The following is a 44,287-nucleotide window of genomic DNA, read 5'->3' as shown; positions in this document are numbered from 1 at the left end:
TGCAACCGGGGTGGGCTGGGGGCATGCAATCGGGCGGGTCGGTTCCTTCGTTGGGCCTGCGATTGGCGGAGGCTTGCTGTCGCTCGGTTGGCCGGTGCGCGAGATTCTCCTCACCGCCGTTGCGCCGGCCGGCGCGGCGATCCTCGCTCTCGGCGCCCTATCGTTGGTCGGTCGTAGAGCGGTTCAAAAGTTTCCCGATAACGCCGTGGTCGAGAACTGAGACTCGCCACGTCATGCTCCGCTGATTGACGAGTCGTCAATCGAACTCATGAACGCTCGAAAACGCCGGCGTGCCGCCGGCACTATCGACACACATGGGACAGCGCTCCCACATTCAGACTGCAAATCCAGCTATTTAATCCAACCCAAAGACACACTAGATCATGAAGATTATTGCTTACTCAGACGGTGGCCGCATCGCACTAGGAGTCGTCACCAGCCCGACCCATTTTGTTGCTGTCTCCGACATCGCCCCGGACCTGCCATCAAGCCTCATTTCAATCCTGGAGCAGGAGGATGGACTCACGCGGTTGCGGTTAGCGGCAGAAGGACGGCAAGGCGACCGGGCGCTCGCTGACGTCACACTCAAGCCCTTCCTGGACCGCCCGAACGCGATGTGGGCTTTGGCGTTGAACTTCAAGAGCCATATCGCGGAGACGGGACTTCAAACGTCGATGGAATTTCCCCACCTTTTCATGCGCACGGCTGCATCTTATGTCGGCGCCGGCGAGCCGATTCTGGCGCCGCCGGAATCCGTTGCGCGCGCGTTCGACTACGAGTGCGAACTAGGTGTTGTCATAGGCACGCCTGGTCGTTACATTCCGGTGGAGCGAGCGCTGGAACATGTGGCGGGTTACACCTGCCTCAACGAAGGATCGGTTCGCGAGTTCCAGATGCACAATCGTCAATTCGGCCTCGGCAAGAATTTCGAAGCATCGGGGTCCTATGGGCCGTGGTTGATGACCCGCGACGAATTTGGCGATCCTGCCACGCACTCCATCAAGACTCGCATCAACGGCGTCGTTCGTCAGAGCGCACCTCTCGACGATATGCTGTTGAGTGTTGCGCAAGTCATCAGCTATCTGAGTCAGGGTTATCGTTTGCGGCCAGGTGATCTGATTGCGATGGGCACGCCTGGTGCGTTGAAGGCTCAGCCGGATGATGTCGAGGGCAATGACCTCTCGCGTCAATACGGTCCCTTTCCCACACCGGGGCTGGTGCATATGCGGGCGGGCGACTGGGTCGAGGTGGAGATCGATGGACTGGGTGTGCTTGGCAATCCAGTAGCCGCCGATGCGTCCGTCAGTGAAAGCGGTTATGCAGTGCGGAAATCCGCGGCCTGATTCCGGCTAACGCAATCCTGCTTTCAGAGGGTGTGGGGATCATTCGAAACCCCCACACCCGTTCAGCCGCGCTGATTGTCCAGCGTCACCGAGTGCCTGCGAAACTCACTGGGTGGGACGCCCATGTGTTGTGCGAAGAAACGGGTGAAGTGGCTGTGTTCTTCGAACCCCAACTCTTCGGCGACTTCGGAAAGCGGTTTATCGCTAGCTCCAAGCAGCTGGATCGCATGAGACATGCGGACCCAATCTATATAGTGCTGCGGTGAAATGCCCATGCACAGTCGGAATTGCTGGAAGAATCTCGACCTGGACAAGCCGACTTGAGCCGCCACTTGGGCAACGGTGGGATTCGTCAGCGACGCGTGCTTGATGAAATCCAATGCTTTGCGGATGCGAAAATCGACCGGTCTGCCTGACGGGATGATGCCGGCCGTCAATGCGGGATCGGCAAAGTCCCGACCGAGTGCGGTCACCAGATCCGCAAGAATCGGCATGCAATTGTCATCCTGGGCGACCAGGTGGTTGGTGATCGCGGCGGCGATGCGATCCACGTGGTGCTGCACGTCCGGTGTGACGACGACCTCAGCCTTCGGGAAGATGCTTGCAGTGCCGCTTTCGGCGAGTTTCAATTGCTGGCGCAACCAGGGGGCTTCGACGACGAGGGAAAGGATCAGGGAAGGCTCGTCGTCGCTGCAGCTTTTTGAGTGTTCGACCCAAGGGTTCAGGCAGATTGCCCGCGCCGCTGTAAGCGTGCAATCGTCTGCGCCGATGCGGAAATTGCAGTTGCTTCCACCAAGCTTGAATAGGAACTGGTATTGGGAGTGAGCGTGCGCGACAAGCGGACGGCTAATGAAGTTCACCGTTGCTCGCCCGAAACTTCCTTGCAGAATCCAGACGGGCTTGTCTCCATCAATTGGTACTGTTGTCATACCCAACATTTCTCCACTTGGAACGAGGCAGCGCACGACGCTTTGCCGGGTTCCATGAACACAAAAAAAGACGCTTCGGTAAGCGGCGAGATCCTGCGGAAGGTCAGGAGATTGATAACTCGCACAGACGTCACTTAATCAAAAGTAAGGAGTGCAGTCAATGGGTAGAAACGTGCTCCGACATGCGTGGTGATTTCAGTGAGAATTTCAGAACGGATTTCAGAAAGTCAGGACGATTTGGCAAGCAATCGGTAATTTCGGTCAGGTGTTCCGGTGAAGGTCAGCTTATATTGATTCCACCGTGTTATTCGAAAGTAGGGATAGGCATGCCGTTTTTTGAACGAGAAGGGATACGCTTCGCATACGATGAGTTCGGCCCTGCGGGGGCACCTGTCGTTGTATTCAGCCATGGCTTCCTGATGGACGGCGATATGTTCCAGTCGAACATTGCGGAACTGGCGAATGAATTCCGTTGCGTCGTTTGGGACCAGCGAGGTTTCGGTGCAACCGGAGCCACGACCCGGGCCTTTAGCTATTGGGACTCCGCGCAGGATCTCATTGCCTTGCTCGATCATCTGGAGGTTGCCTCGGCATCGCTTGTCGGCATGTCTCAGGGCGGATTCATATCAATGCGTGCGGCGTTGCTGGAACCGGACCGCTTTCGGGCGATCGCCCTGATATCGACAAGAAGTGATGTCGACTCCGAAGCGGTCCAGCAGTCTTTCGAGGAACTGAAGGCGGAATGGGCACGTAATGGCGCGAAGAACGTCGCACAGAATCTGTCGGCGTTTCTGTTCGGTCCCGAGTACGCGGCATCGGTATGGATCCAGAAATGGATGAACGCTGGTTCGGATCACTTCGAACATCCCGTCAATGCCCTTGTCTCGAGGGACGACATCACGCCGCGCCTTGGCGAGATTACCCATACGTCGATCGTATTTCATGGACGCGACGATGCCGCCATCAGTCCTGACTGCGCAGAGGCGCTCGCCGCCCGGTTGCCGAACTGCAAGGATCTTGTATTGGTCGACCGGGCGGGGCACACGCCGAATTTAACGCATGCCGAGATCGTGAATCCGCCGTTACGGGATTTCCTGCTTCGCTACGCACGCTAAAACGAGCCACCCGCCTATCGCAGCTTACTTGCTGCCCGGTACGGTCTGATTGTTGTCTTGTGGCGCCTGAGCCGCTGTATTCTGATCCGCGCCGGCCTGGTTCGCGCTGGACGGTTGATAGCGGGTGTGTTCGTGGTCGTGATTGACGTGCATATGCTCGCTGGCAGAGACCGGAGTAAAAAAGGGCATGCTTAAAACCACGACCGCACAAAACGCAGTGACTTTCATGATGATCCTCTCCACTTGATCTGAAGCGCGTTGGGTTAGCGCCGTTTACATTCTATTCGCAGCGCGAGTCAGTGGAAGGTCGGGTTTGGCTCGATCTGAACGATCGCATTTAAATCATTCGTTTTATGGACAACAAGTTGATCGACATCGTGACCACCCGTCAGAACAACTGTTTCTGCCCGGACATCAAGGTCGTAAAGTCGTCCCGCAATAGCGGCAGGATCGCGTCGGCGACCGGTTGCAACTGCCGTGTCAGATAGTGTTCGTAGTCGATCGCCGAGCGCAACGTTTCGAGCGGTTCCGGTCCGGCGGTTGTCATCACATAGCTGATCCAGCCGCCGTCCTGGTATTGCAGCGGGCGCCCCTGTTGCCGGTTGAACTCGTCGGCCACACGCGCCGCGCGCACATGCGGCGGCACGTTGCGCTCGTAGTCGCCGAGCGAGCGGCGTAGCCGCTTGCGGTACACGAGTTGATCGTCGAGTTTTCCTGCCAGCGTATCGCGCACGTAGTCGCGCACATAGTCCTGATACGGCAATTGTTTGAAGATTCGCCGATAGAGCTCCTGCTGAAACTGCTGAGCGAGCGGCGTCCAATCGGTCCGCACCGTTTCGAGTCCCTTGTAGACGATGTCCTCGCTGCCGTCCGGCAAAACAGTCAGCCCGGCATAGCGTTTCTTGCTGCCTTCTTCGGCGCCGCGAATCGTCGGCATGAAGAAGCGCTTGTAGTGCCGCTCGAATTGCAACTCGAGTGCGCTCTCGAGTCCAAAACGCTCCTGCAGATTCTGCCGCCACCGCGCGTTGATATGCTCGACAAGCGCTTGGCCGATGCGACTCGCGTCTTCCTCGCTATGCGCGTGCTTCAGCCACACGAAGGTCGAATCCGTGTCGCCGTAAATGACCTCGTAGCCTTGCGCCTGAATGAGCTCACGCGTGGTGTGCATGATTTCATGGCCGCGCATGGTGATCGACGATGCAAGGCGCGGATCGAAGAACCGGCAGCCGGTGGATCCGAGCACGCCGTAAAAGGCGTTCATGATGATCTTCAACGCTTGCGAAAGCGGCTTGTTGTGCTCACGCTTGGCGGTTTCGCGCCCCTGCCACACCTGGCCGACAATCGACGGCAAACAATGGCGGGTGCGCGAGAAGCGTGCACCGAGAAAACCCGGCACTGATTGATCGTCGCCGGGATTGAGCATGCCTTCGACGAGACCCACCGGATCGATCAGAAACGTGCGGATGATCGACGGGTAAAGGCTCTTGTAGTCGAGCACCAGGACAGAGTCGTAGAGGCCAGGCCGTGAATCCATCACGAAACCACCAGGGCTCGCGGCGCCGGCCACGTCACCGAGATTCGGCGCGACGTAGCCTTGCCGATGCATCCGCGGCATATACAGATGCGTGAACGCCGCGACCGATCCGCCGCTGCGATCCGCAGGCAGGCCGGTGACCGTCGCGCGTTCCAGCAGAAACGGCAGCAACTCGGTCTTCGCAAAGATACGCGTGACCAGCTCGCAGTCTTTCAGGTTGTACTGCGCGAGCGCGGGCTTGTCCTCATCGAAGCGACGCTGGATTTCATCCATGCGCTGATACGGATTGTCGATGGATTTGCCTTCGCCCAACACCGTGCGCGAGACGTATTCGAGGCTGAACGAAGGGAAACTCCACGTGGCCGAGCGCAGCGCTTCGATACCGTCGATGATCAATCTTCCCGCGGCACCCGCGAAGAAATGGTTCTGTTTGTGGCCGTGCTCGCGCCATTCCATGACCGCGCCACCGCGGCCGAGCCGTAGCGGCACGCGATATTGTTCCGCGTGCTGCTGCAGCACACGCAAATCGAACTGCACGAGGTTCCAGCCGATGATCGCGTCGGGGTCGTGCCGTTCCAGCCACGCGTTCAGTTTTTCGAGCAACTGTGCGCGGGTTTCGCAGTATTCGAGGTCGAAGTCGACACCGCTGGGCTCGCCGTTCGGCGGCCCCAGCATATAGACCTGGCGCTGCCCGCAACCTTCGAGCGCGATCGAATAGAGTTCGGCGTGCGCACTGGTTTCGATATCGAGCGACACCAGCTTCAATGACGGGCGGTAGTTCGTGGCGGGCTTCAATTCGCCGTTCAGAAGCGGACCGCCATGCTGCGCGTCGCCGGCGAACCACACCGGCGCGGTAATGAAGCGCTCCATCATGTAGCGCTCGGGCGGGAAGATGTCGGCCTCGTACACATCGACGCCGCCTTGTTTCAGGCGTTTCTCGAAGCCCGTCAATTGACGGTACTGCGGGCAGTAAAGCCCCATCACCGGCCGCTGCTGGAAGTCGCACAGTTCGAGCGGACGCAGATCGAGCGGCGCCTCGCGGCGCAGGATGGTTTCCGCTCGCTCGCGGTGGTCGGCCGGAATAAACGCCACCGAAGGCTGAGGACGCAGGCGCACGTGACGGGGCCCGCCGTCTGTTGCCAGCCAGAAATCTACCTCCGTACCGGCGGGCGTATCCCGCCAGTGTCGGGTCAAAATGAAACCCTGTTCAAGCTCAGTCAAACTTCCACCTCTAAACGGGCGTCATCGCCTGGCTCGATTTTACCGTTATGCGCTTTGGGCCGTGCCCCCGCGGTTTCCGTGGCAGCGAAGGGGGCTGGGTTCGTCCGCATGGCACGTCTGGATGCAGACGCGCGGCGTAGTCTGTATCATCGTTTTGCAGCGATTCCTTCGGCGCAGGCCATGCGCCGGTCAAGTCTACTAAGAACGGAGTGAGCGATATGACGTTGAGCAAACTTGTTGTCGTGGTCGCGGTAGCTGCAACCAGCTTTGGTGCGCAGGCGCAAGTCGCCGGCACGCAACCCTTGAGCGTCACGGTCGAGCAGTCCAATGCGCTGCTGAGCGGCTGGAGCGTGAAGAAGAGCATTCTTGGCAAAGCCGTCTACAACGATCAGAACGAGAAGATCGGTTCGATCCGCGATCTGGTGATCGCGCCCGACGGCTCGCTGTCCGCTGCCATCGTCGCCGCCGGCGGATTTCTCGGCGTGGCATCGCATGACGTAGCGGTGCCGATCGCTGCGCTGGATATTCGCGGGGGGAATTTCTATCTGGCCGGCGCGACCAAGGACGCCTTGAAGGCGACGCCCGAGTTTCAGTACAACAAGGTTCAGGCCCCGCCGAAGCCTAAAAAGCTGACTGGCCAATAATGCCTCATGCCGGCGGATTCAGCGGCTGGGCCGCACCAGGTGGCTTCTGAACGGCTTCTGCGCGGCTGCTGCGCCGCTTCTGAATCCCGCGGCAAAAGATAACGGCGCTCGCGGCGCGAATCGGTAGTTGGCCCAAACCGCTTCACGCTTGCAGCGCCGTTTTGCCTTTAATGCGGGCCCCGTCGGGCCACTGCTCACGCTTCCAATGCGAGCGTGGCGAACGTGCCCAGCCAGTGTTCGCCCATATAGTCGCCCGCCACATGCGGCAGGGCGCTCTGAAGATGCCGCTCGGCCGAATCGAACAATGCCGTCCGGCGCACGTCGCCGGCAGGCAGTGCGCGCGCCAGCGACCGCTGGCACCATGCGCGGCTCAGATTCAGACCATCCAGGTGGGCGATCTTGCCGTCGGTACGGTCGGTCACGGTGACGGGTTCGAACAGCGTGGCGGGCTTCTTCGCGCCGAGATCGGGCAGAAAGCGCCTGAACCATTCGACGAATTGCGCGGGCGGCAACACGCGCCGCATCAATTCCGCTTCCATCAGCGAAGGCGACAAAAACTCGTCGCCGGCGGGCTCCCAGGCCTGACAGGCGACATCGTTCAGGAACCAGCGCTCCGCCGTATTCACCAGCAGCGCCTCGAGCGATTCACGCGAAGTCTGCCGCGCGAAATCTAGCGTGAGCGCTAGCGCGAATGCCATGTTGAAGTGCGTGCCGACGCGCAGCGGGTAGGTCGCTTTCGGCAGAAATTCCTCGAAGCGGCCGACAAAAGTCTCCGTAAGCGGCGCAAAGACCTTGGACCAGCGCGCGGCCTCCGACAGCTTCAGCGAATGGAGTTGCGCGCTCAGCGCGAGCAACCATGCCCATCCATAGGGGCGCTCGAAACCGCGATTGTGCGGCAGGTCGAGATACGCCAGCTCACCGGCCACATTCGCTTCGGTGAAATGCTCGTCGACCACCGCGACGATGCGCGCTGCTTCAGGCAGATCGGGAAAGCGGTCGAGCAGATGCAGGATCAGCCAGTAGCCGTGTACGCATGAATGCCAGTCGTAGCTGCCGTAAAAAATCGGATGCAATGCGCGCGGACCTTGCACGTCTTGCGGACCGGCGAGCGAGTGGGTCAGCTTGTTCGGATACTCGCGCGTGAGGTGGGCGAGCGCAAGATTGGCGAATTTGGACGCGAATTCGGGCGTGAGTTGGACAATCATCGGCGCCTCCTCAAAAGCGGAATACAGATAGGTACGACAGTATGATATTGACGACCGAGAATAGTAAAGCAGCCGGTCGCCGCGCCTTGATCAGGCCATTCTGGCCCTTCAGTTCCAGCAGCACGGCCGGCACGATATTGAAGTTCGGCGCCATCGGCGCCATCAAAGTGCCGCAGAAACCGCACAGTATGCCGATCTATCCAGAAAATGAATACAGACCATTCCAACATTTAATTTGTGGATATGTCGGGGGTCCGATATGGTTCAACGATCCATTCCACACAGGACCATGCGGCGCAACGAACGCAACCCGATCAGGGCGCGCTGGATGAGTCCTTGAGTCCTGATTTGCAGAGGCCAGAACCATGTTCGACCGCGTATTCGTCAATGCCGTAGACGCCGACGGCAACCCGCTCAACCTCGCCGTGCGTGAGGGGCGCTTTGTCGCCATCGGTCCGGAACGTTCCGCGATCGGCGGCGCGGAGGTCGTCGATCTGGCAGGCCACCTAGTGTTGCCCGGGTTCGTCGACGGACATATTCACCTCGATAAAAGCTTCGTTGGCGATCGCTGGCGTCCTCATCGTCATGTCGCGAGCCTGCGTGAGCGTCTCGCTATCGAAAAGCAGGAACTGGCAAGCGCCGCGCCTATCGTCGAGCGCGCCGATGCGCTGATCCGCCAGGCCGCGTCGTACGGCACCATTGCGATGCGCAGTCATGTCGACGTCGACGCGACGACGGGTCTGACCAACCTGCATGCCGTGATGGAAGCACGCGAGAAATGGCGTGGTGTGGTGGATATCGAACTCGTTGCGTTCCCGCAGGCGGGCGTCGTGTCGTGTCCGGGCACGGCGGAGGTGCTCGATGCAGCCGCCCGTGAAGGCGCGCAGGTGGTGGGCGGAATCGATCCGACAACGCTGGATGGCGACGCCGAAGGCCAGCTCGATATTGTCTTCGGCATTGCTGAAAAGCGCGGCGTGAAGATCGATGTTCACCTCCATGAGCCGGGGCAGCAGGGGATCGAGCAGCTACACCGCATTGCCGCGCGTACCCATGCATCGGGGTTGAACGGCCGTGTATCGGTGAGCCACGCCTACGGGCTCGGCGATGTCGCGCCCGAGGTGGTGGATCGTGTCGCCGCCGCGCTTGCGGAAGCCGGGGTATCGATCATGACGAATGCGCCGGGCGACCGCGCGTTCCCGCCGATCCTGCAACTCCGCGCAGCCGGTGTGCGCGTGTTCACCGGTAACGACAACATTCAGGACGCATGGTGGCCGTATGGCAACGGCGACATGTTGCAACGAGCCATGCTGGTTGGTTATCGCTCCGGTTTTTATACCGATGAAGAACTGCGCGTTGCGCTCCACATGGCGACGGAAGCGGGCGCGGCCGTGCTGGAGAAAAGCAGCTACGGACTGAAGGTCGGCAATGAGGCGACCTTCATCATCGTGAAAGCGCCGAACGCCGCCGCTGCCGTTGCTGCGGCGCCGGCTGATCGGGCCATCGTCCGAAGCGGGCAATTCTGGGGCGATTCGTCCCGTTTGCTGTTCAAGGTCACGACGGCCGGACAGGGCTTTGTCGACTGAGTGCATCAATCAGCTCGCCGTCGCGCGCAACGATGCGTCCGTTCGCGATAACCAGGCGGCGCCTGGGCCGGGCAACCACGGCATGCGCGACGCATTCCGCATCGACCAGCACGAGGTCCGCGCGTGCGCCGACACGCAGGCCATAGTCGGCAAAACCGCAACCTCGAGCGGCAGCGTCGCTCACGCAGTCGAAGGCAATCGCGAGATCGTCGTCGCGTCGCAAGTCGTAGCGCATGCCGATCAGCATCGCGCGCTCGAGCATGTCCGGCACGCCGTACGGCGACCAGGTGTCGCGAATGCCATCGTTGCCGCCGAAGATCGTGATGCCATTGTCCCTGCAAACCTTGAGCGGCGGAACGGGGCGAGACGGCGGCGCGCTGGTCAGAAGCGCTACACGCAGATGCGCGATCCGTTCGAGCAGCGCGTCACGCTCACGTTCCGGTAGTGCGCCGAGGCAGAATGCATGGCTGACGACCACCTGACCCTGCATGCCCATCGCCTCGACGCGATCGAGCAGCAGCTTCAGCGTGAATGCGCCGACCTCACCGGGTTCGTGCAGATGGATATCGATCGGCTTGCGGTAGCGCTCCGCCAGCTCAAAGGTCGCGTTCAGCGACGCGACGGGATCGCCGTCGATCAAGGCAGGATCGAGTGCGCCGAGTACGTCGGCGCCTGCGTCGAGCGCGCTGCCGAGCAATTCGACCGTGCCGGGACGGATCAACATGCCTGACTGGGGAAACGCGACGATCTGCATGTCCAGCACCTCGCGCATCGTCTGCCGCGTGCTGAGCACGCCTTCGATATAACGCAGCCCGGCGTCGGTATCCACGTCGACATGGGTACGCAGACGCGTCGTGCCTGCCTGCACGAATGCCCGCGCCAGAGCGAGCGACTGGCTGGCCGCATCGTGTCCCGATGTCTTACGCCATTCGCGCTCGTTGCTAATCCGGTCGGTTAGTGCGGGTCCGACCTCGTTGCGATACCACGCGCGGCCCCAGTGGCTTTTGTCGAGGTGCGTGTGCCCTTCTACGAAACCCGGCAGCAGCAACGCGCCGCCGCCGTCTTCAGTCAGCGCGCCAGGTTGCGCTTCGACATGCGAGCCGAGCGCCGCGATGCGACCGTCGGCGATGCCTACGGAAACCGGTTGGCCGTCAGCCAGCCGGACGTTGGAGAGAAGAAGAGAGCGAGTCATGGTGGTCATGCCGATTCGACGGAAGTGGCGATACGGGCCCGTGCGCCGCTTCGTCGCGGCTGCCGAGGAATGGCTTGATGTTATCCATCTCACCCGGCATTCGAAAATTAAATGTTCAAATGCATGTTAGTTGGAAATTGGATAGCATTGGTTAGATATATGCCGTTATCAGGCGCTGCGAGGCTCGATGAAACCCAACGCCAAAGCACGTACACCGCTATTCGATCTGGATCTGCTGAAGGCCATCGTCATGGTGGCCGATTGCGGCACCTTTACTGCGGCTTCCGCACGGCTTCATTCCACGCAGTCCACCATTAGCCAGAAGGTGCGGCGTCTCGAGGATATGGCGGGGCACAAGCTACTCGAGCGCGGCAGTCGCGACGTGAGTCCGACCGATGCCGGCGAAACCTTGCTCGCCTACGCGCGCCGCATGCTTGCTCTCAACGATGAAATGATTGAAGCGCTGTCGGGCGCGACGGTGGGGCTGACGGTCCGGCTGGGCGTGCCGGAAGATTTCGTCGGCGGACCGACAACCCATATGCTTGCCGCGTTCAACCGCAAGCATCCGCAGGTCAAGCTGGAAGTGACCAGCGGATTGAGCCGCGACCTGAGCAATAGCTACGATCGCGGCGATCTGGATCTGATTCTCGTGAAGCAGCGGCGCAATAGCCGCGAGGCCGTGGCGTGTTGGCCGGAGCAATTGAGGTGGATCGACAGTGCGAAGAACCCTTCAATCCACCTCGATCCGATTCCGATCGTCGCGTTTCCGCCGCGCGGGTTATACCGTGACGACATGACCAACGCGATCGAAGGACTCGGGCGCCGCTGGCGGATGAGCTTTATCAGTTCGAGTTTGAGCGGAATCCAGGCAGCCGTTGCCGATGGTCTCGGGATCAGTCTGCTGCCCGCGCGCGCGGTGCTGGCGGATCACGCCGTGCTGACATCGAAGAGCGGGTTGCCTTCGATCGAAACCATGGATATTGCGCTGCTGCATCGTCCGACGGCGGATGCCGCTGTTAAGGAGCTCGCGCGTGCGTTGTCGCGGATGTTTGGGCCGCAGCGGCGATAACGTCTGCTTGGGTGCCCGCAGCAAGGTATTCAGCGATCGCCTTTTGCTAACATGCCAGGCAGAAGCAAGCAGCAGATTCTGCTGTCGGTGTGCGCGCGAGCAACAGAGATTGCCGATGCGGTGGGCAACATAAGTAACGGTTGCTGGGCGCGCCCAATAGACTATGTCTAGCTCGCCAACCAACAGGAGGAGTTACTGTGAAACTGACCGACTTCGATACACTGACTTTCGATTGCTACGGCACGCTCATCGACTGGGAAACGGGTATTTTCGAGGGGTTGCGTCCTCTGCTCGAACGCGTCAACCCACCGCTGACGCGGGATCAGGTTCTTGAAGCACACGCACGTCATGAGTCGTCGCAGCAGGCCTACACGCCGGCGAAGCGCTACCAGGAACTGCTGCCTATCGTGTACAAGCGACTCGCCGAGGAATGGCAGGTGCCTTTCACGTACGAGGAGTGCCTCGCCTACGGCAAGTCCGTGCGCAATTGGCCGGCATTTGAGGACTCGGCGAGCGCGCTACAGTATCTGAAGAAGTACTACAAACTGGTCATCCTGTCGAACATCGACAATGACAGCTTCACGTACAGCAACGCGAAGCTTCAGGTCAAATTCGACGCGATCATCACCGCAGAGGACGTCGGCTCCTATAAACCGTCGCCGCGAAACTTCGAGTACATGCTGGACAAGCTGGAAAAGCTGGGTGAGCGCGGTATCCGGAAGGAGAAGATCCTCCACACCGCCGAGAGTCTGTTCCACGATCACAAGCCCGCGAACGCGTTCGGGCTTGCATCGTGCTGGATCTATCGCCGCCATTCGCAAACCGGTTTCGGCGCGACGATGAACCCCGGTGAGCAACCCACCGTGAACTTCCGTTTCAACAGCATGGCCGAATTCGCGAAGGCTCACCAGGAAGCGCTGCTGCAGAAGTAAGTAGTCGATAAATTTACTGGCCTTAGTGCCGGTTTGATTTGCCGCGCCGGTGCCGGCGCGGCGTGTTCCGCGCAAGCTGGAACACCCCAGTTAAGGAGCCCTTCATGCGGCTGACGGATTTTAAGGCCCTGACATTCGACTGCTATGGCACCCTGATCGACTGGGAATCGGGCATCGTCGCGGGTCTGTCGGTATTGGTCTCATCGCTTCACCCGCCATCGACGCGCGACCAGGTGCTGGAAGCGCACGCCCGCCACGAGTCATATCAGCAGAACGCGACGCCCGACATGCCGTACAACCGGCTGCTCGAGGTGGTCTACAAGCGGCTTGCGGAAGAGTGGAGCGTCAGCTACACGCGCGAGCAGGCGGAGGCTTATGGTCGTTCGGTCCGCAATTGGCCTGCGTTCCCGGATTCGGCAAGTACGCTGCAGTATTTGAAGAAGTACTTCAAGCTGGTCATCCTATCGAACGTGGATAACGAGAATTTCACATACAGCCGCGCCAGGCTGCATGTGCCCTTTGACGTCGTCGTCACGGCTGAGGATGTGGGAAGCTACAAGCCGTCGAGCCGTAATTTTGAATATATGCTCGACGTGCTGTCGACACTCGGCGTGCGTAAGGACGAAATCCTGCATGTCGCGGACAGCATGTACCACGATCATGAGCCAGCCAACCGGTTGGACATTCGTTCATGCTGGATCCATCGGCGCTTCGAGCAGCGCGGACTCGGCGCGACGATGCGCACATTCGCGGAGCCGTCTGTCGATTTCAGGTTCACCAGCATGGCGCAGTTCGTCAAGGCGCATCACGAGGAGCTTTCCCGCGTTTAGCGGGAAAGCCGGTTCGCCCGCCGATTCGAGAACAGAACGATATGAGCAACCGACCAAAACTCGACCGGATCGACATCAAGATCCTCGCCGAATTGCAGAGGAACGCCAACATCACCAACGCGAATCTCGCGGCCGCGGTCGGCCTTTCTGCGAGCCCATGCCTGCAGCGCGTCAAGCGCCTTGAATCAACCGGTGTGATTTCGGGGTACGGTGCGCACGTGAACGTCGCGAAAGTGACCAGCATCGTGTCCGTGTTCACGGAAATCATGCTGCATGACCATCGGCGCGATGATTTTGTGCGTTTCGAGGCGAACGTGCGCGATTTCGACGAAATTACCGAATGTCACCTGGTGAGCGGTGGGTACGACTACCTGCTCAAGTTTGTCGTCAAGGACATCGGTCACTACCAGGAAGTGATTGAACGCCTGCTCGACCGCAATCTCGGCATCGAGAAGTATTTCAGTTACATCGTGATCCGTTCGCCGTTCGTCAAGCACGGAGTGCCTCTCGACAAGTTGCTGACAGATAACGACTGAAGCTACGCAATGATCGTGGGAAACACTGGCAGATCTCCCGTACAGAGGGTTCCGACGCCACGAGAGGACAACAACCGGCGCCTGAAAACCTGCCTAGAACAACTCCAGAATCCGGTGATACATCATCCCGAGTTCCAGCGCCGGCCCGCGCAATGCCGGCCCACCCGGAAAGCGCGCATGCCGCAACTGCGCGAACAGATCGAAGGCTGCGGTATCACCGGCCATGGCTTTAGCAATCACGCGCCCAGCAATCCCGCTCAACGCCACGCCGTGACCTGAAAAGCCCTGCACGTAGAAATAGTTCGGATCGATCGAGCCGAAATCGGGCGCACGATTGCGCGTCACGTCGACAAAACCGCCCCACGCATAGTCGATTCGCACATCGCCTAGCTGCGGGAACACGCTGATCATGCGCTTGCGGATTTCCTCGCAGAGTTGCACGGGCGACGCGCCGGTCGAACTCGCGCGGCCACCGAACAGCACGCGATGATCAGCCGACAGACGGAAGTAATCGAGGAAGAAGTTGTTGTCGCAAATCGCCTCACGTCCTTTGATCAGTGCGTCGGCGCGCGCCTGACCGAGCGGTTCCGTCGCAACGATATAGGACGCGATCGGCGCGATGCGTGCGGCCACCGGCGCCGGCAACACGTCGCCGATCGTGGCATTGCCGCATGCCGCGACGAAGCGGCAGCGTACCTCGCCATTAGCGGTCCGCACGACGGGCCGTGCACCACGCACGACTTCGATCACCGGCGAATGCGCGAACAGTTGCGCACCTTCACGACGTGCCGCATCGGCGAGACCGAGGCAGTATTTGAGCGGATGCAGATGGCCGGAAAACGGATCGTAGACGCCCGCCAGATAACGTTGCGAAGCGACGCGTGAACGCACTTCATCGGTATCGAGCCACGAGAGTTTCGTATAGCCCCAGCGTTGCGACGCCGATTCCATCCACGAACGCAAATCCGGCACACGCTTCGGTTTGGTGGCTACCGTGAGATAGCCGGAGGTGAAATCGCAATCGATGCCGTAGCGTTCGATGCGCTCGCGCACGAGAGCCACGCCTTCCACCGACATCGCCCACGCGGCGCGTGCGCCGTCGAGCCCGAGTTGCCGTTCGATGATCTCGTCTTTCGCGAAACCGACTAACGTCTGCCCGCCGTTGCGACCCGACGCGCCCCAACCGGGACGATGCGCATCGAGCACGACCACCGACAATCCGCGCGCCCGGCATTCCAACGCCACCGACAAACCGGAGAAGCCCGCGCCGATCACGCAGACGTCGGCCTCCAGCGTGCCGTCGAGCATCGGATCGTCAGCCGGCGGACGCGCGGCGCTCGCCTCGTAGTAGGAGTTGGCGATCAGCGCATCGGCGCGGTGGTCGAGGGTGTTGAAGCCGGGAGTCGGTGCATTCATCAAAGCAGGTCCTTCATTCGATACCAGGCCATCGCAAGTACGAGGGCAGGGGTGCGCAGTGTAGCGCCGCCGGGGAAGTCGCGGTGACGAATCTTGCCGAACAGATCGAAGCGCGACGCCTGGCCGTCGATCGCTTCGGCGATCAGCTTGCCCGCGAGCCCGGTGGTGTTCACGCCGTGACCGGAGAAGCCCTGCGCGAAATACACCGTAGGCGATAGCCGGCCGAAATGCGGCGCGCGATTCATCGTGATGTCGACGAAGCCGCCCCACGCATAGTCGATTTTGACATCGTCGAGTTGCGGGAAAGTCTTCAGCATATCGCGGCGCATCGCTTCACCGAGATTGCGCGGCGCGAACGTCGAATAGCTGACTTTGCCGCCCCACAGCAAGCGATTGTCCGGGGCAGGGCGGAAATAGTCCAGCACGAAGCGGCTGTCGCACACGGCCGCTTTCGCCGGCATCAGCGCTTCGGCGCGATCGGGGTCGAGCGGTTCGGTGGCGATCACGTAGGTGCCCACCGGCATGATCTTGCTGGCGAGATCCGGCGCGAGTTGGCCGAGATAGGTGTTGCAGGCGAGCACGACGAATTGCGCATTGACCTTGCCGCGCGCGGTTTCGGCCACATGCCGGCCGTTTTCCTGACGCAACGCCGTGACGCAACTGTCTTCGAAAATCTGTACGCTGGCCTCGCGTGCCGCGCGCGCCAGACCGAGTGTGTAATTCAGCGGATGCAGATGGCCGCTGTCCGCATCGAACAATCCACCGAGGTAGCGCTGTGATTGAACATAGTTGCCGACGCCATCGGCATCGACATAACTGAAACGGTCATAGCCGAAGCGCCGTTGCGCTTCGTCGCGCCATTTCTGGAGCGCGTCTGTATCGCGCGGCTTGTTCGCCGCGGTCAGGTAACCGATGGTCAGGTCGCAGTCGATCTGATGCTTCGCGACGCGTTCCTTGACGATATCCAGGGTTTCGAGCCCCATGTCCCAAACACGCTTCACGTCATCCGCGGGCATGAACTTCGCGAATGTGTCGATATCGCAGGCAAAGCCGCCGATCAACTGGCCACCATTGCGGCCGCTCGCGGCCCATCCGACTTTCGATGCTTCGAGCACCGCGACAGAATGACCGCGCTCGGCGAGGTTCAACGCAGTCGAGATGCCGGTGAGGCCTGCGCCGATCACACAGACGTCGACGTTGAGCGTTTCTTCGAGGGGAGGGTGGCGGGTGGTGTCGTTTGCGGTTGCTGCGTAATACGAGGCGACGTGAGGCTGGTTCGAGAATTGGAGCATAGGCAGAGCATGCGGAAGAGGCCTTGGCGCGTGGCCCGCAGTGAAGCCGGGCCACGCGATGAGGCGGGTCGTGTTAGAACGAGTAGATGAACTGCGTCGCGAGCAGGTCGTTGGACTTGCCGTACGAGCCGTCGTTCTTCAGGAACACCTGTTTGTTCGCCCAGTCGTGACGATATTCCACCTTGACCGTGATCTGCTGGGTCGGGAAGAACAACAGGTCGAGTGCGACGTCCTGACGGGTGGCGCCCTTGCACTCGAAGCCGTGATTCGACGAGTTCGCGAAGCAGTCTGCGCCGATGCCGAAGCCGTCAGCCGTATCCATGCCGTTGCCATTCAGCGCGATGCCACCGCCGCCGCCGCCGTTCTTGCTGTCGACGAGCAGGTCATAGCGTGCCGTCACGCCCATACGGCCCACCACCGGCATGCTGAACTTGCGGTGCGCGAGCAGCGAGAGGCCGTACCACTGCGCCTGGCCGCCGTTGTACGCGGCGTTCTGTTGCTGGCCGTAGTCGAGTTCGGCGTTGTACTGCACGTCGGCGAGCGTGTAGGTCAGGTCGGCTTCCGTGAAGAAGAACGTACCACCCGAGCTCGGCGACTGGCCGCCTACGCCGTAGACGAACGAACCCGGAATCGGGTTGCCGTTGGCATCGAGTGCCTGGGCGCTAGGCAAAGTCTGACGCCCGATATTGAACGACCCACCAATATCCAGTGCGCTAGACCAGGTGTAGTCGACCCGCGAAGTGAAGGTCGGGATCTTGTTGCTGGTCGTGATTGGATCGCCCAGCGCGTTGGTGCCGACCTGCGTCGTCGCGCCGTACGTGCGGTACTGCTCGTTGCCGAGGAAGAACTTCCACGCCCAGTTACCCGTCGTATAGTTCGCTCCGATACCGATGTAGCTGCCCGGATCCGAGAAGTCATACAGCAGGTTGTGCGTCAGCGTCAGCATCTGGTTCGATTGCTGCACTTCGTAACCGCCGAAGCTCGGAATCAAACCGGCAACGAGCGTCGTCGTCGCCGTCAACGGCACATTGATGACCGCCGTGTTCAGGATGTTGTTGCCGATATTGCCATGCTCGTTCGCAAGCAGCGTAATACCGTTGCCGCGGTTCGGCATCAAGGTGATTTCGGCCGACGGCGCCATCGGGCCGACACCGAAGGTCTTCTTGATGTCTAAGTACAGATCGCCGAACGTGCTGTTGAAGTAGTTGTAGCTATTTTCGTGGTTCGCGAACAGGAACGACGAGCTGCTCTGCGCGCGGTTATACAAGTAGGTCGGGTCGATATAACCAGTCACCGACAAGCCGGCGATCGGCCCTGTGTTCGCCGCATCCACCAGCGAGTCGACCTTCAACTGCTGATTGGCGATCTGCTGCTTCATCGAATCGACCTGATCGTTGGTCAGCGTCGCCTGCGCCTTGCCGTAATCCGGCGAGGAGATGTCGACCGGCGCCGCCACCACAGCGGGAGCCGGAGCCGGTGCCGCGGTCGCTGCTGCCGCCGCCTTCGGCTTGGACGCTACCTCGGAACGCAACTGCTTCACCTCCTTTTGCAGTGCGTTGAGCTGGGCCTGTAGCGCCTTGATCTGGTCGCTGGTGGCGTCTGCCATGGCAAAGCCTGGCAAACTCCCCGCCACCAACAGACAGATGAGCTTCTTTCTCATGCAAATTCTCCTTATTGGTCGTATTGCAAAAGGACTTCTTATGCGCGTGCCGTATCGAGCGACTTCCGTACGGCGGCTTGTTGTGGTGCTGACGGCAAGGGGTCGGCGGCTTCGGCAAGTGCGAAAGCCATCTGCATGTCGCGGTTGCGCTTGCGCTCACGCACTTGCATCCAGCGGTTGACGGCGATCACGCCGATCGTCACCGTAGTGATGAAGATCGTGGCGAGCGCATTCATTTCCGGATTCAGGCCGAGGCGCACACGCGAGAACACGACGAGCGGCAGCGTGGTCGAACCAGGGCCGGACAGGAACGCGGAAAGCACGAGGTCGTCGAAAGACAGCGTGAACGACAGCAGCCAGCCGGACATCAGGGCCTGCGAGATCAGCGGCCGCGTGATCAGGAAGAACACCTTGAAGGGCGTCGCGCCGAGATCGAGTGCGGCTTCTTCGAGCGACTTGTTGAGCTCCTTCACCCGCGATTGCACGATGATCGCCACGTACGACACGCAGAGCATCACGTGGCCGATCCAGATCGTGAAGAGGCCACGGCCCTTCGGCCAGCCGAGCATCTGTTCGAGCGCGACGAACAGCAACAGCAGCGAGATGCCTTGAATCACTTCAGGAATCACGAGCGGCGCGTTGATCATGCCGGCGAACAGCGTGAAGCCCCGAAAGCGCCCGAAGCGGGCCAGCACGAAGCCTGCCCACGTACCGATCACTACCGATGCACACGCGGTCAGCAGACCGATTTTCAGCGACAACCACGCTGCACTGAGCAGTTCCCCGTCTTGCAGCAGCGCGCCATACCACTTGAGCGAGAAGCCGGACCAGACCGTGACGAGCTTCGACTCGTTGAACGAATACACCACCAGGCTGATGATCGGGATATACAGAAACAGAAATCCGAACGTCAGCACGCTATTGGAAAGCGTTCTATTAGGCTTGATCATTTCGCACCTTCCAGTTCCTTGACCTGGTAGTACTGGAACACGGCCATCGGCACGAGCAGCAGTAGAACCATCGCGACGGTGACAGCGGATGCCATCGGCCAGTCCATATCATTGAAGAATTCATCCCACATCACGCGGCCGATCATCAGCGTGTCGGCGCCGCCCAGCAGTTCAGGAATCACGTACTCGCCGACCGCCGGAATGAACACCAGCAGACTGCCGGCGATAATGCCGTTCTTCGACAGCGGCAAGGTGATGCGCGTGAACGCGGTCCACGGTTTGCAACCGAGGTCGTAGGCCGCTTCGAGCAGCGTCAGATCCATCTTCACCAGGTGCGCATACAGCGGCATCACCATGAACGGCAGGTACGAATAAACCATGCCGATATAGACGCCAATATCCGTGTGGTAGAGGCGCAACGGCGAATGAATCATGCCGATGGCCATCAGCGTGTGATTGAGCAGGCCGTCGTCCTTCAGAATGCCGATCCATGCATAGACGCGGATCAGGAATGACGTCCAGAACGGCAGCATCACGCCCATCATCAGCAGGTTGCGCTTGGTGGGTTCCGAGCGGGCGATGTAGTACGCAATCGGGTAGCCGATCAACAGGCAGAAGAAGGTCGAGACTCCGGCCATTTTCAGCGAGCTGATGTACGTGGCAACGTACAGATCGTCCTGCAGCAGGAAGGCGTAATGGCTGAGCTGCATGGCGAAGTGCACCATGCCGTCCTTGACCGTCACGAGATCCGTGTACGGCGGAATGCCAAGGCGCAGATCGGCGAAGCTGATTTTCAGCACCAGCACGAACGGCAACGCGAAGAACACGAAGAGCCACATGAACGGCACGCCGATCACGGTCGTACGGCCAGACGGCACCAGTATCGAGAGGCGTTTTTTCAGCGAGCCGAGCAGACGGCTGCCGGACGGCGCGCCCAGCACCGCGGGGGAGGAGGTAGTGGGATTGCTCATTGCGTCAGCACCACGCCGCTAGCCGGCGACCAGTAGACGAACACGTCGTCGTTATAGGACGGCGCACCTTCGCTCATGAGGTGCGAGCTGGAGAGATTCGACACGACCGTCTTACCGCTCGGCAGGCGCACGTGATACAGCGAATAGCTGCCCATGTACGCGACGTCCGACACCACGCCGCGCGCCCAGTTGTGCGGCGTCGAGGGCTTGTCGAGCGAGACTTTCACGCGTTCCGGGCGCACGGAGATGCCCACCGGCATGCCGAGCGGGCCGGTAATGCCGTGGCTCACGTAGATGCGCGATTCGAGGTCTTCGCTTTCCACGAAGATATGGTCCGGCTCATCCGCGACCACGGTGCCTTCGAACAGGTTGGTCGAGCCGATGAACTCGGCCGAGAAGCGGCTATTCGGAAACTCGTACACCTGGCTGGGCGAGCCGATCTGCACGATGCGGCCTTCGCTCATCACGGCGAGGCGCCCGGCCATGGTCATGGCTTCTTCCTGATCGTGCGTCACCATCACGCAGGTCACATCGACCTTCTCGATGATGTTCACCAGTTCGAGCTGGGTCTTCTGACGGATCTTCTTGTCGAGCGCCGACATCGGCTCGTCGAGCAGCAGCAGCTTGGGGCGCTTGACGAGCGAGCGGGCCAGCGCCACACGCTGCTGCTGTCCGCCGGACAACTGGTGCGGCTTGCGTTGCGCGTATTTGCTCATCTGCACGAGATGCAGCGCGTCGGCAACACGCTCCTTGATCTCGTTCTTCGGCGTGCCTTCCTGCTTGAGGCCGAAGGCGATATTCGCTTCGACGCTCATGTGCGGGAACAGCGCATACGACTGGAACATCATGTTGACCGGCCGCTTGTACGGCGGCATCGCGGCAAGGTCTTCGCCGTCGACGAAAATGCGGCCGGACGTGACCGACTCGAGCCCTGCGAGCATGCGCAGGAGCGTGGACTTGCCGCAGCCGGAGCTGCCGAGCAGTGCGAACAATTCGTTCTTCGCAATGCTCAGATTGACGTTGTCGACAGCGGTGCTGTCGCCGAATTTCTTCACGACATTTTCGATGCGAACGAATTCGTCCGATTTCGATTTTGTCGTCGGTGCGGGGCGGGCCATCTGGGTGGCGCCGGCTACGCTATGTGATGTCGTCGAGTTCATGATGTAACCATTCCTTGCGGATCGCGAGCGCAAGTGTCTCCATACGAGTCGCGGGAAGCGGCTCGCAAGATGCGCTGCGATCGGAAAACATGGGACTGCGCGCCAGTGGGACGCTAATAGCACGCAGGCTGACTACCGTTACTGCCATTCATGCGCTCAGGGTTCGAGCGATCCCTGAGCGCGGGATCGATTCTTTTTAGTTTGGCTTAAATCAGTGGCCGGTTTTAAGCTGCGCCCAAAGACGATTTTCAAGGCGCAGAATGTCGGTGGGCATCGGTTTCATCAGTGTCATCTTGCTCAGCACTTCGTCGCCCGGATAAACGGTCGTATCCTGTGCGACACCCGGAATGACGAACTGGCGCGCGGCCTTGTTCGCGGTCGGGTAGAACACTTCATTGGTAATCGCTGCGTTGACCTTCGGATCTTCGATGTAGTTGATCCACTTCAGCGCGGCTTCGGGATGCGGTGCGTCTTTCGGGATCACCATCACGTCGAACCACAGCAAACCGCCTTCCTTGACGTTCGAGAATTTCACCTGATACGAACGCTTGGCTTCCGCGGTACGGCGGCTGGCGATGCCGACGTCGCCGGACCATGCCACCGCGACGCAGATGTCGTTGTTTGCGAGGTCGTTGATGTAACCCGACGAATTGAATTGGGTGATATACGGGCGGACTTTCTTCAGCACTTCGAACGCGGCCTGATAATCGGCGGGGTTCGTGCTGTTCGGATCCTTATGCATGTATTGCAAGGTGGCGGCGAACACGTCGACTGCCTGATCGAGGAACGACACGCCGCAGCCTTTCAGCTTCGACAGGTTGGCCGGGTCGAACACGAGTGCCCAGCTATCCACCGGCGCATTCGCACCGAGCGCCTTCTGCACGGCTTGCACGTTGTAGCCGATGCCGTCAGTACCGTAGGCCCAAGGCACACCGTACTGGTTGCCCGGATCGGCATCGGAGATCATCTTCATCAGCACAGGGTCGAGGTTCGACAGGTTCGGCAGCTTTGACTTGTCGAGCTTCTGATACACGCCGGCCTGAATCTGCTTGGCCATGTAGTTCGACGTCGGCACCACGATGTCGTAACCGGAGCTGCCCGCGAGCAGTTTGGCCTGCAACGTATCGTCGCTATCGTAGTTGTCGTATTTGACGTGAATGCCGTCCTGCTTCTCGAAGTTCGAAATCGTGTCCTTCGCGATGTAGTCCGACCAGTTGTACACATTCAGTTCCGTGTCGGCCGCAAGGGCCGGCGTAACCGACAACGCCGCAAAACCCGTGAAGGCGAGAAGCGCGGCCCCCGCGACCGCATGACGAAGATGACAAACGCTCATGGTTTTTTCCCTTGATGTGAAGAACCGGCATGAGCGCGTATCGTGGGTGTGCTCATGCCGGAACGAACTGCCGTTACGAAATTCCGAGTTGTTGTGCGGTCGCGTCGACGGCTTTTTTCGCCTTCGAAACGATCTCGTCGATTTCCAGCTTGTTGATCACGAGCGGCGGCGAGAGCAGCATCCGGTCGCCGGTGGCGCGCATGATCAGGTTGCCGTTGAAGCAGAAGTCGCGGCAGATCGTGCCGACTTCACCGCCATTGGCGAAGCGCTTGCGCGCTTTCGGGTCTTCTGCGAGTTGCAGGCCGGCCACCAGACCCGCACCGGAGATTTCGCCGATGATCGGGTGATTGGCGAAGGTGTCGCGCAGCTTCTTCTGGAAGTACGGACCCGTGTCGGTCTTGACGCGCTCGACGATCTTCTCGTCGCGCAGCAGCTTCAGATTGGCGATCGCCACGGCCGCGGCCACCGGGTGACCGGAGTACGTGAGGCCGTGATTGAAGTCGCCGTTCTCGATGATCGCCTTGGCAACACGATCGTGCAGGCCGACTGCGCCCATCGGCACATAGCCGCTTGTCAGGCCCTTGGCCAGCGTGATCAGATCCGGCTCGAAACCGAAGTGCTGATGCGCGAACCATTCACCGGTCCGGCCGAAGCCGCCGATCACTTCGTCGGCGACCAGCAGGATGTCGTATTTGCGGCAGATGCGCTGGATTTCCGGCCAGTACGTCGAAGCCGGGAAGATCACGCCGCCCGCGCCCTGGAAAGGCTCACCGATAAACGCGGCCACGTTGTCCGCGCCGATTTCGAGAATCTTGGCTTCCAGTTGCTGCGCGCGGGCCAGAGCGAATTCTTCCGGCGTCAGATTGCCTTGTGCTTCGCCGAAGAAATACGGCTGGTCGATATGCACGATGTTCTCGACCTTCGAGGGCATCTGTTCGTGCATGTAGCCCATGCCGCCCAGCGTACCGCCCGCGATTGTCGAACCGTGATAGCCGTTTTTGCGCGAGATGACGAACTTCTTCGAGTGCTTGCCTTGCGTCGCCCAGTATTGGTGAACGATGCGCAGCACGGTGTCGTTGCCTTCCGAGCCGCTGTTGCAATAGAAGAAGTGGTTGAACGGTTCCGGCGCCAGCTCCGCGAGCAAGGCCGACAGTTCGATCACCGGCGGGTGCGTCGTCTTGAAGAAGGTGTTGTAGAAGGGCAGTTCCTGCATCTGGCGGTACGCTGCGTCAGCCAGTTCCTTACGGCCATAACCGACGTTCACGCACCACAAACCGGCCATGCCGTCGATGATCTTGTTGTCGTCTGAATCCCACAGGTACACGTCCTGTGCCTTGACGATTACGCGGCTGCCGCTGCGATTGAGCGAACCCATATCCGAAAACGGATGGATGTGGTGCGCGGCGTCGAGCGCGCGGTATTCGGCGGTGCTGCGTTGCTGTTGTGCGGCTTGTACGCTGGCCGCGGGTTGGGCCGTCTGCACGTAAGCGACTTCTTCTGTTCTGTAGCTCATACTGCCTCCAATTTTTTTGCGTTTGCGGGTGACGTCGTTAGCAAGGGCCTTAGACGTGCAGCAGCAAATGCCGGCGTTCCCACGAACTGATCACGCGGAAAAACGCTTCGTATTCGGTTTCTTTCAGTGCGAGGTAGGCCTTGACGAATTTTTCGCCGAGAATCTCGGCCATCGGTTCGCACGCGCCCATCAGCGTCAGCCCCTCTTCCAGATTGCGCGGCAACTGGTAGGGCAGCTCGTAACCGTCGCTGAGCAGCGGCTCGGTCGGTTCCAGATTTTGCGTCATGCCAAGATACCCGGCAGCCAGCGTTGCTGCGATCGCGAGATACGGATTGCAGTCCACGCCCGGAATGCGGTTTTCGATGCGGCGCGCAGCCGGGCCCGAATGCGGAATCCGGAAACCCACCGTGCGGTTGTCGTAACCCCATGCCACGTTGATCGGCGCAGCCATGAAGCGCGACAGGCGGCGATACGAGTTGATGTACGGCGCGAAAATCGGCATCAGCGCCGGCGTGTATTTCTGCAGGCCTGCGATATAGCCCGTGAAGAGCGACGTGGGCTTGCCGTCCGGACCGGTGAACAGGTTGTGGCCGGTCTCTTCGTCAACGAGGCTCTGGTGCATGTGCATCGCCGAGCCCGGTTCGCCTTCCATCGGCTTGGCCATGAAAGTCGCGTACATCTTGTGACGCAGCGCGGCCTCACGCACCGTGCGCTTGAACAGGAACACGCTGTCGGCGAGTTTCAGCGGATCGCCGTGCATGAAGTTGATTTCCATCTGCGCGGCGCCGACTTCGTGAATCAGCGTGTCGACTTCCAGTTCCTGCACTTCGCAGTATTCATAGATGTCTTCGAACAGCGGATCGAATTCGTTGACCGCTTCGATCGAGTACGCCTGACGTCCGGTCTCCGGGCGGCCCGTACGGCCGATCGGCGGTTGCAGCGGCAGATCCGGGTCCTTGTTCATGTCGACCAGGTAGAACTCGAGCTCGGGCGCGATAACCGGCTTCCAGCCTTTGGCCTTATACAGTTCGAGCACGCGGCGCAACACACGGCGCGGCGAGATCGCGACGGGCGTGCCGTCGAAGTGAACGCAATCGTGGATCACCTGGGCGGTCGGATCGACGGCCCACGGAATCATGCGGATGGTGCTGGCGTCGGGAACGCAGACCATGTCCGGGTCGGTGACGCCGGTGAGCGTGCCGTCTTCTGGATAGTCCCCTGTGACGGTCTGGATCATCACCGCCTGCGGCAAGCGCATGGATTCGCCGGATTCGAACTTGCTGCGCGGAATGATCTTGCCGCGTGCGATCCCGGCCATATCCGGAATGATCGCTTCGATTTCGGTGACGCGGTTCTTCTTCAGGAAGTCGTCGATTTCATGCATGGTTATTCTCTCAGTTTTGGTGCGCGACCGGCTCAGGCATGCGTGGCAGCGGCGGATGCCGCGCCATAGCCGGCCTTGGTGCGCATTCGATCGCGGCAGGCGTCGCCGAAGGCACGGAAGATCGCGGTGGAAAGCGCGTCGTTGGTATGCTTCCATTCCGGGTGCCACTGCACACCCAGCGCGAAGGCACGCGCATCTTTCACGCTCACCGCTTCGATCAATCCGTCCGGCGCGGTGGCTTCTGCCACCAGACCCACGCCCAGCCGCTCGACGCCCTGACCGTGCAATGAATTCACACGCGCTTCATTCGTGCCGCCGGCGAGGCGCTGCAACAAGCCGCCCTGCGTCAGCGTGATCGAATGCGACGGTGCGTATTGCACGTCGAGGTCGTCTTCCTTGTTCTCGCGATGGTCGTTCAGACCGGCCACTGCGTGAACGCTTTGATGCAACGTCCCGCCGAACACCACGTTCATTTCCTGAAAGCCCCGGCATACCGCCAGCACCGGTACGCCTGCGGCGATCGCGGCGCGCAGCAGCGGCAGCGTCGTCGCATCGCGTGCGGCGTCGTGCAGCGTGCCCGGCGCGCTGGGATGGCCGCCGTAGCGGTGCGGCTCGACATTCGAATAGCTGCCGGTGAACAGTAAGCCGTCGACAGTAGCCAGCACGTCCTCGGTGGACTGACGCTCGCCGAGCGCCGGCAGCAACATGGCCAGCGCCTGCGAGCCGTCCACGATCGCGGCGATGTACTTCTCGCCGGTGACGTGCGACGGGTGGACTCCCATCATCGTTCTGTCGGCGCTGATGCCGACGAGGGGTTTGTTTCGCATATCAGATAGACGTGTATGTTCCCCGCGGGACGCGGCATGAACAACGTTAAACACGGCGCGGCAACATTCCGCAGCCGGACGCAAGGCGTCAGGCCACCGGGTAGTGCTGGCGGTCGTCGTCAGCGGGACGCGCCGCGCGTGATAATTAGATGTGCCGTTCGATTCGGTCCGTTGCGGTGCGCAATTGATCTGATCCGCATGAGGCGCTGCGCGGCAGACGGCACCGCACACGCACGAACGCATGGCTCGAGAGAGCGCGCTCACGCAAACGGACGAATCGAACGACGGAAAAGGGGGAGGCGCTACGGCAGCAGCGAGGCGACTTCGTCCGTACGCACAGCAATGAAGGCGCGCGCGGAGATGGAGTTGTGACGTCGAACTGAACGGCGGGACAGGATCGTGAAGACGGACAGAAAGCGGCGGAACGCAAGGCTGCCGTTGCTGCCGTCGGCGATGGCGCCGTCAGCGCGAGGACAACTCGCCTGACTTCGATTCCATCTCACCAAAGGGCCTCGGACTCTCACGATTACACTCGACTAGCGACGTTGAAAGTATTGAACGCTTGCTCGAAAAACGCACAGGGCGTTTAAAGAAACATGACGCTGGGATGACCGTCTCTGACCGTTGCGAACCGGGTTCGCTGCGTCAAAAACACACGTTCGTGTTTCGTGACGCCGGCATGACGATCGCCTGAGAACCATCGTATACGAGCCAATAATGCCGTCAAATCATTTTTATAAAAGATTTATCAGGGCTTTCCCGAGGGTGTCCGCGGAATCCCGGTCAGCGGGAACATTCGTTGCGCAAATCGTATTTCGGAATCCTTTCAGGGTTTTCCCCAGCGGCGCAACGATTAAAGTGATTAGAATATTCAACACTCGCGGGCACACATTGCCCGAGCCCACGCGCCCGATCGTCTCCCATGTCAGAGAACCTAGCGATGTCCATAGAAGTTGCGACCCGCCTGCAGTACATCCGTAAGAAGAATGGTCTGTCCCAGCGCGAGCTGGCGAAACGGGCGGGGGTCACCAACGGCACGATCTCGCTGATCGAGCAGAACCGCGTGAGTCCGTCGGTGGGGTCACTGAAGAAACTGCTTGAATGCATACCAATGAGTCTCGCCGAGTTCTTCACTTTTGAAGTCGAGGTGGAACGCTCGGTCGTGTCGCGCCGCGCCGACATGCCGAATCTCGGCAATGAGTCGATCGAGTTCTATCTCGCCGGCTCCAGTGTCAAAGACCGGAATATGGGCATTCTGCGCGAGGTCTATCAGCCGCTGTCGGATACCGGGCCGGAAATGCTGGAGCACGAGGGGCACGAGGGCGGGGTGGTGGTCAGCGGTCAGATCGAACTGACGGTGGACGGTGTCACGTGGCTGCTCGACCCCGGTGACAGCTATTACTTCGAAAGCCGTCTACCGCATCGTTTTCGCAATCCCAGCGCGGAGCATCTCTGCGAGATCGTGTCGGCCAATTCGCCGCCCACGTTCTAAAGACTCCGCGCCAACGCGCCGCGACGCAGTTCCAGGCCGCTTGAAGTCGGAGCCGGCGTGCGTCGAGCGCATAACATTGAGGCATCCTGATGGACAAGAAATCTCTCGCATTCTGGCAAGACAAAGCCGCTACGCTTTCGATCGAAGGCCGTGCGTTTATCGACGGCGAATACCGTGACGCCGCAGGCGGCCGCACGTTCGACTGCCTGAGCCCGATCGACGGCAAGCTGCTCGCCAAGGTCGCCGACAGCGGTGCGGCGGACGTCGACGCCGCCGTGGCAGCCGCGCGCCGCGCGTTCGATTCCGGCGTGTGGTCCGGCCTCAATCCCCGCAAGCGCAAGGCGATTCTATTGCGTTGGGCCGCGTCGATCCGTGAGCACATGGACGAACTCGCGCTGCTCGAAACGCTGGACGCAGGCAAGCCGATCGCCGACACCACCTCGGTGGACGTGCCGGGCGCCGCCTATTGCGTCGAGTGGTTCGCTGAAGCCATCGACAAGGTCGGCGGCGAAGTCGCGCCGGCCGATCATCATCTGGTGGGGCTCGTGACGCGTGAGCCGATCGGCGTCGTAGCGGCTGTTGTGCCGTGGAATTTCCCGATCCTGATGGCGTCGTGGAAGTTCGGCCCGGCGCTCGCCGCGGGTAATAGCGTCGTGCTCAAGCCTTCGGAGAAGTCGCCGCTCACCGCGATTCGCCTCGCTCAACTCGCGCTGGACGCGGGCATCCCTGCCGGGGTGTTCAACGTGGTGCCTGGCGCAGGCGAACCGGGCAAGCTGCTGGCGCTGCATCAGGACGTGGACTGTCTCGCCTTCACCGGCTCGACCAACGTCGGCAAGCTGATCATGCAATACGCCGGTCAATCGAACCTGAAACGCGTGTGGCTCGAACTCGGCGGCAAGTCGCCGAACATCGTGATGCCCGATTGCCCTGACCTCGACCGCGCGGCGAACGCGGCGGCTGGGGCGATTTTCTACAACATGGGCGAAATGTGCACCGCGGGTTCGCGCCTGCTCGTGCACAAAGACATCAAGGACGTGTTCCTCGACAAGCTGATCGCCGCCGCGCGCAGCTATACGCCGGGCAATCCGCTCGACCCGCAAACCTCGATGGGCGCGATTGTCGATAACGTGCAACTCGAACGCGTGCTCGGTTATATCGAAGCGGGCCGCGCCGAAGCGAAGCTGCTGCTGGGTGGTTCGCGCGTCAAGCAGGAGACCGGCGGCTTCTATATCGAACCGACCATCTTCGAGATCCCGGCGACCGGCGCGAAGGTTGCGCGCGAGGAAATCTTCGGGCCGGTGTTGTCGGTGATTACGTTCGACACGGTTGAAGAGGCGATCAGGATCGCTAATGACAGCGAGTATGGTCTTGCCGCCGCCGTGTGGACTTCGAACCTCACAACCGCGCATGAAGTGTCGCGCAAGCTGCGTGCCGGTACGGTATGGGTCAATTGCTACGACGAGGGCGGCGATATGAATTTCCCGTTCGGCGGTTACAAGCAATCGGGCAACGGCCGTGACAAGTCGTTGCACGCGCTGGAGAAGTATACCGAGCTGAAGTCCACGCTCGTTCGGCTGCGCTAAAGGATTCGCAAGCCAGCGCGGCGGCGTTTGAAAGAAACGCCGTCGCGTTCCCAATGAATCCGAGGCCGGACGTTGCACGCATCACCTGGAAGCCCCGCGTGCGGCTCCGGCATGTTTATCAGGTATCAGGTCATCCATGACTGAACTCGTTTATGGCGACGGCGCGATCCGTCGTCCGTCGCTTTATGGCTCGTCGATCGAAAACACCTATGCGGGTGTGTTGTCGTTCATGCGCCGCAAATACACCCGCGAACTCGACGGCGTCGACGTCGTGGTCTCCGGCGTGCCGCTCGATCTGGCCACCACGTTCCGTTCGGGTGCGCGTCTCGGCCCGGCGGCGGTGCGCGCGGCGAGCGTGCAATTGTCGGAGCTGCATCCGTATCCTTGGGGCTTCAATCCGTTCGACGATCTCGCCGTGACGGACTTCGGCGACTGCTGGTTCGACGCGCACAATCCCATGACGATCAAGGAATCGATCGTCGAGCATGCGCGCACGATTCTGCGTTCGGACGCGAAGATGCTGACGCTCGGCGGCGATCACTACATTACGTATCCGCTGCTGATCGCGCATGCGGAGAAGTACGGCAAGCCGCTCTCGCTGATCCATTTCGACGCCCACTGCGATACCTGGGCCGACGATAGCCCGGACAGCCTGAATCACGGTTCGATGTTCTACAAGGCGGTGAAAGACGGTCTGATCGATCCGAAGACTTCGGTGCAGGTCGGCATTCGCACGTGGAACGACGACTTCATGGGGATCAATATCCTCGACGCCGCATGGGTCCACGAACATGGCGCGCGGGCGGCGGTGGAGCGGATCACGTCGATTGTCGGCCAGCGGCCCGCGTATCTGACCTTCGATATCGACTGTCTCGATCCGGCGTTCGCGCCGGGCACGGGTACGCCGGTGGCGGGCGGTTTGTCGTCGGCACAGGGGCTGGCCATCGTGCGCGGACTGGGTGCGTTGAACCTGGTGGGCGCGGATGTGGTGGAAGTGGCGCCCGCTTATGACCAGAGCGAGATCACGGCGATTGCCGCCGCGCATATCGCGTGCGATCTGTTGTGTCTTTGGCGGCAGCGGAAAGTGGCTGAACGCTAGGCCAGTTCAATCGTCCTGAAACGCACGCGGTGCAATCCAGGCTCGGCCCATCGACGACGATCGATCGGGCTGACGCCGGCCTTCGCGCAAGCCGAGCGTGTAGACAACGAGCGCGCCGCTCATGATCGCCAGTTGCCACAACAGCATGTCGCTGCCGCGTGCTTTCATGGCGAACCCGGCAATGAGCGGCCCTACGATCGAACTCGCGGTGAAGGTGAGCGACACCAGCCGCATGTTGCGCGTGAGCGCGGCCTTGTCGCTGCACGCCGCCGCGACCATGCCGAGCGTGATGTACGCGCTGTTCATGCCGCCGAGCAGCAAGGCGCTCGCGCCGGCGAGCCATGAGGCGGGCGCCGCGAGCGCGAACCCGCAGATAGCCAGCGTGCTGAGCGCGGCGCAGACGATCACCGTGGCCGCCAGGCCCGCGCGATCCGCAAACCAGCCGACCGGAAATTGCAGCGCCATGCCGCCGACACCGAATAACGTGAGTAGCGTGGCCGTCTGTGTGGTGTTGAGGCCGTGGGCGTCGGCAAAGAGCGGGAAGAGCCCGTAGAGCGCGCCATCGCCGATGCCGCCTGCCGCGACGACCACCATGCCGAGGCTGACCATTGGGGCGATAGGGCCGATTGCGCCGACCGGGGTGCTTTTTGCGGCGCGGTCTGTTCGCACAAGCCGTGCTGATTTGACAGCGGAGGGCCTGTCGTCCGACGCAGTCAGCCACAGCGGAAGGGCCGCCGCGAACGTGAAGGCCGCGCCGGCCGCGAACGTGATGCGTCCGTCGACTGCACACCACACCGCCAGGGCCGGGCCGATGACGCCAGCGCTGGCAATCAGTGCTTCGTGCACGCCCACTACACGTCCGCTGGATTCGGCCGGCACAAGCCGATAGAGCCACGTTTGATTGGCGATCCAGCGCAAACCGATGCCGAGTCCGGTCAACAAGCCAGGCACGAGCCATAACGGCCACCACAGCGCGTTCATCGTTGCGAACGCAACCACTGTGGCGGCGAGACCGAGCGATACCGTGCGCTTCGCACCGAGCCGCTCCACCAGCCACGGCGCGATCAACAAGCCGGCCAGCATGCCGGTCCATTGCGACGCGGAGAAGAGGCCGGCGCGCGGTGCGTCGAGGCCACGCTGCGCCAGCCACACCGGCAGCACCATGAAGCCGATGCCGAACTGGCCGATCTGCGAGAGCGCCGAGACCGCGGTCAGCGCGGCGATCGCCGGCCAGCGCACCGGCGCGGCGGCATTCATGTGCCGCTCCGCGCGGGCATGGGCAGACCCTGTTCGCGGCATTCGACCGGGCAGCCGGCTTTCAGGCAGGGACCGTCATCGCAAAGGCGGCACAGTTGCATGGCGTGCGCCGGATCGCGGGTCTCATTCCACAGGATCTTGATCAGCAGGCTTTCGAGCACGTCGCGTTCGCGCTCGTCGAGCTGCCCGACGATGCGTCGGAGCATCTGGTCGCGTGCCTTTTGCAGGCGTTTGGCTTCACGCTTGCCGGAAGCGGTCAAGGCAAGCGCGACGGAACGTTTATCCGTGCCGGATTTCTTTTCGACGAGGCCCGCGTCCACCAGACCCGCAACGGCGCGGACCGCGGCCGGATGCGAAAGATCGACCGCCTCGCGCAATACTTCAATGGATGAATCGGCATATTGACCGACCGCGTTGAGCATGGCACGGGCAGTGGGGCCCGCGAGCGCGGCCACGGTAGGCTGCGCGTTCATCTCGTCCGTGACCAGCAGGGCGAGCACGCCAAGCAGGTTTTCTGTGCGCTGCGTCATAGCGGTACCTCAATGTGTGCAACGTGCATATATGCATAGTGCACACATTGAAGATGATGCGCAAGCGGTTTTTAATGCCGCCCCATTGTGTTCGGTGGGGTGGGTTCAAGCGCCCGTCGTCACTTCGCCAACCGCGCCCGCACGGTGTATTCGCCCTCGTTACCCTCGTCTTCCGCCATATGGGCCATCGCCGTCTCGAAGTCGGGCGGCAGCGGCTCGACTGGATAACCGCGTTTTTCCCATGCGTCGAGGCCGCCCTTGAGCGCGCGGACGTGATGGATATTCTTTCGATGCAGTTGATTGACGATGCGCTTGGCCGTCGCTTCGTTAGGACAGACGCAGTAGACGACAATCGGCCGCTTCAGTAAGTCGGGATGCAGGGGCTCGGGCGAATCGAGGTCCAGCAACTGCGCGCCCGCAATCCGGTGCGATTCTTTCGCGCGGATGCTGTGCGGCCGGGCATCGAGAATCAGCGGCGGCTCATTGGACTTCATCAGTTCGTCGAGCTGATCCGGCGAGATGCGTATGTGCGCGAGCCAGCTGCGAAACTGCCAGCGGCGCACGTAGCGATAGAGGAGCACGGCAAGGAAGATCGCCGCGAACGCGTCGAAAATCGTGCCGCCGTGATGGCGCACGAGCAGAACGAGTTGCACGATCTGATCGTCAAGCGCCGCGCCACCGATCACCCACACGCTGGCCCACAGCATCGCGCCGACAAAATCCCACAGCAGAAACACGCCGACGTTGATTGGCGTGGTGCCGAGCAGCGGCGCCGAGATCAAACCGAGACCCGGCAGGAATTTGGCGACGGTCAGAATCGGCGCGCCGTACCGTTCATAGGTATTGCGTGCGACACGGACGGTGGTGTCGAGCGAGAGTGAGAAGCGCACCAGCTGATTCAGCAAGCGCCGGCCGTATGTTCGTCCAGTGAAGAACCACAGCGAGTCTGCCAGCAGTGTTGCGCAGACGGCAGCCCCAATGACGCTGGCATAAGAGGTTTGTCCCATGGCGGCCATCGTTCCGCCGAGGATCAGCATCGGCGCCGCCGGAATCGGCAAGCCGAGTTGCGTGACGAGCACGCTCATGAACACGGCCCACACGCCCAGCGAGGGTGGAATAGCAACCGGAAAATGCCACACAACCACGCTCCTGTTGATGCGATGAAGGGATCTGGAACAGCCCGTACCTGGCCGGCGTGCGTTGCGAACACGTCGTGCAGGGTCCGTTCTTGCCGGACAGCGGCCCGCTGCATGGCTCGTTCAGCTGGCCGGTGGCACGAACGCAGCAGCACGAACTTCGGATTTAAGCACAGGTTGGTTAAATGGCGCTGCGGGGCGGGCTGAGTACCTGAAAAAAATTAAGGGAATGGAGCGATTGACCGTGCTGCGGTGCCTCTGTGGAGCCTGTGCCTGCCGCTGTTCAGCGCGGAGCAAAGCGCCAGATTGAACCGGACGGCAGCGAGTCGAAGTTCGCTACAATCGTCGTGCACATACAGATACAACGGAGACACAACATGGCAAACCTTCAGCCGATCAGCCGCTATCCCGTGCCTGAGCCTGACGCGTGGCCGGACGACATCCGCGCCCGCATCCTCGAAGTGCAGGAGAAAGCCGGTTTTGTTCCGAACGTATTCCTGACGCTGGCGCACAGGCCGGATGAATTCCGCGCGTTTTTTGCGTACCACGACGCGTTGATGCTGAAAGACGGCGGCCTCACCAAAGGCGAGCGCGAGATGATCGTCGTCGCGACGAGCGCGGTGAATCAGTGCCTGTATTGCGTGGTCGCGCACGGGGCGATTCTGCGCATTTACGAAAAGGCGCCGTTGCTTGCGGATCAGGTGGCAGTCAACCATCGCAAGGCGGATATCACGGCGCGCCAGACGGCGATGCTCGACTTTGCGCTGAAGGTTTGCCGTGAATCCGGCACGGTCGACGATGCCGATTTTCAGACGCTCGGTAAGCACGGCTTTTCGGATGAAGACGTGTGGGATATCGCGGCCATCACCGCATTTTTCGGTTTGTCGAACCGGATGGCCAACGTCATTTCAATGCGCCCGAACGACGAGTTCTATCTGATGGGGCGTGTGCCGAAAGCGGCGGCGGACGCGCCGCGAAAATAGCATCGGGGCAGCGAGTAGCGGACTCGCGGTGTGTGCGGATACGTGCTCACGCTTGCTCGCACCCGAACCCTCACGCAGCCGCCGGCTCTGACCGGATTGCGGGCGTGCTGACGGCCTTGTCGTCGATCGGGAAGTGCAGCATCGCGGCGATGAGTCCTGCGACGACCGTGGCTTCCCACAGTAGCGAATACGACCCGGTCAGATCGAACACCAGGCCGCCTAGCCATGCGCCGAGAAACGAGCCGATCTGGTGGCTCAGAAAGCAGACGCCAAAGAGGGTGCCGAGGTGCCGCGTGCCGAAGACTTTCGCCACGAGTCCGCTCGTCAGCGGCACGGTCCCGAGCCAGGTCAGCCCCATCACCGCCGCGAAGATCACGACCGAAGCGGAGGTCTTCGGCAGCAGAAAGAAGGCGCCGATCGTCACGCTTCGAATGAGATAAAGCCAGCCGAGTACATGGTGCTGCCGGAACCGGCCGCCCAGCCAGCCGCACCCCCAACTGCCCGCCATATTGAACAGGCCGATCAGCGCGAGCGCCGTGGCGCCCAGCCCGACAGGCATATGGCAGAGCGTCAGATACTCAGGCAGATGGGTGGCGATGAACGCGAGCTGAAATCCACAGGTGAAGAAGCCGAGCGTCAGCAGTCGATATCCCCGATGCTGGATCGCCTGAGCGAATACCTTGCGAAGAGGCGCAGCGGGCGGCTCCTGAACCTGCATGCCGACACTCGCGCGCCGGTCGAGCACGATGCCGAGCGGCGCGATCAATAGCATCAGGAAGGCCAGCACGAAGAGCGAGGTGGCGATACCCGAGCTGAGTCGAATGCTCTGCACCAGCGGGATCATCAGCACCTGTCCTGCCGAGCCGCCTGCGCTGACGAGACCCATCGCCATGCTGCGTTTTTCTGGGGAAGCGATGCGGCCGACTGCCGGCAACACCACGCCGAACGTCGTGCAACTCACGCCAATGCCGACCAGCAGACCCATACCGACGATCAGCAGTGGGCCCGACGGCGCGACGGCCGCGACGCCCAGGCCCGCGGCAAACGTCGTCGCGCCGAACGCGACTACCGGCGCCGAGCCATAGCGATCTGCGGCAGCGCCCGCGAACGGTTGCGCGAAACCCCATACCAGATTGTGCAGCGCGATGGCGAAAGCGATCAGCGTGACGGGCAGGCCGCGGTCGAACGAGAACGGCCCGATGAAGAGGCCGAAGGTCTGCCGGATGCCCATGGCGGCGCTCAGAATCAGTGCGCCGGCGATGATCACGAGCGTCGTCTGACTCAACGGGATGGCGAGGCGTTTGCTATTTGTCGTGGACATGGATCTGATCTCCTTGGACACCATGGTCGCAGCGAGCGTCAGAAGCGGCAAAAGAAAAGATTTTGACGACGGGTGAGTGTGGCTCACCTGTCCAGATAGAGGGCGTGCAGGGTTTAGTGGTTGGCGCCGCGCGATTCCGCGTCGGCAGCGTCGGATGGGTTGGCGAACGGTTCAGCCTCGCTGAGCAGCCACCGTTTGAAGTCGGACAGTTCCGGGCGATTTTCCGCGCTATCCGTGTTTTGGGCGCTCACGAGCCAATACGCCGTGGAGGAGGCGATTGTTTGTGGACTGACCTCGACGAGTGCGCCGCTCGCGAGATCGCGGTCGACTAGCGGCCGTCTGCCGAGCGCGACGCCGAGGCCCATGCTCGCGGCTTCGAAAGCGAGCTGGATCGTGTCGACGCGCAAGCCCTCGTTCAGGTCGATGCCGTCGACGGTGGTTCCGTCTAAGGCGACCGCGTCGAACCACGCCTGCCAGTCCTCGCTCGCCGAGTTCACGTGAATGAACGTCGCGTGACGCAGATCGATGTTGCCATGCGCGTCGCGCAGGTTATTCACGTACGCCGGGCTGCACACCGGCACGAGGCGTTCGCCGAACAGACGCGTCCACGCGGTCCCCGCGACCGGGGCGCGGCTCAGGCGAATGGCGAAATCGAAACCGTCGACGGGAAAGCCGACCTGACGGTGCGACGTATCGACGGTGACGTTCGCATCTGGCCAGCGCGCACGAAAGGCGGCGAGGCGCGGCAACAGCCAGCGCGAGGCGAGCGTGGGCGCGCAACTCAGCGCGATCGGGCGATTCGCGCGGTGGTTCGGCAGGCGTTGCGTGCCGATCGCGATCAACGAAAACGCTTCGGATACGTACGACAGATAGTCGGCGCCTGCCGTCGTCAGCGAAATTCCACGCGGCTCGCGTACGAACAGTTCGACGCCGAGCGATTGTTCGAGGCCGACGATACCGTGGCTAATCGCGCTCGGCGTGACGTTCAACTCCGCGGCGGCGAGCTTGAAACTCTGATGCCTGCCGGCCGCTTCGAAAAAACGAAGCGCGGGCAGGGGTGGCAGACGAAGCGGCATGGGGCATCCTCAAAGGCGGCGCGGCGGGCGCCGTGACGGTGCAAAAGTGCGCCGGCGCGCGCATGCTGTTTCGGGAAAGGATACCTTGCAATGATGTTTCGATTGTCGCCGCGACGGGCCAGCAAAATATTTCGCTTACGTTGTCGATTCGCCGCCACGCTGTTCGTCGTGGCTATATAAGGGCAAAAGATGCCCTCGCGGCTGCGTCGCGTCATCCCGTGCCGTGGCTATCGCGCCCTTAATCCTTGTTACCGCAACAGGAGGTGGCTGATGAATGACGTAGACCCATCTGCACAAGCGTTGAAACCGGCCCGGCTGCTGGCCGAATCGCCCGCCCGGTTTCCGGGCGAGAGCGCCGAATATCGCAGAGCGCGCAACGACTTGCTGGCTGAGGAAATCGAGTTGCGCCGTCATATCGAACGCGTGGCCGCACAGCGCCGCGCGCTGCCGCCCGGCGGTGGCGTGCCGCAGGACTATCTTTTCGAGGGCGAAGCGGGCCCGGTGACGCTGTCGGAAATGTTCGGCGCGCATGACACCCTCGTCACCTACAACTGGATGTTCGGCCCGCAGCGCGAGCGCCCCTGTTCGATGTGCACTTCGCTCCTGAGCGCTTACGACGGTGAAATGCCCGACATATTGCAACGCGTGGCCTTTGCGGTGATCGGCCGCTCGCCGATCGACAAGCTGGTGGCCTTCAAGAAAGAGCGCGGCTGGCGGCACCTGCGGCTGTATTCGTCGGGCGGCAACACCTTCAACCGCGACTACGCCGCTGAAGTGCCGGATGGCGGCGACAATCCCGCCTTCAACGTGTTCACGCGTTCAGGCGGTACGGTGCGGCATTTCTGGGCCGAGGAGATGGGGCCGTCGACAGCGGACCCGGGTCAGGATCCACGCGGCGCACCCGATGTGATGCCGATCTGGACGGTGCTCGACATGACGCCCGGCGGCCGCGGCAGCGACTGGTATCCGGAGTTGGAATACGACACTGCGGCGCGTTAGTCGCGCGGTTTCATGCAGGTGTGCGGTGCGCCTGTCGTGCTGATTCGCGCGAGGCAGGGGAGGTGAGCATCTACGTCTCGACGACGTCACTCTGCCCGAGCATGGTCTGCAAATAGGCCGGGACGGCGCTTGCCCGCATCGGCCTGCCGAACAGATAGCCCTGCAGCGCGCGAGCGCCCAGCGCCTTGACGACGTCGGCTTGCGACGACGTCTCGAGTCCTTCCACGATGCATTCAAGTCCGAGGTTTCTGCACAGATCGAGCACCGACTTGACGATCTTCTTCGACGCGCTATTGGAATCCACGTCAGTCATGAAGCTGCGGTCGATCTTGATCGTATCGAAGGGCAGGCGATGCACGTAGCTGAGGCTCGAATAACCGGTGCCGAAATCGTCGAGCGAGACACGGCAGCCGGCTTGCTTGATCATCGTCAGCGAGCAGTGGGCCTGCTCGAAATCGCGCGTGACCGCGGTTTCCGTGATCTCGAAGTTGACGTGATGCGCGGGCACGCCGCTCGCCAGCACGATATCGACCAGGCGGCGAGCGCGCGGCGAAGTCGAAATATCGATCGCGGAGAGATTGAACGACAGATAGAGATCGGATGGCCAGCGCGATGCTTCATCGAGCGCTTTGCGCAGCAGCACCTCAGTGACGCGCAGAATCAGGTCGGTACGCTCGGCAATCCGAATGAATTCCTCTGGCCTCACTGCGCCTAGCCGCGCGTTGTGCCATCGCCCGAGCGCCTCCATGCCGATGGTGCGTTGCGTGAGCACATCGTAGATCGGTTGAAACTCGAGGAACAGTTCGGACTCCAGGTCCGCATGGCGGAGTTCCTGGGCGACGAGACTTGAGCGCCGGATCCGCGTCTCATGTTCCGTCGAGAAAATCACCGGTGTGCCGCGACGGCTTTCCTTGCCGACGTACAAGGCGGCGTCGGCGCGTTCGAAAACCTGCTGGACTGTCGTACCCGCTTCAGGAAACGCTGCCCAGCCGATCGTTCCGGTCAGTTCGGCGACATTGCCGGCCACCCGATAGGGCTGGCCGAGCGCTTCGCAGATGCGCTCTCCCAACTCGACGAGCGTCTCGTTCGGCAGTTTGTGTTGGGCCAGCACGCCGAATTCGTCGCCGCCCAGGCGCGCGAAGAAGATGCCCGGTTCCGCGAGCGCCAGCAAGCGCACGCCGACTTCCTGCAGCACGAGGTCGCCGCTGGCATGTCCGTAGATATCGTTGACCTGTTTGAAGCCGTCGAGATCGATCAAGCCGACATTGAATCCGCCACCGGCGGCGGGCGTCTGTTCCGATAGCGCGCGCAGCGACGCAAAGAAACTGCGCCGGTTGGGCAGGTCGGTCAGGCTATCGATGCTTGCGAGCCTGAAGTTATCGTCGCTGAGCTTTTGCGTTTTCTGCTGGCTCACCTGCAATTCGCGCTGCGCGTGCACCACGCCGGCAAACGTCCGGTAATACAGCTCGATGATGAAGGCGAGTGCGACGCCGACCAGCGTCATGTCGATGGCCATCGCGATGAAGACAGGAGAGCGCGTGGAGATCATGAACGTCGAAAAGATCAGGATGACGATCGATAGCAGAAGCAGGGCGGCCGCCCGCAGATGCATCAGGCAGAACACGCAGCCGACCAGGGTCGTCGCCATATAAAACGCGACCTGGGCCTGCTCATAGGCGGAGCCGTACGGAAACAGCAGGAGCGACCAGGTGCTGAAGGCGACGGCGAAGATGCCCGCGAGCCAGATCAGCTTGCGTAGTTCGGGCACGGCCTTGTCGTGCGTCAGAACCCGGTGCCGGACGCGCCACCAGCGCACGCAACGGATGATGCACAGCACGCAGAGCGCCCCGGGGAAGTAGATGGACAACCAGGCCGGCGCCGATCCCAGATGCGTGACGGCCACCGCCATCGTGTTGACGATCAGGATGAAATAAAGCAGCGGTATCTGGTGGCCGAATGCCTGAAGTTGCGAGCGCACGAGTTCCGGGTCGCCTTCCGCGACCGATAGCGCTTCCCTCAATCTGGCTAACCGAACCATGCCCGTCCTTGTAACGTTTGCGCTGCACACGCAGCTTTGTATATCGGCAACGTCGGTGAGACCTTGAGAGAATTCTCAGTGGAAAAAAATCATGCGTGTTGAACGAGCGGTAAATACGCCCTGGGAGATCGTCGGCGATGAGTCATTTGTGCCGCGTCAGCCTGCGCGAGGTCCGCCGGTTCGCGGCGTAGAGATGTTGTATGACGTCCTTGTTTTTCAGCGGTGCAGGCTGTTCCGCTGGCGAGTCTTGCGTGATTTTTCGCGCTACAGCGCCGCGCCGACCCGCATCACGCAGGCGAAATCGCCGGCTGCCGCGGTCGCACAAGACCAGGCGGCGAGCGCCAGGCATGTTGCAATATGGCGAATTTTCATTGTTTTATTCTTCCCGGATTTTTATTGCTGAGCGTGGCGCGGTGCTGAATCGCGAATCTTTGCGATCCCCCATAACATCGTAAAAAACCATGGTGGCAGCCGATTTGCCGCCGCTAAATCACTGAAATTGCAACGGATTGTGAGACGCCGCGGAGAGCCGTAAAGCGGGAGAAATGCGTAAGCGCGCGATTCTTATAGCACTTTGGGACAAAAAAACGTCAAATTGCCGCTGGGCGGGCGATACAAGGCTTACATCCAAGGTTTGCGCGAATACGCGCCTATGCGTTAGTGTGTCGGTCCCGGCGCAACAGATGTGGCGCCGGTTCCATGATTACCATACGGGAAGTGCTATGAACAAACAGGAACTGATTGATGCAGTCGCCGCAGCGACGGGCGAAAGCAAAGCGGCCACCGGCCAAACCATCGACGCTATCGTCGAAGCGGTGACCAAAGCCGTGGTGGGTGGCGATACGGTGCAACTGGTCGGTTTCGGTTCTTTCTCGACCGGCGCGCGCGCAGCACGCGTGGGTCGCAATCCGTCGACCGGTGCAGAGATCCAGATCGCCGCAGCCAAGACGGTGAAGTTCACCGCCGGCAAGGCATTCAAGGAAGCCGTCAACGCGTCGTAATGCAACGCGCCTCGCGCTGGAGCATCCACGCGCGCTGTTTTAGTGCGCGGTGCCCGATGCATCGGGCGTGAGGAAACACGCGCTGCCCAACACCGGTGAGGGTGTTATATCGGTGGTTGGTGCGGCGCGTGTGGTGCTTATGTTGCTGTTGTTTGCTTCAGGTTTGCGTCGTGCACGCTCGCGTTCCAGCCTTTATTGATGCTCATCGTGATGGTCATCGGACGGTTACTGGATGCGCGAGATCGTGCAGGCCGCGTCGGCGGATTCAGCCCGCGCGTCGTTTCCGGGTCGCTTCGGCCAGCGTCTCGAGCGCCGGTTCGGTTTGCGCCCAGCTCACGCAGGCGTCCGTAATCGATACGCCGTAACGCAGCGGCACACCGGTCTTCAGATCCTGACGACCTTCTTCCAGATGACTTTCGAGCATGACGCCGAGAATGCGGCGCTCGCGCTGCGAGAGTTGCTGCGCCAGATCCTCCACCACCTCCAGTTGACGCAAATGCGATTTGCCTGAGTTCGCATGTGAGCAGTCGATCATGACCTGCTCGCGCAGGCCTGCCGATTTGAGCACTGCGCAAGTTGCGTCGACGGACGCGCTGTCGTAATTCGGACCTTTCTTGCCACCGCGCAAGATCACGTGCGCGTCGTCATTGCCACGCGTCTCGAAGATCGCGGCCATACCCATCTTGGTCATACCCATGAACGCATGGCTTGCGTGCGCCGCAACGATCGCGTCCGCGGCGATCTGCACGCCACCATCCGTGCCGTTCTTGAAGCCGATCGGGCAGCTCAGTCCCGACGCAAGCTGCCGATGACTCTGGCTCTCCGTCGTGCGCGCGCCGATCGCACCCCACGCGACCAGATCCGCGATGTATTGCGGGCTGAGCAAGTCGAGAAATTCGGTGGCCGTGGGCAAGCCGAGACCGTTGATGTCGAGCAGCAGTTGCCGTGCGAGACGTAAGCCCTCGTTGATACGGAAGCTGCCATCGAGACGCGGGTCGTTGATATAGCCTTTCCAGCCTACCGTTGTGCGCGGTTTCTCGAAGTACACCCGCATGACGATCAGCAGATCGTTCTTGTAGGTCTGCGCCGCGACCTTGAGCTTGCGGGCGTATTCGATTGCCTGGTCGTGGTCGTGAATCGAACACGGGCCGACGATCATCACGAGCCGGTCGTCACGTCCGTGCAGAATATCGGCGATTTCCGCGCGGGTTTTCTCGACGAGCGTCTGCACCGACGGCGGCACAGGCAATTCGTCCTGCAGCAAGGCAGGGGAAATCAGCGGACGTACCGCACCGATGCGAACGTCGTCGATGCGCGTGGTGTCCTGGGTGGCGTCGGCCGAGCCGACTTCCTGATCGTGCAAAGGATTGTCGATGGCGCTCAAAATAGTCTCCCGGACCTTGGATGTTGGGGTGGCCTCACCGCTTGAATGGGTGAGTGTCGGTGCGTTGATTCGCTGCCGGGATTATGACACTCGCGCGTGTGGGCCGGATGACCGTTATTCGAGGCGTTTGATCAGCGCCATGGCGGCGGCCGGATTGCGTTCCTTGAAGCCGCTGATGACGTAGAGGTAGACATCGCGCGCAGCGGTTTTTGCGGGGGCTGCGGCGGATGTTTCCAGGTCGTCCGGCGTTGTGCCTGCAGCGAGTTGGCGGGCGCGTTCGACCCAGGCGTCGAGGGCCTTGGTCGAATAGCCTTTGGCTTCCTTGTCGCTGGTACCCATGATGCGGGCGTAGACGAATGGCGCGGTGATGTCGGCGATTTGCGGGTAGTCGCTGTCGGCTGCCAGCACGATGGCGACTTTGTACTTTCTGGCTAGCGCGATGAATTCGGGGGTCTTGAAGGTGTCGTTACGGACTTCGATGGCGTGCCTCAGTTTTTGCCCTTCGATGCTCGCGGGCAGCAGTTTCAGGAAGGCCTCGAAGTCTTCCGGGTCGAACTTTTTGGTGGTGGCGAATTGCCAGTTGATCGGGCCTAGTTTCTGTTTTAGCAGTAGCACGCCGCTGGCGAAGAAGCGTTCGATGGTTTCGTTGGCGTCCGCCAGGATTTTTCGGTTTGTTGCGTAGCGGGGGGCTTTGAGCGAGAAGACGAAATCTTCGGGGGTTTCCTGATACCACTTTTCGTAGCTTGAAGGTTTTTGCAAGCCGTAGAAGGTGCCGTTGATTTCTATCGATGTGAGATTTTGGCTCGCGTGTTGGAGCTCGCGGCTTTGTGTCAGATCCGACGGGTAAAACGTGCCTCGCCAGGGGGCGTAGGTCCAGCCGCCTATGCCGATTCGGATTTTGCCGGGTTTCGGGGATGGCATTTTTTTTGAGCCTGTTTGGGCGGCTTCGCCGGGAGAGGTAGGTTAGCGCATCTGGCTGAGGTTTTTTGCCTTCGTGGCGGTTTTTTTGTTTTGCCTGCGCGGCGCTTGTTTGTCTGTGTGCCTGGGGTTTTGGCCTTTCCTTGTTCTGGCTTTCGTGCCTTTCCTTGCATTGTTAGTGGTCTATTAGCGTTGCCCCTGTGCGGGGCGGCACCTACTTCTCTTTGCCGGCTGCAAAGAGAAGTAGGCAAGAGAAAGCAGCTCAAACCACTCCTGCTAAGCGGGTCCCGTAGTTTGCTGCGGGTAGTGGTGCATCTGGAATCTGTGTTCTCGCACATTCCGCGTTAGTGACAAAGGACTCATCAGCTCCCACTCCGCACTGCGTGCGTCGCGGACGGGTATGCAGGGGAAACCACGGGCTTCGGTTGAGGTTTGTGGGAGCCGTCGGCTTCGCCTCGGCGACGCGCCTCTGCATTCACCCGGGAACCCCCACTTCAATGAATTGTCGGTACCCCGCAATCACGGTCACGGCTGCGGTGGCGAGGCTTGAGCGTCAAATCGTGGTGGGTGGTTTTAAGAACTGCTCTTCGGCGCGCGCAGCGCCGCCGGAAGTATGACGCCCTTGTCACTAGCGCATGCAGGTGCACGAACACAGATTCCAGATGCACCACTACCCGTGGCAGACCACGGGCCCCGCTTAGCAGGAGCGGTTTGAGCTGCTTTCTCTTGCCTACTTCTCTTTGCAGCCGGTGTATAGACCGGAGACATAGCTGACAGACGTGCGGGGACATGGTTGACACTTCCGGGTATTAAAACGCCCGGTCCCGACCA

The 44,287-nt window shown here is 61.1% G+C and carries 39 protein-coding genes and 2 pseudogenes; 16 read left to right on the top strand and 25 right to left on the bottom strand.

Translation table 11 applies throughout. The features are described 5' to 3' along the window. Together FSO04_RS47255 and FSO04_RS32170 are read left to right on the top strand one after the other, a co-directional pair. Positions 1-220, top strand: a pseudogene (locus FSO04_RS47255) (aromatic acid/H+ symport family MFS transporter); the annotation flags it as partial. Between the two features lie 163 nt (positions 221-383). Next, on the top strand, positions 384-1,343 hold the full coding sequence (locus FSO04_RS32170; protein WP_154565622.1) for a fumarylacetoacetate hydrolase family protein: 960 nt from the start codon (positions 384-386) through the stop codon (positions 1,341-1,343). A gap of 62 nt (positions 1,344-1,405) precedes the next feature. Here the strand turns inward: FSO04_RS32170 and FSO04_RS32165 are convergent, their stop codons facing one another. Continuing rightward, positions 1,406-2,272 carry a helix-turn-helix domain-containing protein gene (locus FSO04_RS32165; protein WP_166618296.1) on the bottom strand — a complete coding sequence of 289 codons (867 nt, stop codon included), beginning with the start codon at positions 2,270-2,272 and terminating at the stop codon, positions 1,406-1,408. A 182-nt stretch (positions 2,273-2,454) separates the two neighbouring features. Here FSO04_RS32165 and FSO04_RS32160 point away from each other — a divergent pair, with 182 nt between their 5' ends. Then, complete coding sequence (locus tag FSO04_RS32160) at positions 2,455-3,387, top strand: alpha/beta fold hydrolase (protein ID WP_154565620.1); 933 nt, start codon at positions 2,455-2,457, stop codon at positions 3,385-3,387. A gap of 24 nt (positions 3,388-3,411) precedes the next feature. Here FSO04_RS32160 and FSO04_RS32155 read toward each other — a convergent pair whose 3' ends face one another. Beyond that, positions 3,412-3,615: a hypothetical protein gene (locus tag FSO04_RS32155; RefSeq protein ID WP_154565619.1), complete on the bottom strand. Its 204-nt coding sequence runs from the start codon at positions 3,613-3,615 to the stop codon at positions 3,412-3,414. Between the two features lie 160 nt (positions 3,616-3,775). Next, positions 3,776-6,142: a DNA polymerase II gene (locus FSO04_RS32150; protein WP_154565618.1), complete on the bottom strand. Its 2,367-nt coding sequence runs from the start codon at positions 6,140-6,142 to the stop codon at positions 3,776-3,778. A gap of 218 nt (positions 6,143-6,360) precedes the next feature. Here FSO04_RS32150 and FSO04_RS32145 point away from each other — a divergent pair, with 218 nt between their 5' ends. Further along, positions 6,361-6,786 carry a PRC-barrel domain-containing protein gene (locus tag FSO04_RS32145; RefSeq protein WP_154565617.1) on the top strand — a complete coding sequence of 142 codons (426 nt, stop codon included), beginning with the start codon at positions 6,361-6,363 and terminating at the stop codon, positions 6,784-6,786. 194 nt (positions 6,787-6,980) lie between these two features. On the opposite strand, the gene FSO04_RS32140 is transcribed toward FSO04_RS32145, so the two are convergent. Next, entirely contained in the window at positions 6,981-7,991 is a 1,011-nt protein-coding gene (locus FSO04_RS32140) for a DUF2891 domain-containing protein (protein WP_154565616.1), read from the bottom strand. A gap of 10 nt (positions 7,992-8,001) precedes the next feature. Next, positions 8,002-8,187, bottom strand: a pseudogene (locus FSO04_RS47785) (5-oxoproline transporter, DUF979 family subunit); the annotation flags it as partial. A gap of 169 nt (positions 8,188-8,356) precedes the next feature. Between FSO04_RS47785 and FSO04_RS32130 the strand changes: the two are divergent. Continuing rightward, positions 8,357-9,574 carry an amidohydrolase family protein gene (locus tag FSO04_RS32130; RefSeq protein ID WP_154565615.1) on the top strand — a complete coding sequence of 406 codons (1,218 nt, stop codon included), beginning with the start codon at positions 8,357-8,359 and terminating at the stop codon, positions 9,572-9,574. Here FSO04_RS32130 and FSO04_RS32125 read toward each other — a convergent pair. Then, positions 9,543-10,766, bottom strand: coding sequence for an amidohydrolase family protein (locus FSO04_RS32125; RefSeq protein ID WP_154565627.1), 1,224 nt, complete (start codon positions 10,764-10,766; stop codon positions 9,543-9,545). The two genes, FSO04_RS32130 and FSO04_RS32125, sit on opposite strands and share 32 nt — an antisense overlap. 187 nt (positions 10,767-10,953) lie before the next feature. Here FSO04_RS32125 and FSO04_RS32120 point away from each other — a divergent pair, with 187 nt between their 5' ends. The 4 genes from FSO04_RS32120 (at position 10,954) to FSO04_RS32105 (ending at position 14,133) form a co-directional block, all read left to right on the top strand. Then, positions 10,954-11,835: a LysR family transcriptional regulator gene (locus tag FSO04_RS32120; RefSeq protein ID WP_093645091.1), complete on the top strand. Its 882-nt coding sequence runs from the start codon at positions 10,954-10,956 to the stop codon at positions 11,833-11,835. A 197-nt stretch (positions 11,836-12,032) separates the two neighbouring features. After that, the gene (locus FSO04_RS32115) at positions 12,033-12,767 is read left to right on the top strand and encodes a haloacid dehalogenase type II (protein WP_168435922.1); all 735 of its coding nucleotides are present in this window, start codon (positions 12,033-12,035) and stop codon (positions 12,765-12,767) included. A gap of 104 nt (positions 12,768-12,871) precedes the next feature. Then, positions 12,872-13,597 (top strand): haloacid dehalogenase type II, encoded by a 726-nt coding sequence (locus FSO04_RS32110; RefSeq protein ID WP_154565625.1) that lies wholly within the window; start codon positions 12,872-12,874, stop codon positions 13,595-13,597. Between the two features lie 41 nt (positions 13,598-13,638). Further along, complete coding sequence (locus FSO04_RS32105) at positions 13,639-14,133, top strand: Lrp/AsnC family transcriptional regulator (RefSeq protein ID WP_154565614.1); 495 nt, start codon at positions 13,639-13,641, stop codon at positions 14,131-14,133. 93 nt (positions 14,134-14,226) lie between these two features. On the opposite strand, the gene FSO04_RS32100 is transcribed toward FSO04_RS32105, so the two are convergent. The 11 genes from FSO04_RS32100 to FSO04_RS48830 all read right to left on the bottom strand — a co-directional run bounded on the left by FSO04_RS32100 (position 14,227) and on the right by FSO04_RS48830 (position 27,163). Beyond that, positions 14,227-15,549, bottom strand: coding sequence for an NAD(P)/FAD-dependent oxidoreductase (locus FSO04_RS32100; protein ID WP_154565613.1), 1,323 nt, complete (start codon positions 15,547-15,549; stop codon positions 14,227-14,229). Then, a complete protein-coding gene (locus FSO04_RS32095; RefSeq protein WP_154565612.1) occupies positions 15,549-16,841 on the bottom strand; it encodes an NAD(P)/FAD-dependent oxidoreductase in 1,293 nt (430 codons plus the stop codon). The genes FSO04_RS32100 and FSO04_RS32095 overlap by 1 nt, the downstream gene beginning before the upstream one ends. A gap of 73 nt (positions 16,842-16,914) precedes the next feature. After that, positions 16,915-18,501 carry a DUF3138 family protein gene (locus tag FSO04_RS32090; protein ID WP_154565611.1) on the bottom strand — a complete coding sequence of 529 codons (1,587 nt, stop codon included), beginning with the start codon at positions 18,499-18,501 and terminating at the stop codon, positions 16,915-16,917. 38 nt (positions 18,502-18,539) lie between these two features. Further along, the gene (locus tag FSO04_RS32085; protein ID WP_154565610.1) at positions 18,540-19,451 is read right to left on the bottom strand and encodes an ABC transporter permease subunit; all 912 of its coding nucleotides are present in this window, start codon (positions 19,449-19,451) and stop codon (positions 18,540-18,542) included. Next, complete coding sequence (locus FSO04_RS32080) at positions 19,448-20,422, bottom strand: ABC transporter permease subunit (protein ID WP_154565609.1); 975 nt, start codon at positions 20,420-20,422, stop codon at positions 19,448-19,450. Before FSO04_RS32080 ends, FSO04_RS32085 begins: the two co-directional genes overlap by 4 nt. Further along, positions 20,419-21,582, bottom strand: a complete 1,164-nt coding sequence (locus FSO04_RS32075) for an ABC transporter ATP-binding protein (RefSeq protein ID WP_372342472.1) — start codon at positions 21,580-21,582, stop codon at positions 20,419-20,421. The genes FSO04_RS32080 and FSO04_RS32075 overlap by 4 nt, the downstream gene beginning before the upstream one ends. Positions 21,583-21,793: 211 nt before the next feature. Next, the gene (locus FSO04_RS32070; protein ID WP_154565608.1) at positions 21,794-22,915 is read right to left on the bottom strand and encodes a polyamine ABC transporter substrate-binding protein; all 1,122 of its coding nucleotides are present in this window, start codon (positions 22,913-22,915) and stop codon (positions 21,794-21,796) included. A gap of 73 nt (positions 22,916-22,988) precedes the next feature. Further along, complete coding sequence (locus FSO04_RS32065) at positions 22,989-24,428, bottom strand: aspartate aminotransferase family protein (RefSeq protein ID WP_154565607.1); 1,440 nt, start codon at positions 24,426-24,428, stop codon at positions 22,989-22,991. A 49-nt stretch (positions 24,429-24,477) separates the two neighbouring features. Then, complete coding sequence (locus FSO04_RS32060) at positions 24,478-25,812, bottom strand: glutamine synthetase family protein (RefSeq protein ID WP_154565606.1); 1,335 nt, start codon at positions 25,810-25,812, stop codon at positions 24,478-24,480. A gap of 32 nt (positions 25,813-25,844) precedes the next feature. Beyond that, on the bottom strand, positions 25,845-26,639 hold the full coding sequence (locus FSO04_RS32055) for a gamma-glutamyl-gamma-aminobutyrate hydrolase family protein (protein ID WP_154565605.1): 795 nt from the start codon (positions 26,637-26,639) through the stop codon (positions 25,845-25,847). Between the two features lie 302 nt (positions 26,640-26,941). Beyond that, positions 26,942-27,163, bottom strand: coding sequence for a hypothetical protein (locus FSO04_RS48830; protein ID WP_171983793.1), 222 nt, complete (start codon positions 27,161-27,163; stop codon positions 26,942-26,944). 416 nt (positions 27,164-27,579) lie between these two features. Here FSO04_RS48830 and FSO04_RS32045 point away from each other — a divergent pair, with 416 nt between their 5' ends. The 3 genes from FSO04_RS32045 to speB all read left to right on the top strand — a co-directional run bounded on the left by FSO04_RS32045 (position 27,580) and on the right by speB (position 30,813). Then, on the top strand, positions 27,580-28,131 hold the full coding sequence (locus FSO04_RS32045) for a cupin domain-containing protein (protein ID WP_054042828.1): 552 nt from the start codon (positions 27,580-27,582) through the stop codon (positions 28,129-28,131). 89 nt (positions 28,132-28,220) lie between these two features. Further along, entirely contained in the window at positions 28,221-29,714 is a 1,494-nt protein-coding gene (locus tag FSO04_RS32040; RefSeq protein ID WP_154565604.1) for an aldehyde dehydrogenase, read from the top strand. Between the two features lie 136 nt (positions 29,715-29,850). Further along, positions 29,851-30,813, top strand: coding sequence for an agmatinase (gene speB, locus FSO04_RS32035; RefSeq protein ID WP_154565603.1), 963 nt, complete (start codon positions 29,851-29,853; stop codon positions 30,811-30,813). 6 nt (positions 30,814-30,819) lie between these two features. On the opposite strand, the gene FSO04_RS32030 is transcribed toward speB, so the two are convergent. From FSO04_RS32030 to FSO04_RS32020, 3 genes are all read right to left on the bottom strand, one after another. Further along, positions 30,820-32,070: an MFS transporter gene (locus FSO04_RS32030; RefSeq protein WP_154565602.1), complete on the bottom strand. Its 1,251-nt coding sequence runs from the start codon at positions 32,068-32,070 to the stop codon at positions 30,820-30,822. Beyond that, a complete protein-coding gene (locus tag FSO04_RS32025; RefSeq protein WP_154565601.1) occupies positions 32,067-32,600 on the bottom strand; it encodes a MarR family winged helix-turn-helix transcriptional regulator in 534 nt (177 codons plus the stop codon). Before FSO04_RS32025 ends, FSO04_RS32030 begins: the two co-directional genes overlap by 4 nt. Positions 32,601-32,719: 119 nt before the next feature. Further along, positions 32,720-33,739, bottom strand: coding sequence for a VTT domain-containing protein (locus FSO04_RS32020; protein ID WP_168435921.1), 1,020 nt, complete (start codon positions 33,737-33,739; stop codon positions 32,720-32,722). A gap of 374 nt (positions 33,740-34,113) precedes the next feature. Here FSO04_RS32020 and FSO04_RS32015 point away from each other — a divergent pair, with 374 nt between their 5' ends. After that, positions 34,114-34,719, top strand: coding sequence for a peroxidase-related enzyme (locus tag FSO04_RS32015; protein WP_154565600.1), 606 nt, complete (start codon positions 34,114-34,116; stop codon positions 34,717-34,719). Between the two features lie 70 nt (positions 34,720-34,789). Here the strand turns inward: FSO04_RS32015 and FSO04_RS32010 are convergent, their stop codons facing one another. Continuing rightward, positions 34,790-36,040, bottom strand: coding sequence for an MFS transporter (locus FSO04_RS32010; protein WP_154565599.1), 1,251 nt, complete (start codon positions 36,038-36,040; stop codon positions 34,790-34,792). Between the two features lie 113 nt (positions 36,041-36,153). Further along, positions 36,154-37,116, bottom strand: a complete 963-nt coding sequence (locus FSO04_RS32005; RefSeq protein WP_154565598.1) for a LysR substrate-binding domain-containing protein — start codon at positions 37,114-37,116, stop codon at positions 36,154-36,156. A 270-nt stretch (positions 37,117-37,386) separates the two neighbouring features. Here FSO04_RS32005 and FSO04_RS32000 point away from each other — a divergent pair, with 270 nt between their 5' ends. Next, positions 37,387-38,115 carry a DUF899 family protein gene (locus FSO04_RS32000; RefSeq protein WP_154565597.1) on the top strand — a complete coding sequence of 243 codons (729 nt, stop codon included), beginning with the start codon at positions 37,387-37,389 and terminating at the stop codon, positions 38,113-38,115. Positions 38,116-38,185: 70 nt separating this feature from the next. On the opposite strand, the gene FSO04_RS31995 is transcribed toward FSO04_RS32000, so the two are convergent. Continuing rightward, positions 38,186-40,153, bottom strand: a complete 1,968-nt coding sequence (locus FSO04_RS31995) for a putative bifunctional diguanylate cyclase/phosphodiesterase (protein ID WP_154565596.1) — start codon at positions 40,151-40,153, stop codon at positions 38,186-38,188. Positions 40,154-40,244: 91 nt separating this feature from the next. Here FSO04_RS31995 and FSO04_RS31990 point away from each other — a divergent pair, with 91 nt between their 5' ends. Together FSO04_RS31990 and FSO04_RS31985 are read left to right on the top strand one after the other, a co-directional pair. Beyond that, positions 40,245-40,556: a hypothetical protein gene (locus FSO04_RS31990; protein WP_154565595.1), complete on the top strand. Its 312-nt coding sequence runs from the start codon at positions 40,245-40,247 to the stop codon at positions 40,554-40,556. 319 nt (positions 40,557-40,875) lie between these two features. After that, the gene (locus FSO04_RS31985; protein WP_006049832.1) at positions 40,876-41,154 is read left to right on the top strand and encodes an HU family DNA-binding protein; all 279 of its coding nucleotides are present in this window, start codon (positions 40,876-40,878) and stop codon (positions 41,152-41,154) included. A 265-nt stretch (positions 41,155-41,419) separates the two neighbouring features. Here the strand turns inward: FSO04_RS31985 and FSO04_RS31980 are convergent, their stop codons facing one another. Together FSO04_RS31980 and FSO04_RS31975 are read right to left on the bottom strand one after the other, a co-directional pair. Further along, entirely contained in the window at positions 41,420-42,538 is a 1,119-nt protein-coding gene (locus FSO04_RS31980; protein WP_154565594.1) for a 3-deoxy-7-phosphoheptulonate synthase, read from the bottom strand. Between the two features lie 114 nt (positions 42,539-42,652). Next, the gene (locus FSO04_RS31975) at positions 42,653-43,459 is read right to left on the bottom strand and encodes a DUF72 domain-containing protein (protein WP_154565593.1); all 807 of its coding nucleotides are present in this window, start codon (positions 43,457-43,459) and stop codon (positions 42,653-42,655) included. Between the last annotated feature and the right edge of the window lie 828 nt (positions 43,460-44,287).

Origin of the sequence: Paraburkholderia madseniana (genome assembly GCF_009690905.1) — a bacterium.
GTDB lineage: Bacteria > Pseudomonadota > Gammaproteobacteria > Burkholderiales > Burkholderiaceae > Paraburkholderia > Paraburkholderia madseniana.
This window is presented reverse-complemented; position numbering and strand designations above follow the sequence as displayed.

Coding starts and splice junctions, on each gene's coding strand:
- FSO04_RS32170 (WP_154565622.1), top strand. CDS start 384: ATGAAGATTATTGCTTACTCAGACGGTGGCCGCATCGCACTAGGAGTC.
- FSO04_RS32165 (WP_166618296.1), bottom strand. CDS start 2,272: ATGACAACAGTACCAATTGATGGAGACAAGCCCGTCTGGATTCTGCAA.
- FSO04_RS32160 (WP_154565620.1), top strand. CDS start 2,455: ATGCGTGGTGATTTCAGTGAGAATTTCAGAACGGATTTCAGAAAGTCA.
- FSO04_RS32155 (WP_154565619.1), bottom strand. CDS start 3,615: ATGAAAGTCACTGCGTTTTGTGCGGTCGTGGTTTTAAGCATGCCCTTT.
- FSO04_RS32145 (WP_154565617.1), top strand. CDS start 6,361: ATGACGTTGAGCAAACTTGTTGTCGTGGTCGCGGTAGCTGCAACCAGC.
- FSO04_RS32140 (WP_154565616.1), bottom strand. CDS start 7,991: ATGATTGTCCAACTCACGCCCGAATTCGCGTCCAAATTCGCCAATCTT.
- FSO04_RS32130 (WP_154565615.1), top strand. CDS start 8,357: ATGTTCGACCGCGTATTCGTCAATGCCGTAGACGCCGACGGCAACCCG.
- FSO04_RS32125 (WP_154565627.1), bottom strand. CDS start 10,766: ATGACTCGCTCTCTTCTTCTCTCCAACGTCCGGCTGGCTGACGGCCAA.
- FSO04_RS32120 (WP_093645091.1), top strand. CDS start 10,954: ATGAAACCCAACGCCAAAGCACGTACACCGCTATTCGATCTGGATCTG.
- FSO04_RS32110 (WP_154565625.1), top strand. CDS start 12,872: ATGCGGCTGACGGATTTTAAGGCCCTGACATTCGACTGCTATGGCACC.
- FSO04_RS32105 (WP_154565614.1), top strand. CDS start 13,639: ATGAGCAACCGACCAAAACTCGACCGGATCGACATCAAGATCCTCGCC.
- FSO04_RS32100 (WP_154565613.1), bottom strand. CDS start 15,549: ATGAATGCACCGACTCCCGGCTTCAACACCCTCGACCACCGCGCCGAT.
- FSO04_RS32095 (WP_154565612.1), bottom strand. CDS start 16,841: ATGCTCCAATTCTCGAACCAGCCTCACGTCGCCTCGTATTACGCAGCA.
- FSO04_RS32090 (WP_154565611.1), bottom strand. CDS start 18,501: ATGAGAAAGAAGCTCATCTGTCTGTTGGTGGCGGGGAGTTTGCCAGGC.
- FSO04_RS32085 (WP_154565610.1), bottom strand. CDS start 19,451: ATGATCAAGCCTAATAGAACGCTTTCCAATAGCGTGCTGACGTTCGGA.
- FSO04_RS32080 (WP_154565609.1), bottom strand. CDS start 20,422: ATGAGCAATCCCACTACCTCCTCCCCCGCGGTGCTGGGCGCGCCGTCC.
- FSO04_RS32075 (WP_372342472.1), bottom strand. CDS start 21,582: ATGAACTCGACGACATCACATAGCGTAGCCGGCGCCACCCAGATGGCC.
- FSO04_RS32070 (WP_154565608.1), bottom strand. CDS start 22,915: ATGAGCGTTTGTCATCTTCGTCATGCGGTCGCGGGGGCCGCGCTTCTC.
- FSO04_RS32065 (WP_154565607.1), bottom strand. CDS start 24,428: ATGAGCTACAGAACAGAAGAAGTCGCTTACGTGCAGACGGCCCAACCC.
- FSO04_RS32060 (WP_154565606.1), bottom strand. CDS start 25,812: ATGCATGAAATCGACGACTTCCTGAAGAAGAACCGCGTCACCGAAATC.
- FSO04_RS32055 (WP_154565605.1), bottom strand. CDS start 26,639: ATGCGAAACAAACCCCTCGTCGGCATCAGCGCCGACAGAACGATGATG.
- FSO04_RS32045 (WP_054042828.1), top strand. CDS start 27,580: ATGTCCATAGAAGTTGCGACCCGCCTGCAGTACATCCGTAAGAAGAAT.
- FSO04_RS32040 (WP_154565604.1), top strand. CDS start 28,221: ATGGACAAGAAATCTCTCGCATTCTGGCAAGACAAAGCCGCTACGCTT.
- speB (WP_154565603.1), top strand. CDS start 29,851: ATGACTGAACTCGTTTATGGCGACGGCGCGATCCGTCGTCCGTCGCTT.
- FSO04_RS32030 (WP_154565602.1), bottom strand. CDS start 32,070: ATGAATGCCGCCGCGCCGGTGCGCTGGCCGGCGATCGCCGCGCTGACC.
- FSO04_RS32025 (WP_154565601.1), bottom strand. CDS start 32,600: ATGACGCAGCGCACAGAAAACCTGCTTGGCGTGCTCGCCCTGCTGGTC.
- FSO04_RS32015 (WP_154565600.1), top strand. CDS start 34,114: ATGGCAAACCTTCAGCCGATCAGCCGCTATCCCGTGCCTGAGCCTGAC.
- FSO04_RS32010 (WP_154565599.1), bottom strand. CDS start 36,040: ATGTCCACGACAAATAGCAAACGCCTCGCCATCCCGTTGAGTCAGACG.
- FSO04_RS32005 (WP_154565598.1), bottom strand. CDS start 37,116: ATGCCGCTTCGTCTGCCACCCCTGCCCGCGCTTCGTTTTTTCGAAGCG.
- FSO04_RS32000 (WP_154565597.1), top strand. CDS start 37,387: ATGAATGACGTAGACCCATCTGCACAAGCGTTGAAACCGGCCCGGCTG.
- FSO04_RS31995 (WP_154565596.1), bottom strand. CDS start 40,153: ATGGTTCGGTTAGCCAGATTGAGGGAAGCGCTATCGGTCGCGGAAGGC.
- FSO04_RS31990 (WP_154565595.1), top strand. CDS start 40,245: ATGCGTGTTGAACGAGCGGTAAATACGCCCTGGGAGATCGTCGGCGAT.
- FSO04_RS31985 (WP_006049832.1), top strand. CDS start 40,876: ATGAACAAACAGGAACTGATTGATGCAGTCGCCGCAGCGACGGGCGAA.
- FSO04_RS31975 (WP_154565593.1), bottom strand. CDS start 43,459: ATGCCATCCCCGAAACCCGGCAAAATCCGAATCGGCATAGGCGGCTGG.